The 57671-nt window shown below is 48.3% G+C and carries 52 protein-coding genes (1 of these 52 only partly in view); 26 read left to right on the plus strand and 26 right to left on the minus strand.

The features are described 5' to 3' along the window. The 4 genes in view from L9P36_RS07720 to cobU are tightly spaced (at most 35 nt apart) and all read right to left on the minus strand, a layout consistent with a single transcriptional unit that may run on beyond the window. A protein-coding gene (locus tag L9P36_RS07720; protein WP_237466125.1) for a hypothetical protein crosses the window boundary here: on the minus strand, nt 1–312 show its 5' portion. 42 nt of this gene lie to the left of the window's left edge; 312 of the gene's 354 nt are visible here — the first part of the coding sequence; the start codon lies at nt 310–312; the stop codon falls past the left edge of the window. Nucleotides 313–317: 5 nt separating this feature from the next. After that, on the minus strand, nt 318–950 hold the full coding sequence (gene catB, locus L9P36_RS07725) for a type B chloramphenicol O-acetyltransferase (RefSeq protein WP_237466126.1): 633 nt from the start codon (nt 948–950) through the stop codon (nt 318–320). Nucleotides 951–985: 35 nt separating this feature from the next. Beyond that, nucleotides 986–2488, minus strand: a complete 1503-nt coding sequence (locus L9P36_RS07730; RefSeq protein ID WP_237466127.1) for a cobyric acid synthase — start codon at nt 2486–2488, stop codon at nt 986–988. Between the two features lie 2 nt (nt 2489–2490). Continuing rightward, nucleotides 2491–3015, minus strand: a complete 525-nt coding sequence (cobU, locus tag L9P36_RS07735; protein ID WP_237466128.1) for a bifunctional adenosylcobinamide kinase/adenosylcobinamide-phosphate guanylyltransferase — start codon at nt 3013–3015, stop codon at nt 2491–2493. 108 nt (nt 3016–3123) lie between these two features. Here cobU and L9P36_RS07740 point away from each other — a divergent pair, with 108 nt between their 5' ends. Then, entirely contained in the window at nt 3124–3477 is a 354-nt protein-coding gene (locus L9P36_RS07740) for a hypothetical protein (RefSeq protein ID WP_237466129.1), read from the plus strand. A gap of 140 nt (nt 3478–3617) precedes the next feature. Here the strand turns inward: L9P36_RS07740 and ydiJ are convergent, their stop codons facing one another. The 3 genes from ydiJ to trpB form a co-directional block, all read right to left on the minus strand. Next, the gene (ydiJ, locus tag L9P36_RS07745; protein WP_237466130.1) at nt 3618–6683 is read right to left on the minus strand and encodes a D-2-hydroxyglutarate dehydrogenase YdiJ; all 3066 of its coding nucleotides are present in this window, start codon (nt 6681–6683) and stop codon (nt 3618–3620) included. A 155-nt stretch (nt 6684–6838) separates the two neighbouring features. Beyond that, nucleotides 6839–8560, minus strand: coding sequence for a L,D-transpeptidase family protein (locus L9P36_RS07750; RefSeq protein ID WP_237466131.1), 1722 nt, complete (start codon nt 8558–8560; stop codon nt 6839–6841). A 233-nt stretch (nt 8561–8793) separates the two neighbouring features. Beyond that, nucleotides 8794–9996 carry a tryptophan synthase subunit beta gene (gene trpB, locus L9P36_RS07755; protein WP_237466132.1) on the minus strand — a complete coding sequence of 401 codons (1203 nt, stop codon included), beginning with the start codon at nt 9994–9996 and terminating at the stop codon, nt 8794–8796. 218 nt (nt 9997–10214) lie between these two features. Between trpB and L9P36_RS07760 the strand changes: the two genes are divergently transcribed. The 5 genes from L9P36_RS07760 to L9P36_RS07780 all read left to right on the plus strand — a co-directional run bounded on the left by L9P36_RS07760 (nt 10215) and on the right by L9P36_RS07780 (nt 15275). Further along, the gene (locus tag L9P36_RS07760; protein ID WP_237467890.1) at nt 10215–10757 is read left to right on the plus strand and encodes a hypothetical protein; all 543 of its coding nucleotides are present in this window, start codon (nt 10215–10217) and stop codon (nt 10755–10757) included. 244 nt (nt 10758–11001) lie between these two features. Next, nucleotides 11002–11265: a GrxA family glutaredoxin gene (locus L9P36_RS07765; protein ID WP_237466133.1), complete on the plus strand. Its 264-nt coding sequence runs from the start codon at nt 11002–11004 to the stop codon at nt 11263–11265. A 165-nt stretch (nt 11266–11430) separates the two neighbouring features. Continuing rightward, nucleotides 11431–13113, plus strand: a complete 1683-nt coding sequence (locus L9P36_RS07770; protein ID WP_237466134.1) for an aspartate:alanine antiporter — start codon at nt 11431–11433, stop codon at nt 13111–13113. A gap of 144 nt (nt 13114–13257) precedes the next feature. Then, nucleotides 13258–13932 carry a response regulator gene (locus tag L9P36_RS07775; RefSeq protein ID WP_237466135.1) on the plus strand — a complete coding sequence of 225 codons (675 nt, stop codon included), beginning with the start codon at nt 13258–13260 and terminating at the stop codon, nt 13930–13932. After that, a complete protein-coding gene (locus tag L9P36_RS07780; RefSeq protein ID WP_237466136.1) occupies nt 13929–15275 on the plus strand; it encodes an ATP-binding protein in 1347 nt (448 codons plus the stop codon). Before L9P36_RS07775 ends, L9P36_RS07780 begins: the two co-directional genes overlap by 4 nt. A gap of 102 nt (nt 15276–15377) precedes the next feature. On the opposite strand, the gene L9P36_RS07785 is transcribed toward L9P36_RS07780, so the two are convergent. Together L9P36_RS07785 and L9P36_RS07790 are read right to left on the minus strand one after the other, a co-directional pair. Further along, entirely contained in the window at nt 15378–17651 is a 2274-nt protein-coding gene (locus tag L9P36_RS07785) for an acyl-CoA dehydrogenase (protein WP_237467891.1), read from the minus strand. Nucleotides 17652–17686: 35 nt separating this feature from the next. Beyond that, a complete protein-coding gene (locus L9P36_RS07790; RefSeq protein ID WP_237466137.1) occupies nt 17687–18334 on the minus strand; it encodes a TetR/AcrR family transcriptional regulator in 648 nt (215 codons plus the stop codon). Nucleotides 18335–18995: 661 nt separating this feature from the next. Here L9P36_RS07790 and L9P36_RS07795 point away from each other — a divergent pair. Then, a complete protein-coding gene (locus tag L9P36_RS07795; protein WP_237466138.1) occupies nt 18996–19847 on the plus strand; it encodes a MurR/RpiR family transcriptional regulator in 852 nt (283 codons plus the stop codon). A gap of 137 nt (nt 19848–19984) precedes the next feature. On the opposite strand, the gene L9P36_RS07800 is transcribed toward L9P36_RS07795, so the two are convergent. Together L9P36_RS07800 and helD are read right to left on the minus strand one after the other, a co-directional pair. Then, on the minus strand, nt 19985–20884 hold the full coding sequence (locus L9P36_RS07800; RefSeq protein ID WP_237466139.1) for a hypothetical protein: 900 nt from the start codon (nt 20882–20884) through the stop codon (nt 19985–19987). A gap of 107 nt (nt 20885–20991) precedes the next feature. Further along, entirely contained in the window at nt 20992–23076 is a 2085-nt protein-coding gene (helD, locus tag L9P36_RS07805) for a DNA helicase IV (protein ID WP_237466140.1), read from the minus strand. A 146-nt stretch (nt 23077–23222) separates the two neighbouring features. On the opposite strand from helD, the gene yccS reads away from it, so the two are divergent. Further along, on the plus strand, nt 23223–25427 hold the full coding sequence (gene yccS / locus L9P36_RS07810) for a YccS family putative transporter (RefSeq protein WP_435532773.1): 2205 nt from the start codon (nt 23223–23225) through the stop codon (nt 25425–25427). 87 nt (nt 25428–25514) lie between these two features. Then, entirely contained in the window at nt 25515–26675 is a 1161-nt protein-coding gene (locus L9P36_RS07815; protein ID WP_237466141.1) for a Card1-like endonuclease domain-containing protein, read from the plus strand. Nucleotides 26676–26835: 160 nt separating this feature from the next. On the opposite strand, the gene L9P36_RS07820 is transcribed toward L9P36_RS07815, so the two are convergent. Beyond that, entirely contained in the window at nt 26836–27207 is a 372-nt protein-coding gene (locus L9P36_RS07820) for a hypothetical protein (RefSeq protein WP_237466142.1), read from the minus strand. 247 nt (nt 27208–27454) lie between these two features. Continuing rightward, entirely contained in the window at nt 27455–28105 is a 651-nt protein-coding gene (gene folE, locus L9P36_RS07825; RefSeq protein ID WP_237466143.1) for a GTP cyclohydrolase I FolE, read from the minus strand. A 179-nt stretch (nt 28106–28284) separates the two neighbouring features. Here folE and moeA point away from each other — a divergent pair, with 179 nt between their 5' ends. Continuing rightward, nucleotides 28285–29553, plus strand: coding sequence for a molybdopterin molybdotransferase MoeA (gene moeA, locus L9P36_RS07830; RefSeq protein WP_237466144.1), 1269 nt, complete (start codon nt 28285–28287; stop codon nt 29551–29553). A 76-nt stretch (nt 29554–29629) separates the two neighbouring features. Here moeA and L9P36_RS07835 read toward each other — a convergent pair whose 3' ends face one another. Beyond that, entirely contained in the window at nt 29630–30145 is a 516-nt protein-coding gene (locus tag L9P36_RS07835; protein WP_237466145.1) for a hypothetical protein, read from the minus strand. A gap of 310 nt (nt 30146–30455) precedes the next feature. Further along, nucleotides 30456–31025 (minus strand): dihydrofolate reductase family protein, encoded by a 570-nt coding sequence (locus L9P36_RS07840; RefSeq protein ID WP_237466146.1) that lies wholly within the window; start codon nt 31023–31025, stop codon nt 30456–30458. Nucleotides 31026–31392: 367 nt separating this feature from the next. On the opposite strand from L9P36_RS07840, the gene L9P36_RS07845 reads away from it, so the two are divergent. From L9P36_RS07845 to L9P36_RS07865, 5 genes are all read left to right on the plus strand, one after another. After that, nucleotides 31393–32214, plus strand: coding sequence for a phosphate ABC transporter substrate-binding protein (locus tag L9P36_RS07845; protein WP_237466147.1), 822 nt, complete (start codon nt 31393–31395; stop codon nt 32212–32214). Between the two features lie 112 nt (nt 32215–32326). After that, nucleotides 32327–33208, plus strand: a complete 882-nt coding sequence (pstC, locus tag L9P36_RS07850; RefSeq protein ID WP_435532774.1) for a phosphate ABC transporter permease subunit PstC — start codon at nt 32327–32329, stop codon at nt 33206–33208. Between the two features lie 6 nt (nt 33209–33214). Then, nucleotides 33215–34057, plus strand: a complete 843-nt coding sequence (pstA, locus tag L9P36_RS07855; RefSeq protein WP_237466149.1) for a phosphate ABC transporter permease PstA — start codon at nt 33215–33217, stop codon at nt 34055–34057. Nucleotides 34058–34115: 58 nt separating this feature from the next. Beyond that, entirely contained in the window at nt 34116–34865 is a 750-nt protein-coding gene (gene pstB, locus L9P36_RS07860) for a phosphate ABC transporter ATP-binding protein PstB (protein WP_237466150.1), read from the plus strand. A 25-nt stretch (nt 34866–34890) separates the two neighbouring features. Then, nucleotides 34891–35124, plus strand: a complete 234-nt coding sequence (locus L9P36_RS07865; RefSeq protein ID WP_237466151.1) for a hypothetical protein — start codon at nt 34891–34893, stop codon at nt 35122–35124. 309 nt (nt 35125–35433) lie between these two features. Here L9P36_RS07865 and L9P36_RS07870 read toward each other — a convergent pair whose 3' ends face one another. Beyond that, on the minus strand, nt 35434–36060 hold the full coding sequence (locus L9P36_RS07870) for a histidine phosphatase family protein (protein ID WP_237466152.1): 627 nt from the start codon (nt 36058–36060) through the stop codon (nt 35434–35436). A gap of 274 nt (nt 36061–36334) precedes the next feature. Next, a complete protein-coding gene (locus L9P36_RS07875) occupies nt 36335–36940 on the minus strand; it encodes a GTP cyclohydrolase II (RefSeq protein ID WP_237466153.1) in 606 nt (201 codons plus the stop codon). Nucleotides 36941–37148: 208 nt separating this feature from the next. On the opposite strand from L9P36_RS07875, the gene L9P36_RS07880 reads away from it, so the two are divergent. The 5 genes from L9P36_RS07880 to L9P36_RS07900 all read left to right on the plus strand — a co-directional run bounded on the left by L9P36_RS07880 (nt 37149) and on the right by L9P36_RS07900 (nt 41621). Further along, entirely contained in the window at nt 37149–38108 is a 960-nt protein-coding gene (locus tag L9P36_RS07880; RefSeq protein ID WP_237466154.1) for a lipid A deacylase LpxR family protein, read from the plus strand. A gap of 140 nt (nt 38109–38248) precedes the next feature. Continuing rightward, nucleotides 38249–39154, plus strand: a complete 906-nt coding sequence (locus tag L9P36_RS07885) for a manganese-dependent inorganic pyrophosphatase (RefSeq protein ID WP_237466155.1) — start codon at nt 38249–38251, stop codon at nt 39152–39154. Between the two features lie 233 nt (nt 39155–39387). Beyond that, on the plus strand, nt 39388–40299 hold the full coding sequence (locus tag L9P36_RS07890; protein ID WP_237466156.1) for a LysR substrate-binding domain-containing protein: 912 nt from the start codon (nt 39388–39390) through the stop codon (nt 40297–40299). Nucleotides 40300–40540: 241 nt separating this feature from the next. Then, nucleotides 40541–41239, plus strand: a complete 699-nt coding sequence (locus L9P36_RS07895; protein ID WP_237466157.1) for a hypothetical protein — start codon at nt 40541–40543, stop codon at nt 41237–41239. Between the two features lie 61 nt (nt 41240–41300). Then, nucleotides 41301–41621 carry a pilin gene (locus tag L9P36_RS07900; RefSeq protein WP_237466158.1) on the plus strand — a complete coding sequence of 107 codons (321 nt, stop codon included), beginning with the start codon at nt 41301–41303 and terminating at the stop codon, nt 41619–41621. 135 nt (nt 41622–41756) lie between these two features. Here the strand turns inward: L9P36_RS07900 and L9P36_RS07905 are convergent, their stop codons facing one another. Both L9P36_RS07905 and L9P36_RS07910 read right to left on the minus strand, forming a co-directional pair. Beyond that, entirely contained in the window at nt 41757–41951 is a 195-nt protein-coding gene (locus L9P36_RS07905; RefSeq protein ID WP_237466159.1) for a DUF4250 domain-containing protein, read from the minus strand. Between the two features lie 91 nt (nt 41952–42042). Continuing rightward, nucleotides 42043–42726 (minus strand): HI_1241 family integral membrane domain, encoded by a 684-nt coding sequence (locus L9P36_RS07910; protein ID WP_237466160.1) that lies wholly within the window; start codon nt 42724–42726, stop codon nt 42043–42045. A 208-nt stretch (nt 42727–42934) separates the two neighbouring features. On the opposite strand from L9P36_RS07910, the gene L9P36_RS07915 reads away from it, so the two are divergent. Next, nucleotides 42935–43204: a hypothetical protein gene (locus L9P36_RS07915; RefSeq protein ID WP_237466161.1), complete on the plus strand. Its 270-nt coding sequence runs from the start codon at nt 42935–42937 to the stop codon at nt 43202–43204. Between the two features lie 176 nt (nt 43205–43380). Here L9P36_RS07915 and L9P36_RS07920 read toward each other — a convergent pair whose 3' ends face one another. Further along, entirely contained in the window at nt 43381–43836 is a 456-nt protein-coding gene (locus tag L9P36_RS07920; RefSeq protein ID WP_237466162.1) for a hypothetical protein, read from the minus strand. Between the two features lie 605 nt (nt 43837–44441). Between L9P36_RS07920 and L9P36_RS07925 the strand changes: the two genes are divergently transcribed. Continuing rightward, nucleotides 44442–46856 (plus strand): YgiQ family radical SAM protein, encoded by a 2415-nt coding sequence (locus tag L9P36_RS07925; protein WP_237466163.1) that lies wholly within the window; start codon nt 44442–44444, stop codon nt 46854–46856. 69 nt (nt 46857–46925) lie between these two features. Here L9P36_RS07925 and L9P36_RS07930 read toward each other — a convergent pair whose 3' ends face one another. From L9P36_RS07930 to L9P36_RS07940, 3 genes are all read right to left on the minus strand, one after another. Continuing rightward, entirely contained in the window at nt 46926–47393 is a 468-nt protein-coding gene (locus tag L9P36_RS07930; RefSeq protein ID WP_237466164.1) for a hypothetical protein, read from the minus strand. Nucleotides 47394–47656: 263 nt separating this feature from the next. Beyond that, complete coding sequence (locus L9P36_RS07935; protein WP_237466165.1) at nt 47657–48187, minus strand: hypothetical protein; 531 nt, start codon at nt 48185–48187, stop codon at nt 47657–47659. A gap of 68 nt (nt 48188–48255) precedes the next feature. Next, the gene (locus L9P36_RS07940; RefSeq protein WP_237466166.1) at nt 48256–48963 is read right to left on the minus strand and encodes a DNA alkylation repair protein; all 708 of its coding nucleotides are present in this window, start codon (nt 48961–48963) and stop codon (nt 48256–48258) included. 152 nt (nt 48964–49115) lie between these two features. Here L9P36_RS07940 and L9P36_RS07945 point away from each other — a divergent pair, with 152 nt between their 5' ends. Genes L9P36_RS07945 through L9P36_RS07955 form a run of 3 tightly spaced genes read left to right on the plus strand, consistent with a single transcriptional unit; the run spans nt 49116 to nt 52312 of the window. After that, complete coding sequence (locus L9P36_RS07945) at nt 49116–49718, plus strand: NAD(P)H-dependent oxidoreductase (protein WP_237466167.1); 603 nt, start codon at nt 49116–49118, stop codon at nt 49716–49718. Between the two features lie 9 nt (nt 49719–49727). Then, nucleotides 49728–51665: a monovalent cation:proton antiporter-2 (CPA2) family protein gene (locus tag L9P36_RS07950; protein ID WP_237466168.1), complete on the plus strand. Its 1938-nt coding sequence runs from the start codon at nt 49728–49730 to the stop codon at nt 51663–51665. After that, a complete protein-coding gene (locus L9P36_RS07955; protein ID WP_237466169.1) occupies nt 51662–52312 on the plus strand; it encodes a bifunctional 4-hydroxy-2-oxoglutarate aldolase/2-dehydro-3-deoxy-phosphogluconate aldolase in 651 nt (216 codons plus the stop codon). Before L9P36_RS07950 ends, L9P36_RS07955 begins: the two co-directional genes overlap by 4 nt. Before the next feature lie 87 nt (nt 52313–52399). On the opposite strand, the gene L9P36_RS07960 is transcribed toward L9P36_RS07955, so the two are convergent. After that, nucleotides 52400–52558, minus strand: coding sequence for a hypothetical protein (locus L9P36_RS07960; protein WP_237466170.1), 159 nt, complete (start codon nt 52556–52558; stop codon nt 52400–52402). A gap of 278 nt (nt 52559–52836) precedes the next feature. Between L9P36_RS07960 and L9P36_RS07965 the strand changes: the two genes are divergently transcribed. Further along, complete coding sequence (locus L9P36_RS07965) at nt 52837–53259, plus strand: hypothetical protein (RefSeq protein WP_237466171.1); 423 nt, start codon at nt 52837–52839, stop codon at nt 53257–53259. Between the two features lie 97 nt (nt 53260–53356). Here the strand turns inward: L9P36_RS07965 and L9P36_RS07970 are convergent, their stop codons facing one another. Continuing rightward, nucleotides 53357–56509: an efflux RND transporter permease subunit gene (locus tag L9P36_RS07970; RefSeq protein WP_237466172.1), complete on the minus strand. Its 3153-nt coding sequence runs from the start codon at nt 56507–56509 to the stop codon at nt 53357–53359. Then, nucleotides 56506–57624 (minus strand): efflux RND transporter periplasmic adaptor subunit, encoded by a 1119-nt coding sequence (locus L9P36_RS07975; protein ID WP_237466173.1) that lies wholly within the window; start codon nt 57622–57624, stop codon nt 56506–56508. Before L9P36_RS07975 ends, L9P36_RS07970 begins: the two co-directional genes overlap by 4 nt. Between the last annotated feature and the right edge of the window lie 47 nt (nt 57625–57671).

The raw sequence follows: 57671 nt of genomic DNA on the forward strand, positions 1-57671 counted from the left end.
GCCATCTTCTTCAATAAAGAAATCCTGCTCTTGCCACTCATCAAAAAGCACCACCACCTGCGCTTGCTCGCTCAAGATTACCGGACTAAATCGGCTGACATAATCCATCACCTGATCGGCCTCTTTCAGACTCATTAAGGGACGCAACGCTTCCCATTCAGGCAAAGCTTGTGAATCAAATCCAAGCTCAAGTGTGGCTTCTAAAAATTCATTCCAATCATCAAACTGCTGATCGGTGGCAATCGCCAAAAGCAAGGTTTCCTCACTGCTTGGCGAGTCAAATTCATACTCATCCACTGAAATGAACTGCATGATTTTTAACCCTCTTGATGCGTGCGCCAATATTGATAAAGCGCGTCGATTTGCTCACTACATAAAAGTGGCATGGCTGAGCGCAGCATCGCTTCAGGCCAAAACCACCACTGCATTTGCAATAGCTTCTCTATCTGCTCAGGTGCAAATCGTGGGCGAATCACTTTCGCCGGATTACCACCAACCATATGATAAGGCGGCACATCCTTAGTCACCACAGCGCGACTGGCAATCACGGCGCCATCACCGATTTGCACGCCTGGCATAATCATCGCTTCGCTACCGATCCAAACATCATGCCCAAGTACCGTATCCCCAGCGCGTTCAAAGGCATCATTGGCACCCTCAAAGGTATCATTTTGCTGGTAGAAAAAAGGATAAGTCGCCGCCCAGTCATGTCGATGACCTTGGTTGCCCGCCATCATAAACACCGCGCCAGAACCAATGGAGCAAAAGCTACCAATAATTAAACGGTCCACATCATCGCGATCAGCGGCTAAATAACGTGCGCAATCATCAAATGAATGTTGATGATAATAACCGGAATAATAGCTATGCGGCCCTACAATAATATTGGGATTGGTGATCTGCTCACAAATCAATTTACCCGCGAAAGGCGAGTCAAAATAGTTTTTCATAACAGTTCAAATTCGTATGAAGCCTAGAATTAAGATCAATCCTTGGCACGATGTACATCACGGCCAAACAGCGCTGGCCAAAGTTCATCTAACTGCATATGCGCTTCGATGGCATCAGCAATTTGGTTGATCCCCTTTTCACGCACGGCGGCAAAATCTGGCGCACCGCCCCCTTTGTGCCCTGCCCAAGCCAAAATTTCTTGATACGCTTGCGGCGATTCAAAAATACCATGCAGATAGGTACCAAACACCTGCTGATCCTCACTGACCATGCCATCAAGGGTGCCGTTTGCCAAATGAATGGGCCACGGTTGCGGCGCTTGTTCTCCATTGACGCGCGTAGTCACACCCGCATGAATTTCATAGCCGGAGACGGGCACTGTGTTGCCATTGAGTTGCAGAGTACCTTGCACTTGTTTGAGCTGTTTTTCCTCAGCCAAGGTGGTTTCAGTGGCAAGATATCCCAAGCCTTGGCACGAGCCGGTATCGCCTTCGATGGCTTGCGGGTCATGCAGCCACTCGCCCAGCATTTGATAGCCACCGCAAATACCCATCACTTTGCCACCATAGCGAAGATGCTTCGCAATTTGCTGATCCCAACCCTGCTCGCGCAAATAAGCCAGATCCGCTTGTACGTTTTTACTGCCTGGTAAAATGATCAGATCGCAGGGTGGTAGCGGTGTGTCTTTGCCAATAAAAATCAGCTCCACACTGTCATCCACACGCAGTGGGTCAAAATCGGTATGGTTACTAATGCGCGTAAACACCGGCACCACGACGCGTAGTGCGCCCTCTTGATGCTGCTGCTCAGGGTTAATTGCATCCTCAGCTTCTAGCATCAAGCCATGAATATAGGGCAGCACCCCGAGCACAGGTTTACCCGTGCGCGCTTCGAGCCAATCGAGTCCCGACTCAAGCAATTTGATATCACCGCGAAAACGGTTGATCACAAAGCCCACCACCCGCGCTTGTTCCGTCGGTGAAAGTAGATCAAGGGTTCCCACCAAATGGGCAAACACGCCGCCGCGATCAATATCCGCGACAATGATCACCGGCACATCTGCGTTTTCCGCAAAGCCCATATTGGCGATATCCCCTTCACGCAGATTAATCTCTGCCGGGCTACCCGCGCCTTCAATCATCACGCTTTGAAATTGCTGACGCAGTTTGCCAAACGAGTCCATCACCGCATCCATGGCAACTTTTTTATAGTCATGGTAAGCCTGCGCCTGCATATTGGTCAGCGCTTTGCCCTGCACAATCACCTGCGCGCCCATATCCGTCGAAGGTTTAAGCAAAATCGGATTCATATGCACGCTCGGCGCAACGCCGCAGGCATAGGCTTGCACCGCTTGCGCGCGGCCAATTTCGCCGCCATCTTCTGTAACGGCACTATTGAGCGCCATATTTTGCGGTTTAAAGGGCGCAACCTGCACGCCACGACGGGCCAATACGCGGCACAAACCTGCAACCAATACGCTTTTACCCGCGTCCGATGTGGTGCCTTGAACCATCAAGGCTTGAAGGGTTGATAACATCACTATCCTTTTAATTTCTGTGCTAAACCAGCAATCACAAAACTCACTTCAGTCGCTTTTTCAGCAATGGCTTGGTGCAGCCAGCCGGCCTCATCGACAAATTGTCGCGTCAGCTCACCCAGTGGCACAATACCCTGTCCCACTTCGTTGGATACCATCAATACAGGCCCTTTGGCATGGTCCAACGCGGCTAAGAAATTTTCTCGCTCGCTTGGCCAGCAGCCTTGATGTAGGGCATTACTCAGCCAAAGGGTCAGGCAATCAATCAGCAACACGCGATCAGGGTGACTCCAAGTGGCAATTACATCCGCTAAATCAAGCGGCGCCTCAATGAGCTGCCAATCATTTGGGCGATCATTTTGATGCTTGGCAATACGCGCAGCCATCTCGGCATCACCTGCCGTTGCCGTCGCCACATAACAAACGGCCAAGCCTGTTTGCGCAGCTAACTTTTCAGCTAAGCGGCTCTTTCCTGAGCGCGCACCGCCTAAAATGAGGTGAAGCGATGGAGAATCACTTTGCGCCACGTTTTAAACCCCACAATATTGGTTGATTTTCAACCACCCTCTCACTTTTTTATCGCACCATTGTCTATGATGAATGAAAACCTAATAACAGGGCGTTACGAGGTGGTTATGATTGATGTGATTGAGTTTGAAGGCAAGTACTATAGCAAAAAAGGGCTCTATGATCGTATTGACCAAGGGGTGGATGGCGATACCCTCATGGAGATTCAACGACTACTGAACCTGCATAAAGTGCATTTAAAAACCTGCAAAGAAACACGAAAACTGCTCTTTGATGCGCCATTTATTACCACCAGCGCGGGTTTATCTTATCTGCAAACCTCGCTGCTCGAACATCAAATAGAGCTTACCATTCACGATAAAGATGATATTACCCTGCGTGTCGATGATATCTGCTGGCGCCATGAGCATGACTCGCAAGCCGAGCAGGATCTCAGCCGTGTGCTGGGGAATTATCATTAATTAAACCAACTACAATCGACATCAAAATACTCAGCCTTCATCGCTGGCTAATTTTATTAACCTATTTTTTGCTAATAGACTAAAAAGCCCACGCAATCACGTGGGCTTTTTAATCACAGCTTTTGCTGAAAAGATACCAATTAATCCTTTCGCAGTAACTTCGCCAGCACTTGCACAGGGTGCTGCACTTTCACTTTTTCAAAGCGCTTCACTTGGCTGCGACATGAGTAGCCGGTGACCATGACGCGATCTTTTGGCAGCTCTTCAAGGCGCGGTTGCCAGCTGAGCTGATACACCTGCTTGGATGCCTCAAATTTATCGGCTTCATGACCAAAGGTACCCGCCATACCGCAGCAGCCTACAGGCACGCTTTGCAAGCAAGCGCCAAAGTGGGTAAAGATTTGCCCCCACTCTTTTTCGGCATTGGGCAGCTTGGTTTTTTCAGTGCAGTGCGCCAATAGATACCATGGATTTTGATCGCTTCGCGGCGCGTAGGCATTGCTGTCATTGAGCACATCCAAGAGCCATTCATGGGCCGTTTGCACCACAAAATCGCCCCGCTTATCGCCAAGCACCTCGTTGTACTCATCGCGATAACAAAGCACCAAGGCGGGATCCACGCCCACCATCGGGATATTCAAGGTGGCAAGGCGGTTTAAAAAATCACTGGCTGATTGCGCTGTTTTGGCAAATCGGCGCAAAAAGCCCTTAATGTGCTGCGCTTTCCCATTGGGTTTAAAGGGCACCACCAGCGGCTTTTTATTGAGTGATTTCGCCAGTTGCACAAAGTCCGCTACCACATCCGCATCGTAATAGGTGGTAAAAGGATCTTGCACAATTAGCATGTAATCTTGGCGCTCATTTTCAGACAGCGCTTCTAACCATTGCAAATCAAAACGGCTGGCATGCTCATCTTTGAGCTGCTGCTTGAGCGTTGGTACCGAAAGCTTCGGTGTATCCACATACCCCACCAGCGCTTTGGTTGCGATTTGCGCAATCTTTGGCTGCGTAGCCAAGTTCACCAAACGCGGCATCGCGCCCATGATCGGTAACAAGGTCTCAATATTGGCCACCAAATGATCTTTGGCTGGGCGCAAATAACGGGTGTGATAAAGCTGAATAAAACGAGCACGAAAACTCGGCACATCCACCTTAATCGGACACTGGCTAGCGCATGCTTTACAGGCCAAACAGCCCTGCATGGCATCCATTACTTCGTGTGAAAAATCGTATTGCTTGGATTTGAGCAAACTGTTTTTCACTTTGGATACCAATGTCAGCATGGATGGCGTTTTATCCATCAGCTTTTGCTCAATCGCAAGAATATCCACGCCTTGCTCGCTCAGTTGACGCAACCATTCGCGCACTAAACCGGCACGACCTTTTGGTGATTGGCGGCGATCCCAGCTAATTTTCAGCGATGGACACATCGGCGATGCGCTGTCGTAGTTAAAGCACAAGCCATTGCCATTACACTCCATGGCTGCGCGAAAACTATCACGGGTTTGTACTGGAATTTGACGGTCAAAGGCGCCGCGTTTTTTATCGCTGACCTTAACCAAAGCAGCCTCTGAGCCAAGCGGCGTACAAATTTTGCCTGGATTTAAACGGTTATGCGGATCAAAGCTGGCTTTAATGCGACGAAGCTCAGTAAAGAGCTCGTCACCAAAAAATTCTGGACCATATTCAGAGCGAAAACCCTTACCATGCTCACCCCACATCAAGCCGCCATATTTCGCCACTAGCGCGACCACTTGGTCTGAAATCGTTTGCATCAAGCGCTCTTGCTCAGGATCGCACAAATCCAGTGCAGGTCGCACATGGAGCACACCCGCATCAACGTGACCAAACATACCGTAAGCCAACTGATGACTATCGAGCAGGGTGCGAAACTCACCAATAAAATCGGCCAAATTCTCCGGTGGCACGCAGGTATCTTCAGTAAAGGCGACAGGTTTGGCTGCGCCTTTTGCTGCGCCAAGTAAGCCAACCGCTTTTTTACGCATGCCGTAGATTTTGCCAATACTGGCCAGATCATCGGTAAGCTGATAACCAATCACACCAGCGCTTTCATCGGCAATCAGTGCGTCCAATGTTTGGCATAGCGAGGCAACTTTGGCATCAATTTCAGCTTTATCTTGGCCGGCAAACTCGACGATGTTGATCCCTAGCATCTCTTTGCCAGGGACATCGGTGAGCAGATCTTTGACCGTGTGCCACACCATATCTTGCTGCGCCAAATTCAGCACTTTGGAATCGATGGTTTCCACAGACAATGCGCTGGCAGCAACCATCACAGGTGCATTGCGAAGCGCCGAATCAAAGCTGTCATATTTGACATTAATTAGGGTGCGCACTTTGGGAATCGGCGTGATATTGAGCTTGGCTTCCGTTAAAAACGCCAAAGAGCCTTCTGAGCCACACAAAATGCGGGTTAAATCGAACTCTGATAGATCGTCATTAAAGACATGTTTGAGATCGTACCCAGTTAAAAAGCGATTGAGCGGTGGGAATTTATCAAGAATCTGTTGGCGCTTATCACGGCATACCTGCGCCGTAGTGGCCACTGCGCCGCCCGCTAACCCCTCTTTATTTGAGAGTGCATCAATTTGGCTCGCTGCTACTTTTTCAGTTTCCAGCACAGAGCCATCCACCAATACGGCGGTGAGTCCAAGCACGTGATCGGAGGTTTTACCGTAAGCCAAAGAGCCCTGACCCGAGGCATCGGTATTAATCATCCCGCCAATGGTGGCGCGATTACTGGTAGAAAGCTCTGGGGAGAAGAAATAACCGTAGGGACGCAAGGCATCATTGAGCTGATCTTTAATCACGCCGGTTTGTACCCGCGCCCAGCCTTGCTCAATGTTAATTTCCAGCACGCGATTCATATGCCGAGACAGATCAACCACAACACCCGAAGTCAAAGCTTGGCCATTGGTCCCTGTGCCGCCACCGCGCGGAGAAAATTGAATCGCTGTGTAGGCTTGTTTTTGCCCCAAGCGGCCAATCAGCACTAGATCTGCGGTATTTTTTGGATGCAACACAGCTTGCGGCAATACTTGATAAACACTGTTGTCCGTTGCAACAGCAAGACGCGCACCATAGCTCGTCTCAATATCGCCAGCAAATCCTTGGTTTTTTAATTCGTCGAGATAGGCAAGCACAGTGGCATTCACACTATGCTGCTTGGTAAGTGCAGGTAACATTGCTCTCCTTGTCCAGTTTCAACGCCGCAATCAATCGCGGTCTCTGGCTTTTCAGTGCCCACACTTTAACCCACAATCGAATGAAGACAAAGCAGCAAGGCCATCATCCCCCTGAAAATGGCTATATTTTTTGCCGAACTTCAATGCCTTGGTTGTTAACCCTGTGGTGTGGGTTTGGGGGAGTCGAAATGATAAATATCATCTCGAAATTGCACTTCACCCTGCTCATCCACCCAAGCCGTTTGATAAATCGCATAGGTCGGAATTTGCTGATGCACGGGCAAATATTTGGTTTCAGTCTGCTCAAAATAGCGCGCCATGCTGGTATCGCGATAACCTGAGTGGGTTAATAGCGCCACAGCCAAAGCATCGGCCTGCTCTACACGAATACAACCTGAGCTTAATGCCCGCTGGGATTTTTCAAATAGTCCTTTGGCATTGGTGTCATGCAGATAAATGGCGCTGGTATTAGGCATGGAGAATTTATATTTTCCGAGCGCATTCCAGCTGCCGGGGCGCTGGCGCAACCTGTAACGAAATGACTTGGGTGTCACTGTGGTCCAATCGATGGTATGCACTGCAATTTCAGGCGAGTCATGACGCCAACCATCAATAATCTGATAGTGATTCATCAAAAGGTAACTGGGGTCAAGCTGCGCTTTTGGCAAAATATCTTTTTGCTGAATCGAGCGCGGCACATTCCACGCAGGATTGACTACGAGCGTATTAATTCGAGAATCAAAAATGGGCGTTTGGCGACTAGGACGGCCAACAATCACTTTGCTGGCCAATACATGCTCTTGGTTGAGCCATAAATCCAACTGATATGCCGGAATATTCACCAGCAATAAATTGTCTTGCCCTGCTGGCCATAGTCTTGCCCTTTCGGCATTGAGCGCCAGTAATTGATAGCGTTTACGATTGGAGATAAACAGCCACTGCCAAGTGTTAGGTCCTATCACCCCATCCACTTTTAAGCCATGTCGCGCTTGAAATGCCTCAACGGCGCTAACCAATACCGCGTTGTAGCGCTCTGGGGCGGACTCTTGCAGGCCTAGCGCCCCCACTAACGCCTCACTTATCTCGGGCGTGAGTTGTCGGCCATAACGAATGACGCCAGGATATTCGGGGACTTGAAATTGAGAAGGACTGAGATCCAATTGATTCATCGCATGTACGAGCTTGTGATATTGCACAGAGCCTGGCTGCTGGCGCTTTAACCAAAGGGCGATATCTTGCTGCAGCGCAATTTGCAACTCTCGAATCATGCCCTGTGAAGGTGGCGCAATACGAATGATCGGCTCTTGATGAAATAACCAAGTGCGCCCTTTTTCAGAAAGCTGCTCAAGGTAGCTGGCATAGAGTAGCAAGCTGTCAGTAGCAATATATTCAAATTGCGCCCAATGCTGACTTTGATACAGCTCATGCAACATCTGATACCGATGGGCAAAATCATCATAAATACCGCTATGCGCCATAGTATGAAAGGCTTGCAACAGTTGTAATTTGGCTTCATCACTTTGCCAAATCGACGCATCGCGTCGGTTCGCATTTAAAATCGCATGCGCTTGGCTATATTCGCTTTGCAAACCAGAAAATGAGTGCACACCATGCACCATGGGCACAGCCCCAGCATATCCAGTCGCACGTTGATAATAGGGATGCCAAGAGCTCTTACCCAGCCGCTCTTGAGGAGGCAAACGATAGGGACCGACGGCCACAATCTCATTGGTATCGAGTACAGATAAACGTTGCAATATCGGATCCGGCGGTACCGGAATCGTTGCGCTCACAGTCGACGATTGCGAGCTTAGCAACGACACCAGAATCAGAATGCGCAGATCAGAAAGCGCTGATGTCCAGTTGCGTAGACTCATTTTTCCACTCTTATGTTGTGTTTACGTCAAGTATGGCAATCACGCGCCACTTTGCCGCTGAAATCACGATTTGACTGAAAAAATGATCGACTAATTTACAATCCGCCTCATCCATAAGACGGCAACACTCACCTAAGACAGCAACACAAACCTCGGCACATAAAAAAGCGCCGCAAGTGCGACGCCTTTTCTCATCGGTTTTGACAAACCAGCTGATGCTAAATATTGTGAATTTATAGACCCAACTTATTGATTACAAAGTCAGTATCTTTATCGCCGCGGCCAGACAAGCACACCAGAATAGACGCCTCAGGTGACATGGTCGCCGCACGCTTCATGGCGTAAGCTACGGCATGGGCGCTCTCTAGCGCAGGGATAATCCCTTCAACGCGTGAAAGGGTCATAAAGGCATCTAGACACTCTTTGTCCGTAATACTTTCATAATTCACACGACCAATTTGTTTGAGGTACGAATGCTGCGGCCCAACGCCCGGATAATCCAAACCAGAGGCGATGGAGTAAACCGGTAGCGGTTCACCCTGCTCGTCTTGCAGCAAATAGCATTTAAAACCATGGATCTCACCCGGTGTACCTTGGGCAATCGTCGCGGCATGCTGACCTGAATCAAGACCAAGACCTGCTGGCTCAACACCGACAAGCTCGACATCAGACTCATTCAAAAAGCCAGTAAAGATCCCCATGGCATTACTACCACCGCCGACACAAGCTGTGACTACATCTGGCATTTGACCACGCATCGCCAAAATTTGCTGATGCGCTTCAGTGCCAATGATGGCTTGAAAATCGCGAACCATCATTGGAAATGGATGCGGGCCAACCACAGAGCCAATGGCATAGAAGAAGTTTTTCGGATCGCGCATAAATTCAATAAAGGCGCTATCGACAGCATCTTTGAGTGTTTGAGTGCCAAAATCCACAGACACCAATTTACAACCCAAAATCTTCATCTTGGAGACGTTTGGATGCTCTTTGGCAATATCAATAGCACCCATATGGATTTCACATTCAATCCCCACCAAAGCACATGCGGTGGCCAATGCCACGCCGTGTTGACCTGCGCCCGTTTCAGCGATTACTTTGGTTTTGCCCATATGCTTAGCAAGCAACGCTTCACCCAAGCAATGGTTAATTTTGTGTGCACCCGTGTGGTTTAAATCTTCACGTTTTAGATAGATCTGCGCACCGCCCTGCTGCGCCGAAAGACGCTTTGCATGATAAATGGGGCTTGGTCGTCCCACAAAGTGGGTAAAAAGCTCAGCAAGTTCTTGCTGAAATTCTGGGGTTTGACGAATCTCATGGTAGGCTTTGGCCGTCTCATCCATGACTGCTTTCAACTCAGCGGGCACATATTGGCCACCAAATTCACCAAAATATCCAAGTTCGTCTGGCATCGCGCCAAGTGTGACTGCTTTCATTTGTTATCCCTACGACAAAATACTTACTAACTAGTACATGAATACATCATCCTCGCTTTTTCAAAAAGCGCAAGTCTTTGAACATCAAAAAATGTCAGTTTTCACAAAAAATATCGAGAAGAATGAACAAAAAACTGTTTTTTTTCGTTTGTTAGGTTGAGGTTACGAGAGAAGTTCGTAAACTATGGCTATCAAACTATTTCAAGGTTCTCTCCATGCTGAAAAAAGCACTCATTGCGAGCGCTCTTGTACTGAGCTCACAGGCTGCCGTTGCTGCAACCCCAATGAACACCATGAGTAACTTTAGTTACGACTATATGGATGTTCGTATTGGCCTTAGCCCACTCACTTATGGTGCTGGCTTTACTAAATCAATTCACCCCAATGCACATATAACTGGTCGCATTGACACTGAATTCGATCATGACTGGGATGCGGCTCTGGGTGTTGGTTTCCATGCACCAATTAATAACTGGGCAGATCTGACCGGTGAAATTTTAGCGCGCTCAAGCAAATCACCACTTACCAATGATGATGATAAGTTTGGTGTTGAAGTCAATATTGGCGTTCGCCAATGGCTAGGGCCTCAATTGGAAGTGGGCGGCAACCTCGGTCACCTATCCATTGACAACAAAAACAAAGTCATTGGCTCTGTTTATGCGCGTTTCCACTCAACTGAGCTTTTCTCCGTTGGTGTTGAAGGCCGCTTTAACGACGCTTATGACGACCAAGCGATTTTCACCACTCGCTTTAAGTTCTAAGCTGTTTTCAGCAAAACACGACACATCAAAAAGCAGCACTCAGTGCTGCTTTTTTTGTATCTGCAATTTTTCACGAAACTTGAAAATCACCGTTCCGGTGCTATCCACAGCGAACCGCCCTGTACCATCGGTTTTATCTATTGAATCAACTGCTCAATTCTTCTTTATTCTTCAAGGAAAGAGAGGCATATTGAGGCCATAATTTAAAACAGTCGCTAAGACAATCCCCGATAGGAGAGAAGGTATGTTTGTTGTTATTTTTGGTCGCCCAGGTTGCCCATTCTGCGTTCGTGCAAAAGAGATTGCTGAAACCCTGCAAGAATCACGTGATGACTTCAAATTTCGCTATGTCGATATTCATGCGGAAGGCATCAGCAAAGCAGACCTAGAAAAAACCGTCGGTAAACCAGTTGAGACCGTGCCACAGATCTTTATCGACCAAGAGCACATCGGTGGTTGCACTGATTTTGAAGCTTATGCAAAAGCCAATCTCGGCCTCTATCAATAAGTTTTTTTGATGAATAGAAAGGCTCGCAGGTGCGAGCCTTTCTTTTTGATAAGTTTTTCTTATGCGAGTGATGGATAAATGTCATCTTTCGCGCACTTAACAGCAGCATCAAATCAGGCATAATCGCCCCGTCTCCTTAATTTTGACTGCTCTGGACTCAAATCAGTGAATATTGACGTCGTCACCCTGCTTCATCAGCACGACATCCTTCTGTTGTTCGTTGTACTTGCTCTTGGCCTTTCCATTTCAAAAATTCGCCTGGGCAACCTCAAACTTGGTAATGCCATCGGCGTCTTATTAGCGTCTCTGGTGCTTGGCCATGCCGGATTTACCTTTACCGACGATGCTTTGACCATCGGCTTTATGCTGTTTATTTACTGTGTCGGCATTGAGGCCGGACCAAACTTTTTCGCAGTCTTTTTTAGGGATGGTAAGCACTACCTGTTGCTCGCCCTCATCGTGCTCGTCACCGCGATTGCCCTCACCTTAGTCCTTGAAAAAGTACTGGGCCTTGAATATGGCTTAGCCACTGGCATGATGGCCGGCTCATTGACCGCAACGCCAGCGCTGGTCGGTGCTAAAGACGCGGTAAACTCAGGCCTTGGCGCCATTCCTGATGGTTTAGATATTCCTTCAGTCATTAACAATATGAGTGTGGGCTACGCACTGGCTTATTTAGTGGGTTTACTCAGCCTTATTTTTTTGGCGCAGCTGCTACCCCGCTTTCAAAAAGAAAAACTCTGCGATAGCGCTCAGCGCATTGCCATTGAGCGCGGCTTAGATGGCTCTAGCCAACGCAAAGTCTATCTACCTATTGTGCGTGCATATCGTGTCGGGCCTGAGCTTGTGAGCTGGGCTGAGGATAAAAGCTTGCGTGAGCTTGGTATTCACCGCCAGACCGGTTGTTATATTGAGCGCATTCGTCGAAATGGCATCTTGGCAAAACCTGATGGTGACTACATTTTGCAAGAGGGCGATGAAATTGCCTTAGCAGGCTATCCGGACAGTCATGCGCGTCTTAACCCAAGTTTTCGTGAAGGCAAAGAGGTCTTTGATCGCGACCTGCTAGATCTACGCGTGGTTGAAGAGCAAATCGTGGTGAAAAATGATGGCATCGCAGGCAAACGCCTGAGCGATCTCAATCTGTCTGAGTTTGGCTGCTTTTTGAGTCGCGTGATCCGCGCGCAAATCGAGATGCCGATTGACCACAATATCGTCTTACAAAAAGGTGATATTTTAGAGGTCAGTGGTGAGCGAAGCCGTGTACTAGATTTAGCTGATCGCATCGGCTTTATCTCCATTCACAGCCAAATTGCTGACCTTTTAGCATTCTGCAGCTTCTTTATTTTGGGATTGCTACTTGGCCTTGTCACCATGAACTTTGGCCAAGTGAAATTTGGACTGGGTAACTCTGCAGGCCTGCTGGTTGCAGGGATCACCCTGGGCTTCTTGCGAGCCAATCACCCAACCTTTGGCTATGTGCCACAAGGGGCACTCACCATGGCCAAAGATTTAGGATTAATGGTCTTTATGGTGGGCATTGGCTTAAGTGCGGGCGGCAATATCATTGAGCATCTCAATGAAAATGGTAGCAAAATCATGCTCGCCAGCTTTCTAGTCAGCGTCGTGCCTGTGCTGGTCGCCTTTTTGTTTGGTGCCTATGTGCTAAAAATGAACCGCGCCCTACTCTTTGGCGCAATCATTGGCGCTCGAACCTGCGCACCGGCGATGGACATGATTAACGAGCAAGCGCGCAGTTCAATCCCTGCGCTGGGTTATGCCGGCACCTATGCTATCGCCAACGTGCTGCTGACCTTAGCCGGTACCTTAATGATTATCATGACTTAATCGCGTTCATCGTCTCGACCAAGCACGCATTTCGCGCTGATTTAGCTGACCCAAGGCTGAATCAGCGCCCCTCCCCAACTACCCTTCAATCTAATAAAATGCTATGTTGTGAGCAACTTATATCGATATGACTGGAGCTCAACAATGCGCATTTTAGTGGTAGAAGACGACCCAATCCTAAGTCATCACATCAAATCTCAACTTTCAGAGCTCGGCCATCAAGTGCTGTGCGCTGGCACCGCCAAAGAGGGGCTCTTTTTTGCCAAAGATTACCCCAATGATGTGGCCATTGTTGATTTAGGTTTGCCAGACAAAGATGGCATTAGCCTGATTAAAGAGATGCGCGCTGCTGATTTACGCTTTCCTATTTTGGTGCTGACTGCTCGCTCCAACTGGCAAGACAAAGTGGCAGGTCTCGATGCTGGCGCCGATGACTACATCGTGAAGCCGTTCCAAAAAGAAGAGATTGTCGCACGCCTCAATGCGCTGGTTCGCCGTAGCTCAGGCTTTGTTAAACCTGAAATGACCGCAGATAGCATTCATGTCGATCTGCTGGCGAAATCAGTACGTGTCAACGATAACCTACTTGAGCTCACCGCCTTTGAATATGACTTACTTGAGTATTTAATGCGCCATTCACGCCAAGTGGTCTCTAAACAGCGCTTGCTTGATGTACTTTATGAGGACCAAGAAGGCGATCCAAATACCATTGAAGTAATGATTAGCCGTATTCGTAAAAAAATTGCGAATGCCGGCCAAGAAAACCCAATTTCGACCATTCGTGGCCAAGGCTATATCTTTGAGATCCAAGCACAATGATCGCCTTCAAACCAAGAATACGTCGCCGTATTCTTTGGGCATCATTTAGCATCATTTTGGTCATCACCCTTGCTTTGGCATTTGTGATCAATCGTGCTTACCAGCAGCAGCTCAAAACCAGCTATACCGGCGAGCTATTTAACCAAATGCCCTTGGTGGTTGCAGAGCTCAGCCAACAAGGAGTGATGCCCAATGTGGAAGTCTGGCTTGCAGAACTCGATACCTCACGCACCGAGTACTATTGGGTGATTTGCGAGCTTCGCAGCAAGAAAACCCTCTGGGCATCGGAGCGCGCGCAGCAAGCTCATTTCGGTAATTTGTGTAATGAGCTACCACCGCCAAGCCCAGCCCCAGCGCTGTTAACGCGCGCCAATGGCGATAGCTACATCATTTACCAGCCGATTAACAAAGATGAATATGACCCGCAGCATCAGCTGGTCCTGCTTCGCGATGGCAGTGCCTTTGTCGCCAGTATGGCGCGGCTCAATAGCAACCTTATTTTATATATCGGTATTTTTCTCATCACCGCAGCCTTGCTCATTGCCATCGTCTTTCATTGGAGTTTTCAACCGATACGCCGATTAGCCGTTGAGCTAAAAGAGATCTCCAAGGGACAACGCAATCGCTTAGGGCCAGCCTATCCAAGCGAGCTTGAAGAGGTCACCGGAGCCTTAAATAACCTGCTCTATCTCATCGAAAAACATCACTATCGCTACCGTAATGCCATGGATGATTTGGCGCACAGTCTGAAAACACGCCTTGCGGCCACATCTGCTATCTTGGATGACCAAAGCCTGAATCGTGATGAGATGAAACGCCATATTCTTGAGCAAATTGGCCAAATGGATAATTTGGTTCAATACCAACTCAAGCGTGCAATGATGGGTAAACGTGGCTTACAAAAAGATCGCAGCCTCCTATTACCTGTGATTGAGCCACTCACCATGATGATGGGTAAGGTCTATGCCGATAAGCACATTGTGCCAATTTTAGATTTTGACCCAGAGCAAACGTTGCCGATCAATAAAGATGACTTGATGGAGCTGCTTGGTAATCTGCTTGAAAATGCCTATCGATTTGCCATTAGCCATGTGCGCATCTCTGTTCGGCAAAATGGCAACCATTTCCGTCTGGTGGTGGAAGATGATGGCCCGGGTGTTTTACCAGAACATCGCGAAAAGATTTTCCAACGCGGCGTTCGCGCTGATCAGCGCAATCCAGGCACGGGGATTGGTCTTGCGGTCTGCCACGAACTGGTCGATAGCTACCATGGTACTATCACAGTAACGGACTCAAGCCTACAAGGCGCGGCCTTTGAAATTAATTTCACCATCGAGTCTTAAATCAAGAATCCCTGAGTGAATATGCTCAATGGATAGTCAAACAAAACGCCACATCATGTGGCGTTTTTTATATTGGACACAAATGCCGTGCTGCAAACTCAGTTAAGAGGTTTTTCTCAGTGGCATATTGGGCGTTCTTGCTGAGTCTGCACCAAAGCCATCGACAAAGTGATCCACTTGAATGGCACGCATGCGAAGCTGATAAGCTTGGTGCAATTGCTGCGCTTCTCGCTCATTGATTACCCCTTTCTCCTGCGCCTGCTCTAATTGCGCAAATGCATCATTCAACCGTGTGAGCTGGCCTGATTTCACGGCTAAGCGTATTTTCCGCTCAATTGGTGCTGCGTCGTAAAGCGCGATAAAGCAGGTATCAATCAAGCCTACAGCATCGAGCTTCTCCATATTGTGATAGCACAAATGAGTCAAGCGATCGCGCTGCTCACCCGGTTTCATCAATAACTGACTGATCTCCAGCAACAGCTCATCTTTCGGCGGCGCATAATGAAATCCCACTGGGAAAAGCAGTACGCGTAACATCAAAGCAGTGCCCTTGGCTGGGAAATTTCGCAGCATTTCATGCATCGCCTCAGCACATTGGTGCAAACAATACTGCATGGCGTAATGCACCAAGGGTAAGTCCTCTTTACGGCTGCCTTGGTCTTCATAGTGTTTTAACACCGCCGAGCCCAAATAGAGATGACTAAGCACATCACCCAAACGTGCCGAGATCAGCTCTTTTCGTTTCAGTGCGCCACCTAAAGCCAGCATCACCCAATCACTAGTGACCGCGAGCGCACGGCTAAAACGACTGAGCTGCCTATAGTAATCAGCAGTGGGTCCGGTGACTGGTGCATGATTAAAGCGACTTCGCGTCAGGCCATTAACCAATCCCATCAGCAAATTTTTGCTACTAAATTGAATGTGCTTTACAAAAATCTTATCAAAGTGCTTAAGCCCTTTTTTCTCACCCAAGGCCGCCGCTTTAATTTCAGGCAGCACATGTGGATGACAGCGTGTGGCACCTTGACCAAAGATCATCAAGTTTCGCGTGAGAATATTGGCCCCTTCCACAGTGATCGCCACTGGCATCCCAAAATAGGCCTGACCAATATAATTCAATGGTCCCAGCTGAATGGCGCGACCCGCGTGCACATCCATGGAATCATTGAGCACCTTACGCGCCAGTTCGGTCATATGATATTTAGCAATCGCCGTCACCACAGCGGGCTTTTCACCTAAATCAATGGCTGTGGTAGTCAATGTGCGTGCCGCTTCTAGCAAATAACAGGTGCCACCAATATGACCTATTTTCTCAGCCACCCCTTCAAAGACACCAATAGAGTGACCAAACTGTTGGCGAATATAACTATAGGCACCCGTGGTTCGTGCGCACAGATGACCCAACGCAGCACCCAAAGCAGGCAAAGAGATACCGCGGCCAGCGGATAAGCACTCCACCAGCATGCGCCAGCCTTTGCCAGCATATTCTTGGCCGCCAATCAGCCAATCCATGGGAATAAACACATCTTCACCACGAGTTGGACCATTCATAAAGGCCATCCCCAATGGGTTGTGGCGATCGCCCATTTCAACGCCGGGATGACTTCGCGGAATCAGCGCGCAGGTGATCCCTAGATGCGTCTCTTCGCCAATTAATTGGTCTGGGTCTTCCATCTTAAAGGCCAGTCCTAGCACAGTCGCTACAGGCGCTAAGGTGATATATCGCTTATTCCATGTCAGGCGCACACCCAGTACTTGCTCACCTTGATATTCGCCATAACACACCACACCGCGATCTGGAATGCTGCCAGCATCAGAGCCTGCTGTTGGCCCTGTGAGCGCAAAGCATGGAATATCTTCCCCTTTTGCAAGACGCGGTAACCAATATTCACGTTGCTGCTGAGTCCCATAATGAGAGAGCAGCTCGCCCGGCCCCAATGAGTTTGGTACCATCACGGTCACAGCAACACTTAAACTCTTGGTGGCGATACGACTGACAATGGTGGAATTGGCGAGCGCAGAAAATCCCTTACCGCCAAAATCAGGGTCAATAATCAGTGCAAAGAAACCATGGGTTTTCAGAAAGTCCCAAATTTCTGGCGGCAAATCTCTATCTTGCGTGATTTGATAGTCATCGACCATCGACAGTAAAGTTTCTACTTCATGATCAAGAAAATGCTGCTCGGCAGCACTTAATACTGGCGCAGGATAATGATGCAGTTGATGCCAGTCCGGCTGGCCAGCAAAAAGCTCACCTTCCCACCAAACACTGCCCGCTTCCATCGCTTCAGTTTCCGTGGCCGATAATGGCGGAAGATTTTTTTCGAAAAATCGAAACACAGGTTGCGTTAACCATCGCTGGCGATATTGGCTGATACGGCTCATCTATACTTCCTCCATTTAAAACGACCCTATGGGTACGTCACGAAAGATGGTTGGCTAGGTGCCATCATTCCCTGACTCAAAAAAGGGATCAGGGCATATAGCAACTGACGAATGGTCAGTTGCTGCTGAAATTGGTTTTCACTAATCGCTTGAAGGGCAGGACTGGATAACAACGTAAAGGCCGCGGCGCCGAGAGTAAAATGCAGACGAAGAAACAAAGTATTCGCACTCACGGTGGGACACGCATTGGCAACAAGCGCGTGGAATTGGTGAAGCACAGCGCCAAATTGCAAAGTAAAGTAACGACGAAGATGGCCCTGACTCTCGGCGTAACCTCGGCCAATTAACTGAATGAAATGCGCCAGTGCTTGCGGTCTTTGCGCCGCAACCGCCTCAAATGCTGGAATAAAACAGCCAAATATCGCGTCCAATGACGCGCTTTGTTGCTGCTCCAAGCGCGCAAGCTGCGATTGAAGCTCGGGAATAAAAATCACAAAATGGCGATTCAGCACGGCCTGAATTAAACCTTTTTTACCGCCGAAATGATAATTCACAGCCGCTAAATTGGTTTGTGCTTGAGCCGTTAATTGTCGCAAAGAGGTTGCGCTATACCCTTGAGATGCAAACAATTGTTCAGCCACTTGCAGCAGATGTATTTTGGTTTGTTGGGTCATGCCCGCTCCAAATTCAAACACCTGTTTAAAACTTAGGATGCAATCACAGATTTCGCAATTGATCAGAATAAAAAATGCGCTGGTGCAAAATTCCGCATTATTCAATTTTGGTTTCAACAGCAAATCCCGTAAAAAAGAGGTCGCGAAGGCTTCGGCCAACGCACCACTGCTTTTTTATTTCGAAGAATCTCTTCTAGACTCATCGGGTTACGAACCCGATGAGTTTTTTTTTTGAAGTTTTTCCCATGCCTGCTGAACTTTCTGAAATCGCACCAGTCTTACTCTGTGAAAGCGCCGTAAGGAAAGTTTTTCCCCCTTTCCTTATCGCGCTACCACTGCTTTAAACGTAACTCCTAAATTGTGTAATGGATTCTCATGTTGCCCACGCTTGCGTGGGCTTTTTTTTGACTGAATTACCAACGTGATGTAACCCAAATTCATTCATTTGTAATTTTTTGACAGCGCGCCGTACAAAAAAAGCGCAACACAGTGCAAAACGTAGCGAAAACGGGTAAATTAGCGGAAATAATTATTAGACATCCGTCAAAAACTAAACAATTTTGAAAGATATTGTCAGGGTTTCGCTGGAGCAAGGCGAAGCTTGGATAGTATATTGGCTGGTACAAGTCCCCATGTGGGTTAACAGCATTGTGGAAGCTTCATGAATACCCTAGAGAAAATTCAAAAACATTTGGATCATTTCAGCAAGTCTGAGCGCAAAGTTGCTGAGGTGATTCTAGCCTCTCCGCAAACTGCTATTCATTCCAGTATCGCAACACTCGCTAAGATGGCGGATGTCAGTGAGCCAACGGTGAACCGTTTTTGTCGCCGCCTTGATACCAAAGGCTTTCCAGATTTTAAACTTCATCTTGCGCAGAGCCTTGCCAATGGCACCCCTTACGTCAACCGCAACGTTGAAGAGAGTGATGGGCCGGATGCTTATACTGCGAAAATTTTCGAATCCACCATGGCGTGTTTGGATGTAGCCAAAAACAGCCTAGACACCAGCCAAATCAACCGCGCCGTTGACCTGCTGACACAAGCCAAGAAAATCTCATTTTTTGGTCTCGGTGCTTCAGCATCTGTTGCCCATGATGCGCAAAACAAGTTCTTCCGTTTTAATATTCCCATCGTCTTTTTTGATGATGTGGTGATGCAACGCATGAGTTGTATCAATGGCGGCGATGGCGATGTCATCGTGGTGATTTCCCATACAGGGCGCACCAAAAGCTTGGTTGAAGTCGCGCGTCTAGCTCGTGAAAACGGCGCCACTGTTATTGGTATCACGGCGAAAAACTCACCGCTTGATCACGAGTGCTCCTTGACTATCACCCTTGATGTACCGGAAGACACTGATGTCTATATGCCTATGGCCAGCCGCGTGGTGCAAATGACGGTCATCGATGTGTTAGCCACTGGCTTTACACTGCGCCGTGGTCCAGGATTTCGTGAAAACCTTAAGCGTGTGAAAGATGCGCTCAAAGACTCTCGCTTTCACAAAGTGGAAAACTAATTCTGATGTGTCTCTAAGTCGCGTGCATCTGAGATAACAGCCATAGCAGACGCCATGACACGTTCCATGAAGCAAAAAGCCTGCGCAATGCAGGCTTTTTATGATTGATACAGAGGGTTTATCGCATCGATTCCTGATTAGCTTTCGCCCAAAAACTCCCAAGCATCATTGAGCACCACCTCTTGCCATTTTCCCTTTTCTTCATCAGTCATCATGCTGGCGGCAATCGCATTGCAAGCTAACTGCTTAATTTGGTAAGCCGACAAACGGTACTTCTCTGTCGCATCACGCAATTGCTGCGTCACACTGCCTTGCTTATCGGGTGAGCGACTATATAGGTAAGCTTGCCCTCGGCCCATGAATAAGAAGTCATCAAAGCTATCCGCCTGCACAATTTGCGCACTCGACATACCTACCCACTGACTTTCAATTTGTAGCGGTGCCAAAGCATCACTCAAACCCTGATCACTACGAATCAATTGCCAGCAGCGATCGCGCTCATTCACCTGCCAAATACTCGGCTGGCTATCAATCGCACAACGCAATGGAATAGGCGCGGCGCTCAATGCCGTGATCACTTTGCAAAAATCTGAATACTGCGTGTGCTCAGTCAAGGCAAGGGTAATTGAGCCAAGCCAGGGGTGCATTTGAGCCATCGCCATAGCAGCGCGAATTTGTGTGTCAGTGACTTGTTCTGGATGCATGGCAACACTTAAGCGCCAAGTCATTCCCCAATTGGCTTCTGCAGATTCAAAAGCATCCGTTAGCGCTTCCATAATCGCGGCAAAAGAGAGTGTTGAATGGGCAAAGGGCATAATGCTCGGCTCGACATGAACCACCCCTTCAGCATGGCAGCGCAGCAACCAGTTATGCGCCAACTGATAATAATCCGCATCGCGCATCAATTGGCGATTCAATACCTGCGGATCGCTCATGCTCTCGATGCCATCTAACAGCACATCTCGACCACCAAGCCGCGTATCCTCAAGCTTCACGTCCAACTCTAACTTTGGCAGTGCTGCAAGCCAATTTTCCATTTGAACCCTCTCCTACTCACATCCCGTAGCGCAACCATAGCTGACACACGCCTCCGAGGACATGCTCAGCGACTCATTAATATGATACTGGTCGCAAAGCAAAAGAACTAAGGCAGTGCCCGCAATTTGTTCTCAACACCCGCCTCATGGCGCAATTCAAGAACAAAACGTGATGGCGTTGCGCCAGATAACAACCAAACATGGCGACGAGCTCGTGTTAAAGCCACATAAAACAAGCGCCGCTCTTCACTATCCATAAAGTCATCTTCAATGGGCATCAGGCACTGTTGAAGCTGAACCGACCAATCGGTACGCAATTCGACAGGGAAAAGGCCTTGGTCCATGCCAAGTACAATCACAAAGTCTGCTTCTTGTCCTTTGCTTGCATGAACCGTCATGGTGCTCAGCTGCACACCTGGCAACGCCTTAGGTTCAAAATTTAATCCCGCCAATTGATGATGTTGCCGAGCCAAAATGAGCACAGAAACTGGCGCTTGATGATGCGTCTGGCTGAGTTTCATCAATAGCGGGCCAAGCTGCGCCTGCGGTGCTAGGGTCACGGCCGCCCCATCACCCTGCGTGAGGCTATTCAGTGGCTTGTATTGCTGATATGGATTTTGCAAAACAAAGTCATTGGCCACTTGCCCTAAATTTTGTGAAAAGCGATAAGTCGTATCGAGATAGCGTAACACCGCACCAGCATGCAGGGATTTAAACTCAGTAGTCAGTTTAATTTGCGCACCCGTAAATCCATAAATTGCCTGCCAATCATCCCCCACCGCGATCAAGGCCGTAGCCATTTTTTGTGGGCATGCTTGGCGTAAGTGCTGCAAAAATTGCTGGCGCAGCGCTGAAATATCTTGGTATTCATCAACCAGCAAATAATGCCAAGGGCACTGAATTTTGCCTTTATCCATCAGCTCACTTGCCACGCGAATCAGCTGCGCATAATCCAAGCTATTGGTTTCAGTTAAGGCTTGTAAATAGCGGCTATAAAGCGGCCAAATCAGCGCCAAAATCTCCGCAGCAGCAAGACCTGTGCTTGGCTGTTGCGCTTGCAGCTGCATAGTCAGCGATTTTTTGTTGAGTCCCATTTGACTCAGCAAATCGATCTGTTGCCAGCACCACTGCTGCAATTTTTTTTGATTAACCTGCTCTGCCAGTGGCTTATCACCTTTTAAGCCTGGCACTTCTTGCACCAGCTTTTGCCAGCGGCGCAAGTGCGCGCTTTGCTGCCACAAATCAGCCAACTGCGTTGCCAGCCATGCTTTTCGAGCGCTAGCTTTATCGGCCAACGGTGAAATGGTGATCGTCTGATTTTGACTGACCAACTCAAAGGCCAAACTATGAAAAGTTTTCACCTTAATCGCGCCGAGCCCCATGCTTGATAATTTATCAGCCATCTGCGTTTTCGCATCGCGACCAAAGGCCAGCAAACAGATTTGCTCAGCTTTTGCTAATTTAGCCGCCACCAGCCAAGCCGCTTTTAACGTTAAGACATGGGTTTTCCCTGAGCCAGCACCTGCCAAAATCAGGGTTGCATCATTGTGCTCAAGGATCGCGCGTTGCTGACTGTCATTCAGCGGATGCGCACTACTTTGCGCAAACCAAGGCTGCCAGCGCGCTATTAATTGTGGTTGCAATGCATCATTGAGTTTGCGCTGTGTCGCTTTACCTTGCTCAAGCCAAGGCAATAGATGTGACACTTGGGTTGCGTATTGCGCATGTAAAAGCGGCAAAGTGAGCTGATGTTCAGCCATTAATTGCTCGAGACGCTGTTGCAACTGATGCAGTTCACTATCACGCATTAAAGATTGGCGCTGCGCCACGCTTTGTGACAGCGCTTCATTGGCTTGAAAGATAAAGGCCTTCAGCTGCACATCCATATGTTGCCGCCAAGACTCAAACTGCTGCGCTAAACGCTGAACAAATTGCTGCGCTTCAAGCCAAGGCAACCCAAATAGCGCCACAGGCGCGACCGCTTCCCCCTGCGCATTGACCACGCCATCGAGTGTTAAACGCGACCAACACAGCTCGCGCTTTAGACGAAATGCACCCGACCACTGGCGAAATGGCAATGGAATTTGATTTTGATCGCGCCCAGTAAGCACTAACCCATCTTGGCTTAGCGCGACTTGATGAAAATCCCAGCGATTTAAAAATGCGGCAAATGCGCTCGCTTGCAGCTGCATAAACTCTCTCATTGATGAAAAAGTGGTCGTCCGTGACCCCAATTGGGGAAATGAGCCAAGGTTACGAAAAAAAAGCCGGAAGATCATTAAGAAAAATGCGCCCTTTTGCTAAAGTAGCGTCATTCTTTTCTGACTCAAATCCTCTTATGATGCCTTGGTCTGTACCTACCTCAATTCGCCGCTGGATGGCGCAAGAAACCACTGCGGTCAGCTTACGTGTGATGCTCGCACTTCTCTCGGTCGCAATCCCAGCTTGGTACTTACAAACCACCCATCATATTATCCCTTTCGTCTTAGGGATCATTGCGGCTGCTTTGGCAGAAACTGATGATAGTTTGCGCGGTAAGAGTAAGTCTTTATTGATGACTTTGCTCTGTTTTGCCATCGCCTCTTTTTCTGTAGAACTTCTCTTTCCCTACCCTTGGCTATTTTGCTTAGGCCTGTTTAGCTCCTGTTTTGGCTTTATTATGCTGGGTGCCATTGGTCCTCGCTACGCCAGCATCGCCTTTGCTTCAATCTTACTTGCCATTTACACCATGATTGGAGCCCACGTTGATGGCGCAATTTGGGAACAACCCGCAGCCCTTTTGATGGGCGCGGCAAGTTATGGTGCGCTCTCATTGTTTTGGCAGTGGCGCTGGCCGCTACAATCCTCACAGCGCAAAGTCGCTGATGTATTTGAAGTGCTCGCGAATACCTTTGCCATTAAAGCAGAGCTCATTGCGCCAGTGCGCGATCTCAATCCTCAGCCCTATCGCCTGCGCGCCGCACAAAACAACGCCACCGTGGTACAGCACTTAGATTTAGCCAAAAACGCACTGCTTCAACGCGCCCGTCGCAAACGCTTTGCCGCGCCCAATGAGCGGTTATTATCACTCTATTTCCTCGCGCAAGATATTCACGAGCGAATCAACTCAACCCACTATCGCTATCAAGAATTATCGCAAGATTTTCATCACAGCGATGTGCTCTTTCGTTGTCAGCGCTTACTGCAACTACAACAGCAAGCATGCCTCGATTTGGCGCACAGTCTGCGCACAGGCCAGCGCTATGAGCACGCAGCGCTCAATCAACAGGCGCTCTATGAATTGCATCACTCAGTGTCTTATTTAAAAGGCCATCGCAAACTGCAATGGCAAGCGTCGCTACGCCAATTGGATTATCTCAGCCAAAATCTCAGTGCCGTTGAGCAACAACTGCAAAGTCTGACCCAATCTGATGGCGCATCCTTGGTGATTGAGAGCAACACCGATGAGCGCACGCTCGCAGACAACAACCCGCATACCTTGGTCACCATGTGGCAACAGGTGCGCAGCCAACTGAGCTTACAAAGCCCCCTGTGCCGCCATGCCATTCGCCTTTCAAGCATGCTGACCTTGGGATATATCCTGATTCAAGCCTTTAACATATCCATGGGCTACTGGATCATGCTGACCACCTTGTTTGTCTGCCAACCCACCTATAGTGAAACCAAGAAAAAATTGGGCCAGCGTGTTGCCGGGACATTGGTTGGCTTAATGGTCGGGATCCCCCTACTTTATTTGGTTCCCTCTGCCGAAGGGCAACTGGCGATCATGGTATTTACCGGCGTGCTCTTTTTTATCTATCGCACCAAGCAATATGCCTTTGCGACCTGCTTTATCACCCTATTGGTTCTTTCTTGTTTCAATCAATTTGGTGAAGGTTATGCCGTCATGCTACCGCGGCTTGGCGATACCCTGCTGGGCTGTATTTTAGCGGTACTCGCGGTGATCTATGTTTTACCCGACTGGCAAGCCAAGCGACTACCCAAGGCGATGGCAGAAACTTTAGCAGCCAACAGTGACTATCTTGACCAAGTCTTGATTCAATATCGTACCGGTAAACGAGACGATTTAGCCTATCGCGTGGCACGTCGCCAAGCGCATAACGCGGATGCCAGACTGACCAATATTGTCACCGCCATGCTTGGCGAGCCTGAACGCCGCCGCTACGCCACCGATGCCAGCTTTCGCTTTTTGTGCCTCAGTCACGCACTGCTTAATTATATTTCGGCGCTCGGTGCCCATCGCGCACGAATTGAAGACAGTGAAGTCCACCTTTTCGTCAATCAAGCCCATGGTTCAATTCACCAAGCGCTTGATACTTTAGTAAAAAAAGTAGAAAAAAATGATCAAACCCTGTGCAGCCACTGCCTTCTTGATGCGAAACCTGATAATCTAGGGCACTTGAGTGAACAAGGTCAGCTGATCACCCAACAGCTTGAATTAATTCATCGTTTGCTACCTGAATTTGATCAATTAGTGAATCGTCTGATTCAAGTGACGCAAGGGCAATCACTCAACCAAACAACAGAGCAGAATCAAAAATAACTGCTCGATATTGATATACGCTATTTCAGTCGCGTGTTTGCTTTTGCCAGTCCAACAGCGACATATTGATCCATCAAAGAGGATGTTATGACCACCCATATAGGTATTTTGGACGCCGATCCCGTTCGCCTAATCACCCCAATTTTAGATAATGGGATCCCAGCGTCACGGTTGATCCTGATTGGTGAGTCAAAGCAACTGGCTGACTTTGAACGCATGCAAGCCATCTTGGTACAGCGCCAAGTTGAGTGCGAATTTTTTGAAATCAGTGACACCATTCGAACCTCAGAGTTGCAAGCGCAAATCAGCGTACTGGCGCAGCGTCTAATGCAAAGCCAAGATCCCGTATGGTTTAACGCCAGCTGTGGTTTACGTCACCGCTTGCTATCCGCCTACGAAGTATTTCGTAGCATTCAATGCCCAATTTATGTGGTTGAGCCTTTTACCGATGCCATCTGCTGGCTGTACCCACAAGAGATGCAGCAAAAGCAGGTTCAAGATCATATTCAGCTTGCTGATTACCTTTCTATTTTTGGCGCGCGCTGTGAAATTGAAGAGCCAAACATCTCTGCGCATGATGCCCAGCAACTGATGCTGCTTTGCCATGCATGGGCCAACAACGCACTTGAACTTGGCCCTGGCCTTGCCACTCTCAACTACTTGGCGACCACCTGTCGTAAAGAGCAGGTTTTAAGCGTTGAGCTAAGCGAAAAGCAGCAAGGCTATCGCGAGCTTGCGATGCTGATTAATGATTTGATGGCCGCTAAATTAGCCACCTACAAGCAAGGCATGCTAACTTTTCGCGATGAATTTGCGCGCCGTTTTGCCAACGGTGAATGGCTTGAAACCTTTGTGCATGGCACCGTGAAAAAAATTCAGCAAGTCCTACCGACAATCCAAGATAACTCCATCGGGGTGCAGGTCTATCGCCAAATTGGCGAAAAAGAGGTACGTAACGAGCTGGATGTGGCAGCAATCGTCAATAACAAGCTGCACATCATTGAGTGTAAGACCAAGGGCATGAACCAAGATGGCGATGATACGCTGTACAAGCTTGAATCTATTCGTGATTTGCTCGGCGGCTTACAAGCACGCGCCATGCTGGTGAGCTTCCGCCCACTACGTGGCCACGATATGATTCGCGCCGAGGATTTGGGACTCGAGATCATTGGCCCAGAGCAGCTCGGTGATTTAGAACATCTGCTGCATCGCTGGTTTGTCGACGCTCGCGGACAAGATTTCCTATAGCGACGATCTGCAAAAACATCTTTGATACGCACGTGCTAATAGCACACCAATCAATGCGCGAAAATCACGATAGAAAAGAGGCCTGATGGCCTCTTTTTTATTCCATGCATTCTCATTGAATGCATGCTCTCGCAATCGAATGTATCGCAATTTTTCAGCGTCATACCTTACGAAAATCAACGGTCAGGATCTCCTGCGCATCATCCGCGTAATCCAGCGCCGCAATCTGACTTCGCTTTAACTCAAACAACTCATGCGCATCCAGCGGGTATGGCATGCGAATCAACATATGGGTGATCCCCTCTTGCTGCGCAAGCTGTAAAAGACGCTGTAAATTCTCGCCATCACTAAAGCGACTAGACAGCTGACGTTTGGCACGCATATAAAGGCGTTGGCGAGCAGGCAGATGCGCATCATCCGCTTGGGCACTTTGATCCCCCTGCAGAACTTCAATAAAACTCTGTTGGCTCATCAAAGGCGCGACTAAAAAATCGCTGTAATTACAGACCACTGAGTTTTCAATTAGATCCATCACGCCTCCCTATGATTGCAACCGCCATTTACAGATCAAGTGAATACGTTAATCAATGCCAGTGACAGAAAAAAGACGCCGACGCCAATTAATTGGCAAAGCATTCAGTGAAAGAGAGAAAGGTCACAACTTGGATTGAAATCACAAATCATCGATTCGAAATTTACATTATTGATATCAAATAAAACGCCGCATTAAAGCGGCGTTTATCACAGCTAAGATATAGCGATGTCTGAAAAAGCACCGACTAGCGATGACCTTGCAAAAATTCAGTGCGCGTTGCCAAGTTGCTCTTGAAAATACCACCAAGCGCTGTGGTTTTAGTTTGGCTGGTTGCATCCATCACCCCGCGTGATTTCACGCAGTAATGCACCGCATCAATACTCACAGCCACATCATCGGTTTCAAGCAGGGTTTGTAGCGCCACGAGAATTTGCTGCGTCAAACGCTCTTGCACCTGAGGACGCTGCGCAAAGAAGCGCACAATACGATTGATTTTAGATAAGCCAATGATTTTTTTTCGCGGTAAATAGGCCACGCAAGCTTTGCCATCAATGGTCACAAGGTGATGCTCACAGGTACTGGTCATGGTGATATCGCTCACCCGTACCATCTCATCAACCCCCATTTTATTATCAATCACAGTGATTTTTGGGAAGTTGTGATAATCAAGACCAGAGAAAATCTCATCGACGTACATCTTGGCAACACGCTTTGGCGTATCCATCAAACTGTCATCGGTCAAATCGAGAGACATCAATTGCAAAATCTCTCGCATATGCACTTCAATTTTCTCTTTTCGCTCTTCCCTAGCGAGAGGATTTGGCTGCATGGGTGTTTCTAGCCCTTTGGCTAGCAGTGCTTGTTGAACTTTCTGCGCGGCTTCACTCAATGCCATTGACAACTCTCCTTTGCAATCCCCGAATCGATCTTGATCACAGATAAAGGCCGAAGCATACTCTTATACAATGACAAATCAACCTCCAAGTACCTTGGATGCTCGCTTCAGCTCGCTGAAACTTTGAGCACAATGGGTGTTTTACGGTCTCCCACGAACAAAAATGATAGGAATAAACAATGGGATGTTGTGATCAACCTGGCTTGCTGCCGATTGAACAAGCGATTACACAGATGTTGGCATCTGTTTCTTCAGTCACTGAAATCGAAACCATTGCCCTAGACAAAGCGCTAGGACGAATCACCGCAAAAGCGATCTACTCGCCGATGCAGGTGCCACCTTTTGCTAACTCAGCAATGGATGGCTACGCTTTTCGCCTTCAAGATATTGATGCAATGTCAGCTCAACCGATGCCAGTGGCAGGGAAATCTTTTGCTGGCCAACCTTTCGTCGGTGAGTGGCCTGCGCAAAGTGCCATTCGCATTATGACCGGCGCGCCAATTCCAGCAGGTTGCGACTGCGTTATCATGCAGGAAGACTGCCAAGTCGATGACAGCGGCATGGTTCGCATCACCCTCGCGGCCGAAAAAATAAAAGCAGGTATGAACATTCGCCCTGCTGGCGATGATATCGACCAAGGTGATTTGGTGATCGAGGCTGGCGTTCAGCTCTCTGCACGCGAGCTCCCTATGTTGGCCTCTTTAGGCATTGCGCAGATTGATGTTTACCGCCAACCTGTGATCGCCTTTTTCTCCACAGGGGATGAGCTGAAAAGCGTCGGTAGCCCACTAGGCGCCGGTGAAATTTATGATAGCAACCGCTTTGGCATTGCCGCGCTGCTCACTCGCATGGGACTACAAGGCTTAGATTTGGGTATGATCCCAGATGATATCGATGCCCTTCGCCAAACCTTTATGGAGGCGATGCAAAAAGCCGATGCGATTATTACCTCAGGTGGTGTCAGTGTCGGTGAAGCTGATTATACCAAGGATATTTTACAAGAACTTGGTGAGGTCGGTTTTTGGAAAATTGCGATTAAACCAGGTAAGCCTTTTGCCTTTGGCAAGCTTCATGGCGAAACAAAGAGCACCCTCTTTTTTGGTCTACCGGGTAACCCTGTCTCGGCGATGGTCACCTTGCATCAAATCGCCCAGCCAGCACTGGCAAAATTGGCCGGTCACGACCATTGGCGTGCACCACTCACGCTCAAAGCCACCACCCGCAGCAACTTTAAAAAACGTCCGGGCCGTACCGATTATCAGCGTGCGATCCTGAGTCAAAACAGTGCTGGTGAATTGGAAGTTGAAAGCACAGGGAATCAAAGCTCTGGTGCGTTTCGCTCCATGCACCTTGCCAATGCTTTTGTGATTTTAGAGCAAGAGCGCGGCTTCGTAGCCCAAGGTGAAACTGTCACCGTAATGCCATTTGATAGCACGCTGCAAGCCTAAGCATGCACAAATAAAAAACGCCTCAGATGAGGCGTTTTTTATCACTTGTTTCAAACCGCTTTAGAATGATCAAGTCTTACCAAGTTCGAGCTTGATAGTCATGCCAACTGATAGCGCCATCTCCATCAACGTCACCATGGGTGCCATCGAGCCCAGCCAAATAATCCAACATATAGCGCGGCGCTTTTAGTGCAACCAGCGCATCACGCTGAACGGCAATCGCCGCCACTTCCGCTTGTGTGCCGCCCCAAGCGCTATAGGGTACGGATGCACCATATTGGCTTTGCGCCTGCTTATATAAGTAAGCGTGGTAAGCATCATGCACAATGGTGCCAGCGCACCAATACAGAGAGTGAAACGCTGTCACATCGCTCATATAAAAAGTCATTGGACGATGCATCACATCCATCCCACTTTTGTCATGCTCAACAATGGCGCCGATATTTTGCGTAATATAGCGATAGTGCTGTGGGCTTTGCTGCGCGATCATAAAGAGTGCATGTCGCACTTGCGCCACAAATTCAGGACTTCCCGTGACCACAGGGCTTTGCTTGAGCATGCGCTGCTCAATATTTTCCAGATCGCGACTCACCGGCTTCTGTCTGACTTGATTCGCCGTCAACAAATTCACAGCCCTAGTATCCGTGTCCTGTGCATGCCAAAAAGTAGATTGCACAGAATGTTGTAACACAGCGTCGGCGCTCTCCTGAGCATCCACAGACCGCGTAAAAAGCAAGGTCATTAACACCAACAATATAAACATGACCCACCAGCGCCCATAAAAAAACGACGCATTCTAATGCGTCGTTTTAAGCGGCGGTAGTTACAAATAAGCAACCACTGATTAACTGTTTTTTAAATAAGCAAATCGTTCAAAATGCAACCTATTGCGCGGAATTTATTCACTTGGAATCGGTTGGTCTTCGATAGGTACTTTTGACCAATTGATCCAATAACACTTCTGAATGCGCTAACTGCCAAGGAATTTGTGAGCCTTGATTAGAAAAAAGTGAAATACCTTGGCCTAGTAATACAGGCACCGTGGTGATCACCATTTCATCGAGCTGAGATTCTGCGAGCGCGCTTTGAATCAGTTGCCCACCATCAATGTAGATGCGTTGATGACCTTGACCTAACAAGGTTTCTAGCATCTCAGTAACACTGTTGCCTGAAATCAAAAATGCTTTGTCCTCAAAGCCTTCAGGCAGTGCATGCAAACTTTGACTGGCGACATAAACAGGTTTGTTATAGGGCCAAAAACCAAATGAAGCGACGGTTTCAAAGGTATGACGCCCCATCAAAAGTGCATCCACAGAGGCCATAAATTGAGCAAAACCAAAATCATCTTGCGTGGGATTATCAATTTGCTCAAGCCAACTTAAATCGTTATCGACACCAGCGATAAAACCATCAAGGCTTTGCGCCATATAGGCAATTGTGTAGATAGCTTGCGGCTGAGTTGGACGCATCATTGACTCTCTTGTTTGATTGGCTGAGCCCCATGATGCCCGCTTGAAGATGATGATTCAATGCGCGCTCACCGCTTTTCTTCTTTTGCCCTTGCCTGCACTTTACCGCTGATGAAGTGCGCTGACTCGCCGTTTTTTTGCCCTTCCATCATCTCTGATATGTCATATATCACATCATTTTGCGCCCTCACACCACAATGTCGCGCCAGAGTTTAATTAAAATTAATTAAAAAAATCATATAGATAAACAAAACCCCTTGGCCGTCATAGAGGTTTCAAGATAGTGCAACATAAGCGTCACATTTCTCTCCTAATCTGTCCCTCGTCCGATAGCAAAGCAGGAACGACCTGCCAAATAAGGAATATTGTGATGAAAAAAACAGTTATTGGTGCGCTGACTTTAGCAAGCGCGATGTTCACTCCAGCAGTTCTTGCGGAGGAAACGGTATCAATCTCTGGCTCAACCTCGGTCACCGAGATCATGGAAGTTCTCGCTGAAAATTATCAAACCATGCACAAGGGCGTCTTTATTGAGGTTCAAGGCACGGGCTCATCTGCCGGTGTAAAAGCAGCAAAAAACGGCACCAGTGAGTTTGGCATGGCCTCTCGCGACCTCAAGAATTCTGAAAAAGAGGATACCCTCAAAGCAGTGGCGATTGCCCGAGACGGCATCGCCGTCGTAGTCAACAACGGCAACCCTATTCAAGATTTGACCATTGAACAAATCGCCGCAATTTACAAAGGTGATATCAACAACTGGTCACAAGTCGGCGGTGAAGACAAGCCCATCGTGGTCGTCACCCGTGATACCGCATCAGGTACGCGCGGCGCTTTTGAAGACATCATGGGTCTGAAAAAGAAAGTGAAAGGCGTAAAAGTCTCAGCCATTACCCAGCGCGCGCAAGTGGGCAATGGTAACGGCGTGGTGAAAACCATTGTCGCCAATAACCCATTCGCCATTGGCTATATCTCTCTTGGTTCAATCGACAAGTCGCTCAAAGCACTGTCTGTAGATGGTCACATGCCATCAAGCCAAGCGGTTCAAGCTGGCGACTATCAAATTGCACGTCCATTCCTCGTGCTGTATCGCGATGGCAAACCAAGCGAGCAAGCACAGCAATTCCTAGCTTGGGTACTGTCAAAAGAAGGCCAAGCGATTATCTCGCAAAAAGGCTATATCGCCGTGCAATAAGTTTTACCCCACCACAGGCCTTGCCTGTGGTGGGTTTTCTTTAAACAACGGGGATTTCCTGTTGGAGTTTTTTATGACCATCGCATCAAAACAGATTTCAGCCGCTACATCCATGCATGTAACGGGTCTACGTCAACGCCGAGGCCGCGATTGGAAAGAGCTTATTTTTAAAACGCTCTTTTTAACCAGCGCCATTATTGGCGTTTTATCCTTAGCCACCATTGGCTACTTTATTTTCCGTGAAGGCTTGCCAGCCATTCAAGAAGCGGGAGCTGTCAATATCGTCACTGGTGTTGATTGGCTACCGCCCGCACTGTACGGCATTGCGCCGATGATTGTGGCCTCCATTGCCTCGACCGCTGGCGCGGTGATCATTGGTGTGCCAGTGGCTGTTCTCACCGCTATTTTCATCTCAGAGATCGCCCCCAAATGGCTAGCAAATTTAATTCGCCCTGCCGTTGAGCTGCTAGCTGGGATCCCCTCTGTCGTCTATGGCTTTTTTGGCCTCGTGATTATCGTACCGCTGATTCAAAATATCTTTAATGTGCCAGCAGGTAACACCATTTTGGCAGGGGTCATTGTGCTTGCGGTGATGATTTTACCGACGGTTATCACAGTCTCTGAAACCTCGCTGCGCGCCGTCCCGCGGACCTATAAAGAAGGCTCTTTTGCGCTGGGCGCATCGCATATCTACACCATTTTCAAACTGCTCGTGCCCGCAGCGCGCTCAGGCATTATGACTGGCGTGATCCTAGGGATTGCTCGCGCACTGGGTGAAACCATGGCGATCATCATGGTGATGGGTAACGCCCCAGCCATGCCGGGAAGCTTTCTTGATTCAGCGCGAACGCTCACAGCCAATATTGCACTTGAGATGTCCTATGCCAGCGGCATTCATGCATCGGCGCTTTACGCAACAGGGATCGTCCTGCTGATTTTTATCATGATGCTCAACGGCATTTTGCTTTATCTAAACCGTGAACGCGCGAGGTAATCCCTGATGTCACGTAAAATGACAGACGCCATTGCATTGGCATTGATTTGGCTTGCCGCCAGCCTCACCGTCGGCTTTCTTTTGTGGATCATTTGGTACATTTTGAGTAATGGCCTCAACCATGTGAGCTGGGCATTTATTAGCGAAAACTACTCGCGCATCGGTGAGGCTTCCGGTATTTGGCCGATGATTGTCTCCACCATCTATATGGTGATTTTGTCCATCGCCATTGCTGCGCCCATCGGCATTATGACGGCTATCTACCTCACGGAATACGCCAAGCTCGGCAGTAAGCTGGTCAAGGTGATTCGCTTTTGTACCGAGTCGCTGGCAGGCATCCCATCGATTATCTTTGGTCTCTTTGGTTTAACCTTCTTTGTCACGGTGCTGGGGCTTGGCTTCTCTATTCTATCCGGCACCCTGACCTTAAGTATTTTGATACTACCAGTGATCATTCGAACCACAGAAGAAGCACTAATGGCAGTACCACAAACCTTTCGCGAAGGCTCCTATGGCTTAGGCGCATCTAAAATCTACACCATTTGGCGTTTGATTTTACCCAGCGCCATTCCAGGCATTTTAACCTCAATTATTTTGAGTATCGGCCGCGTGATTGGCGAGTCCGCACCTGTATTTCTCACCGCTGGTATGGTAGCGCGCATTCCAGAAAGCCTGACGGACTCAGGCCGCACCTTAACCGTGCATCTTTATAAGCTGACTCAAGAGCTTTATACCCAGCATGAATGGGATCAGGCCTACGCCACCGCCACCGTACTTATCGTCGTGGTCCTTGGCTTAAACCTATGTACCAAGCTGATTGGTAAGCAATTTAGTAAAGCCACCTATTAATCGACCTTGCCCAGAGGCACTCAGGTGCTGGCAAGCTCAACGCATTCGAGACGAAAACATGAACAAGTTTAATATTGAAAATCTCAACCTCTACTACGGTGACAACCGCGCATTGAAATCCATTAACTTGCCGATTCCATCACAGCAAGTCACAGCGCTCATCGGCCCTTCAGGCTGTGGTAAATCCACCCTATTGCGCTGCTTAAATCGCATGAACGATCTCATTGAAGGGGTCAAAATCGATGGCAAAGTCACCATGGATGAGCAAGATATCTATGGTCAAATTGATGTGGCAGATTTGCGCATTAAAGTGGGCATGGTTTTTCAAAAAGCCAACCCGTTTCCCATGAGCATCTATGAAAACGTGGCCTATGGTCTTCGCGCGCAAGGCGTTAAAGATAAAAAGACCTTGGATCGTATTGTGGAAAAATCACTGCGCGGCGCAGCGCTTTGGGACGAAGTCAAAGATCGCCTGAAATCCCACGCCTTTGGCCTCTCTGGCGGTCAGCAGCAGCGCCTTTGTATCGCGCGCACCATTGCCATGAAACCCGATGTAATTTTGATGGATGAACCGACCTCGGCGCTCGATCCCATCGCCACCAGCAAAATTGAAGATCTCATGGAAAGCTTGAAAAAAGAGTTCACCATCGTGATTGTCACCCACTCTATGCAACAGGCGCGACGCATCTCTGATCGCACCGCATTTTTTCTGATGGGAGAGCTGGTTGAGCACGACGACACCCAAATCCTATTTTCAAATCCACAAGATGATCGCACCCGCGGTTATGTGAATGGTGATTTTGGATAAATGATAATAATGAAATAGTACTGCGATGGAACTTGCCCCGACATTGTCGGGGCTTTTTTATGCGGCTTTTGGCGCGATTACCGGATTCGGCAATAAGATAGGGATGTTGCGTGCGTCAATTATTCGACTGCGAGAGATTTTGAGCCACTGCGCTTATTATGACGAAATAGCGCCACCTGGTTTTTCTCAAAATACTCAGAGCAGCGGCGCGATGCAGCTTCCTTCTTCTCGCGGCGCAGGGCTTGATGTTGCTTCATAAAGCTGTTGAGGCTCATACTATGCTCCTTGTTTTATATCCTAACGTTATTGCCATAGCATAAAGAGGACAACTAGATAATTCTGCTAGTAATTAGCTATGTGATTTATCAATTTACGCGGATTTGCCTAATTGTCTAGCCTCTAGCACAAAAATCGCACAGCCGATCGTCAAAAATGTGACGCCCTGAGTAGACTCCATGTCGAATGAAGCGTAGTTGTTGCATTTCTCTTTCAAAATGCCCAGAGCAACGTCTCAAAAAATGTAATAGCCTTATCAATAAAAGTTGAGCAGTGATTATATTTTGACAGCCTATTTCAAATTTGCTGCTAAATCAGGCCATTGCACCTGAATCCAATCCTGTCCTTGCTCATCATGCGTGATCGCCACTGACATAAGTGCCGCATAGGGCAGATAAATCCGCTGCCAAAATGCGCCCTCTTTTGGAATTTGCAGCAGTAAGCTCATCAGTTGCTTCATCACCCCGGCATGCGTCACGACCATCACCGACTGCCCACGATATTGTGCAAGAAGTCTTTGCCACGCCCCCTCAATACGCTGATCAAAGGTTGCCATACTTTCTGCGCCTTTTGGCGTCACCTGCCAAGGGTTGCTGAAAAATGCTCGCAGTGTCTCACCATCTTGCTGCTCAATAGTTTGCCAAGATAAGCCATCCCACTCACCGAAATCATACTCTTGCCAACTGGCATCTTGCAGACAATCAACTTGCCACTCAGCCGCTTTGGCTTTGGCAAATCGCGCGCAGCGAACCAAGGGGGAGGTAATGATTTGCTGAGCGACTGGTGCATGTGTCGCGGCTTGCAGCATCTGCTCAAATCCCTTTTCGGTGAGCGCAAAATCAGTTTTACCACGCGCGCATCCTTCCCCTTCTGGCTGCCCATGGCGCAAAAATGTAATTCGGGTTTGTTCGATTGCCATCTTGACTCCCTAGGTTGTCGTCATCACTAAATCGAATGACTGAAAAGCGAATGACTGAAGAACGAATCACTCACAGACGAAATGCATCACTTAATAAATAGCGTCAAACGAGGTGGTCAACCAACATCGCTAAGCACATCACCATGGCGCATTTTACTAAGCGCCGCAAGATCAAGGCATTATCTAAAAAGAACATCCATATAAAAGAGCAACAAAAAAGCCACTAAACAGTGGCTTTTGGCGCTTTCGCGTAGCATCAGGCATCAAAACGAAGTTAGTCGTGATCATCCAATTTAATATGATGATGACCCACAGTCGCTTTGGCTTTGAGATAGGCTTCATTGCCCGCTTTTAGGTGCACATGGGTACCGATCACTTCTTGAATCTCAATACCGTGCTCACCAAGCTCGCGCACTTTTTTCGGGTTATTGGTAATCAAACGTACCGCTGGAATATTCAGCGCTTTGAGCATTTGCGCTGCTTCTTTAAAGTCGCGCAAATCATCAGGGAAACCGAGGTGCTGGTTAGCTTCGTAGGTATTCATGCCTTCGCTTTGCAAGCGATAAGCATCAATTTTGTTATATAAGCCAATACCGCGACCTTCTTGGCGAAGATATAAAAGAACCCCACCTTCAATAGCCATTTTTTCAATGGTCTCATCCAATTGCTCACCACAATCACAGCGTGATGAATGGAATACATCGCCCGTTAAACATTCAGAGTGCATGCGAACCAAAGGTAAGGTTTGCTCATCGGCCTTGTTAAAAATTAAGGCAACATGTTCTTTTTCAGTCGCTAAACCGTGAAAAGAAACAAGTTCTGCATCAATATGACTTTGTTTTCCCACACGAAGCGAGACGCGGGCACGTACACTGGCCATCAATAATCCTACAGCTGTGAATAAGGCTAAAAGCGATAGCTTACGCCAATCGCGAGCGAGTGCAACCCTTGTTGCAACAGGGTTTTGTTCGACATTACTGTGATGCCATCGGCATTTTTTTACTAATGCCATAAATTGATAACACTTTTGACAATCAACTTGGCATAATCCACGGTGCGATACTGTGTCGCGATTAGGATTGTCCTTTATGTTGTTTTCCGCCCAAGTATCGAAAGTCTTCCCACTTCTGCTCTGTGCAAGTATCGCCACCTTCACCAGCGTGACCACCCAAGCTGCAAGCATGCAGTTTTTTGTCACCGAAGATAACGATGGCGCCGTCGGTCAAGATCGCGACTATACCAATGGCACGATTTTAGGCATTAACTTGCCGCTCCCTGCACTACGTGGTAGCCGAGGTGACACCTTCACCCTGCGCGGCGGCCAGTTGATGTGGGTTCCCTCTGATATCGAACTCGCCAAGCCACAAGCCAATGAGCGCCCCTACGCAGGTTTGCTCTTTGCTGAAGCGGGCGTTCAACTATACAGCCCATTTAATGTCGCCAAGTTTGATCTTATGGTCGGCACCGTGGGGCCAAAAGCAGGCGCGGAAGACACGCAAAAATTTATTCATGATTTGATTGGCTCGCCTGAGCCCATGGGTTGGGATTATCAAATTGATAACCGCTCCGTATATCAAATCAGCGGTCAATATGAACAGCTCGTGATGCGCCAGCGCGGCATGCTGAATATGGATACCGACTTAAGCGTGCAAGTGCGCGGCTCCTTAGGCACCTTCCGTGAAGAGGCCGCTATTGGCACTTACTGGCGTTGGGGCCAAGATTTAGGCAGCAACTTTGGCGCCATTAGTATGAAACAGGGCCGCTTTTTCGATCACGCAGCCATGCTCAACAGCCCACGCGGATTTTTCCTCTTTGCTGGCCTTGAAGGCTTATACCGCACCCGCGATATCACCATTGAAGGCGCAAAACCTGATGAAAACGCCGATATCAGCATTGAGCCTTGGCAAGCAGGCGGTATTTTAGGCGGCGCCTGGTATGGCCCAAACTGGGGTCTGACCATGTCTTTTGCTATTCAAACTGCAGAGTTTGAGCAAGATAAAAATGGCCATCACCCTCTCGGCACCTTTAGCGGTTTTTATCGTTTTTAATCTTTGCACTCAATTTCAGTGACCTGACAGCGATCATTGTGCTGTTTTCGCCATTGTTATTTTTTACAAAGGCCGTACAATCGCCCAGTTTAGAAGTGACTGCCGCAGCTATGCGGCGCAGTTGTAGAAAGGAAAACAGAATGATTCAAGTTGTTGGTCATAAAAACCCTGACAGTGATAGCATTTGCTCTGCACTTGTTGCGACCGAGCTTTTGAAAGCCCGTGGTCTAGAAGCCAAAGCCGTCAGCCAAGGCGAAATTAACCGTGAAACTCAGTTCATTCTTGAGCGCGCTGGCGTTCAAGCACCTGAGCGTTGCCAAGGTGTAGCTGGCCAGCAAATTTGGCTAGTGGACTACTCTGATCTTGCGCAAGGTCCTGATGATATTGCTGATGCAGAGATTCTAGGTATTGTCGATCACCACCGCCTAGGTGACGTGACCACGACCAACCCGCTTGAAGCATGGATTTGGCCAGTCGGCTGTACTTGTACCGTTCTGTTCAACCTATTCAAGATGGAAAATGCCACCATCACCAAACCACTTGCAACCCTTATGATGTCTGCAATTTTAAGCGACACCGTGGGCTTTGCTTCTCCAACTTGCACTCAAAAAGATAAAGATGCTGTTGCTGAGCTAGTGAAAATTGCTGAAGTGGCTGATCTCGATGCATTTATCAAAGATCTATTGATTGCGAAAACTGACATCGCAGGTTTGACGCCAGCACAGCTAGTGGAAAAAGACCTAAAAGCTTACCCATTCAATGACCGCCAAGTTGTTGTTGGCCAAATTGAGCTTGCCACACTTGAACAAGTGGCAGAGCACATGGAAGCACTTGAAGCCGATCTTGAGCGCCGCTGCGCAGAAGAAGATTTGGCTTTTGCAGCATTGATGTTGACCGATATCACCACCAGCACCACTCGCCTACTTTATAAAGGTGAATGGGCAAGCAAAATTGACGCACACGCGGACAATGGCTTGATGATGATGGAAAACACCCTCAGCCGTAAAAAACAAGGCTGGCCTTGGCTACAGCAAGTGCTTGCGTAAGTCATACCATCTGATAAAAAACGCCAGCATACGCTGGCGTTTTTTTATGGATAAATCATCCATAGGTAATGGCTCGACCATGGATGTCACTGAGAATATATCCGCACTATTGCATCCGTATAGGGCACATAGCATGGCATATAATTAATAGACGTCTAGATGTTTACACAGCCACAATAAATCTGATACCTTGAATCCACATCATTGACTCAAAAGGATATTGAGCAAGATTCATGTTGGAACTTAAACACCTACGGACACTCGCTACACTGCGCGATACCGGCTCATTGACCGCTACAGCGACGCAATTGCACCTCACCCAATCAGCGCTGTCGCACCAGCTAAAAGATCTCGAATCACGGATTGGCTCACCGCTTTTTTTGCGAAAAACGCGTCCCGTGCGTTTTACCCCAGAAGGCCGCATTTTACTCAATTTGGCGGATGATATTTTGCCGCGCATCCATCGTGCCGAGCACCATTTAGCGCACACCAAAGAAGACAGCCACGGCCGCTTGCATATGGCCATTGACTGTCATTCCTGCTTTCAATGGTTGATGCCCGCAATTAAAGCCTATCAACAACACTGGCCCCATGTGGGACTCGATTTTAGCGCGGGCTTTGGCTTTGATCCCCTGCCCGCGCTAATTGCTGGCGAACTCGATTTGGTGGTCACCTCAGATGTCAGCCCCCGTGGCGAGGTCTTTTATGAGCCGCTGTTTGATTTTGAAATGGTATTGGTGCTCTCCCCCACCCATCCGCTGTGTGAGAAAACAAAAATTGCGCCAGAGGATCTGCTAACCGAGTGCCTACTCAGCTACCCAGTCCCGCGTCAGCGCCTCGATCTATACAAACATTTCCTGAGCCCTGCCAATGTCGAACCAGAGCAATGGAAGCAAGCGGATAATACCTTAATGATGGTTCAGATGGTTGCTGCAGGCTTGGGCGTCACTGCGCTGCCCAGCTGGGCGGTCACCCCCTTTGTTGAGCAAGGCCTTGTGTGCATGCGCCCGCTAGGCGATGGCCTCTGGCGCCGCCTTTTTGCCGCCGTGCGCGACAACGAGCGCCAACGAAAATTCGTCCAAGCCTTTTTCAGCACCGCCAAACAGCAATGCCAGCACCATTTAACGGGGATTAAGTCCGTTTAAATACCAAAGTAATCCAATACAACAGCGCAGTTTAGGCTGCGCGCTTTTTTCGGCTGCTATTCCCTCATATCAGACAATCTCACAAACACTCAGCAATAACGGCAAATATTTCAATTAAAAATGCGTGAATAATGATTATATGTATAAAGATCTAACCATGGTTTCGCGCTAAATTGAGGAAATATAGACAGCATAAATTGAACTCGCTGTCTAATACACTGTTAGTTTTTCGGAGGAACAAGTGTACAAATATTTATATGGCAAGTGGGAGCATCTACAAGGATTAGTCGAGGGAAGTGATCACATAAGGCTATGCGATATAAGGCATTATGCTCGCCTAGAAAACGAAAATATGCAAGATGACGAGGAGGTTAAACACTTTGAGTTTACACCCGAGTCAATAAAAATTTCTTTTGCTGGAATAGAAGTAAACCCCGATGACCTTGTTGGTAACGTAAAGTTTTCAATGCCAGTGCGGAACTGCTTATGTATTTGCTTCAGCAATAAGAAAAATGACCCCGAGTTATTCGAGAAGTTTGATGCTGACGTATGTATAGAGTTCAATGTTGCATATCTAATCGACTTCTTGAAATTTGTGTTTGAAACGAGGTTTGGTGGCAAAGTTGTGGCTAAAGATGTCGAGTATTATGACAAAAATGCAGGCTTAGATTATCTGCCTTCAGAAGCTGCTGTTTTTACCAAGCAAATTAAATTTAAACATGAAAGTGAATATCGTATAGCAGCATTTTTGCCGTATGACGCGGAAACTATTATTAACATACCAGATAAAGACGCATTTAGAGCATTTAAACGTTGCAGTTGTCCTGAGCAAGTAATCAAAGCTGGTGGTTGTAGTTGTTACTTTGCGTTTTTACATAATGGCCTAACTGATGGTTTTAAAAGCTATGTCGGCGAAATTAAAAAACTAACAAACAATTGAGTGTGATTCGAAACGCTCGGCACTTTTAATTTCAATCTGTTTAGTGATTACGGTTTAGTGTTTGAGTAAAGTGGCAGCGATCGCAGTACCACAATACTCAGATTATATGGACCGCGGTGAAACAGGCGTTGCTTTGAATCAACTTGAGCCGCTCAAACAATTAGTTGAAACGCAGCTTTTGAAAGGCGCCGCGCTCCCCCAAAGCCTCGATAAATATTCGCAACTATTTTCAAGGTTTGTGTTACTGCCTGATGGCGCCATCGTGGTGAAAATAGGCCGCTCAGGGCAAGTGTTGGTTCTAATACCAAAGGTCGAAAAAGATGGGGTGATTTGGCAATGCATAGGCGGCAGCAACAAAGCCGTGCCACCACCATGTCGATAAATGGCTCATAGCTCTGTGAAGTCAATGATTCAATAGTAAAAAACAGACAAACAAAAAGCACCCGAGGGTGCTTTTTTCATCTTTATCTTGTTTGCGATTTATCTGGTCTACTTCGCTTGCACGGGTTGACTTACACTAGTCCGATTTGAATTGATTATTGAGCGGATCGTAGCGGTAACCACACTCATCTAATTTCTGATGTAACTGCTCAAGATCCAAATCGTATCGCAAGGCCAGCTTATCTAGACTTTCACACTCCAGCCTAAGCTTTTCATTGACGATACCCAGCATAATGTGACCATCGAGACTCATCAGTCGGTTGATATCCATTGGCGCCCCTTTGTTACATTGCTTCCTGTGTCCCTATAAAAATAGTTCACCCTAGGCAGCATGCAATGCCATCAACACGATCAATACATGCTTAAGCGGTCACAGGCCCCCAGAAAACGCAGGCGTTGAGCAATACCATGGCTAGCAAAAGCACCACATGGCTGCTCAGAAGTAACCATTTTGGCATCTCTTTGAGTCGCCAAAAGCTCACAGACCAAGCCACAAGGCCAATCACCAGCATCACAAAACCGGTAATAAAGGTGGCCATGATCATTTGCTGTTGCGCTTGCGTCATGCTAAGCATGGCGTAAGCCACGGTTAAGCAAAGCGGCATGGCGCTGATGATCCCTGCTACAGGTAAAATACGGTAAAAGGCTTGTAGGCGACTTTTTGCTTGTAGCAGCATCACATGCATCAAACTTGAACCCATCACTGCGCAGGCAAGCACTGAGAAAACCAGCGCCGCTGGGCTAAATTGCCAAGCAAATTGCATCAGCCAAGCTGCGGCAGCGGCTGCGGTCAGAGCCAGTAGCCATAGGGGATCATGATTTTTCTTCCAGCCTTTATGACGCCACAACAGGTAAATGCCCATGGGGATCAACGCCAACAGTAGCCAAGGGTCAAGCAGCGCGGTCAAGGCATAGCCACCGAGCAAAATCACCATCTCTTTTAATAAACGACGACGCTGACCCGGACAAATTTGCCCACGGCTTAGCACCACACCTGACAACACTGTTGCACCAATAAGTGCAAACAGAACAACAACCAGCAGCATGACCACACACTCAGTTTCAAATAAGGGACGCGATCTTAACCTGCTGACTCATTTGGCTCAACCAAAGGCCGCCATACATTCGCCTAAAATGCGCGAAGATAGCCTCATGAAGTGCACAAATTGACGATGATAAAAATGAAAGATATTGCACCGCGTGCAAAACAGCGTTAGCCTTGCCAGCCTTTTTCATTGGCAGTAAAGATCATCTATGGATGCACAAAACGAGATCATGACGGGCGATAGCCTGATTGAAATCATCGAAAACCAAATTGAAGATGGCGAACCCCTCAAAGTTAAAGAGACGCTCATGCGCCTCATGATGACGGGTCACAGCCGTGCAGAAGCCGTTGAGCTCATGGCTTGCGCACTTTCTGTCGAGGTTTACGATGTGGCAAAAAATGATGCGCCTTTCGACCACGACCGCTATAAGCGCAATTTAGACCTACTCCCTGATATGCCATGGGCTGAAGACGAGTAAGGAATTGTGATTGGCACCGATGCTGCCAACAAAAAACGCCGCAATGCGGCGTTTTTTTATATCTGTCATTCTATTTGTCGCGATATCTAGCGAGATAAAGCATCAAATCAACACCCATCAAAATGACAGATGCTTTACGTCTTTAGCTTGACGTTTTTAGCTTTGGTTTTTAAGACTTAGGCCTCGCGCGTCACTTCTCCAACGCGATTTAGATATTGCGCCGCGCCTTGAGACCAATAGTGGCTATAGGCTTTTTGCGGATAACAAACCACAGTTAACAGGCAACCTTCTGCAAAATGCTGCGCTTGGCGCAGCCTATAAAGTAGCTGCACACATTGGTGAAAGGTGCTGGCCTGTTGCTGTTGAAAGGCTTGCTGCGCCTCGTCTGTTTCACCTTGAGCTTCAGGCCAGACAATCGCATCACTTATCAGCCATTCGCTTTGCAAGGGCCAACTTTGGGGATCATCGATATCAGCATTTTGCGCGTCAAGCTCCCATTGTAAGGTGCGAGCGGAAAAAGCGATGCGCTGGGATGCCCAATCAATTTGCAGCGCAAACCCCGTGAGCATGGGAGATTGTTGTGACCATGCTTGATAATGCGCAAGCACGGCCGTTGAATGAATAGATAACAAAAGACAGCCTTGAATGAATATTCAAATAATATGCAACTGTTAGATTTAACAGTTAGCTTTTCAAACAGCGCTCAACATGGCGATACCCGCTTGGATTAGGCAATCAAAAAAGCCACACCACAGATACAAAGGGCATATAGGCCATTGGCTGAGATAAGAAACTCGTCATCTTGATGACAAGCTGGGCAACAAAAAGTGAGTGAATTAATTTTCAGTGGTTTCATTATGATTATCCTGATTTTTTATTCGTTTAAAGTTTAAGTAAGCGTTCTGTCAAAAACAAAAAATTTCGCGTCATGAAATAGATTCGTTGGATCCGCCTCGCTTTTTTTTAATCAGGTTTTGTGCCAATTCAACATCCATCCCACTAGTTGACCGCGAAAATCAGCGCGCAATCACAGTAAATGCGCTTCATTTTAAGCCACCGAATACCATGTTGCGTGACAAAAAATAGCTTTCGCGTGTTTTGTCAAAAATATGTCAAGGGTGGTTGCCTTTCCCACCGCTTATCGTCTCATTTTTTGAACGCCGGAATTTGGAGCACCATTTCAAAGCGTGTATGATGCGCCGCTGATCACAGAAGAATAAGCAATTTGAGCATCCCTATGTCGCTTTCACATCCATTTAATCCAGACCAAAACGCCATTCCACTGGCGGAATACCCCAAATATTGGGCGGAATGCTTTGGTACGGCGCCCTTTCTACCCACCACTCGCAAAGAGATGGAAGCGCTAGGTTGGGACAGCTGTGATGTGATTATCGTGACCGGCGATGCCTATGTCGATCACCCAAGTTTTGGTATGGCGATTATTGGCCGTCTATTAGAGAGCCAAGGCTATCGTGTGGGGATCATTGCGCAGCCTGAATGGCAAAATAAAGACGCCTTTATGGCGCTTGGCAAACCCAATCTCTTTTGGGGCGTGACCGCCGGCAACATGGACTCGATGATCAACCGCTATACCGCGGATCGTAAACTGCGCCATGATGATGCCTACACCCCAAATAATGAGGGCGGCAAACGTCCCGATCGCGCCGTGCTTGTTTATTCTCAGCGCTGCCGCGAAGCCTATAAAGATGTACCCATTGTGCTTGGCGGCATCGAAGCGAGTCTGCGCCGACTTGCTCACTATGATTACTGGTCAGACAAAGTCCGTCGCTCAGTGCTGATGGATGCTAAAGCGGATATTTTGCTCTATGGCAACGCCGAGCGTGCCTTGATTGAAGTGGCGCATCGCCTTGCCAATCATGAACCAATCGAAACCATTACCAATGTGCGCGGCACTGCGGTGATGCAAAAAAACATTCCCGAAGGCTTTACGGAAGTGGACTCATCGCGCATTGAAAAACCAGGCCGCGCCATGACCATGCCCAACCCTTATGCCGTCGAAGAAAACTGTCAAAAGCAGGATACCGAAGCCAAGCCAATTATTGTGCGCCCAAGCAAGCGTGATGCAGCAACCTCTGTGGTGCGTTTACCAAGCTATGAAAAGCTGGCTGGCGATCGCATTTTGTATGCCCATGCCAGCCGCGTCATGCACCTTGAAACCAACCCCTATTCTGCCCGCGCGCTGGTGCAGCGCCATGGTGATCGCGAGCTTTGGATCAATCCACCGCCAATTCCACTAAGCACGGAAGAGATGGACCAAGTTTTTGCGTTGCCTTTTGCGCGTCGTCCGCATCCAAGTTATGGCAAAGCAAAAATTCCAGCCTACGACATGATTAAAACCTCGGTGAATATCATGCGCGGCTGTTTTGGTGGTTGCTCATTTTGCTCGATTACCGAGCATGAAGGTCGCATCATTCAAAACCGCTCCAAAGAGTCCATTCTCAATGAGCTCAAAGAGATTCGCGACAAAGTCCCCGGCTTTACCGGCACCATCTCCGACTTAGGTGGGCCAACCGCCAACATGTATCGTTTGGGCTGCTCTGATGCCAAAGCGGAAGCTAACTGCCGCCGTCCATCCTGCGTGTTCCCTGAGATCTGTAAAAAGCTCAATACCGATCATAAACACACCATTGACCTATATCGTGAAGCGCGCGCTGTTGAAGGGATCAAAAAGGTGATGATCGCCTCTGGTGTGCGCTACGACTTGGCGACTGAGTCCCCTGAATATGTCAAAGAGTTGGTGACACATCACGTCGGCGGCTACCTTAAAATCGCCCCTGAGCACACTGAAAAAGGCCCACTGGATTTGATGATGAAACCCGGTATGGGCACCTATGACAAATTCAAAGCGATGTTTGAGAAATACAGCGCTGAAGCAGGTAAAAAGCAGTATTTGATCCCCTACTTTATCTCGGCGCACCCAGGCACCACCAATGAGGATATGCTCAACTTGGCGCTGTGGCTCAAAGCTAATGATTTTGAGTGCGATCAGGTGCAAAACTTCTATCCATCGCCCATGTGTAATGCCACCGCGATGTACCACTCAGAAACATCACCTCTGAAACGTGTGAGCTATAAACAGCGCGATGCACTGCCAGTCGCCAAAGGCGAGCGCCAACGCCGCTTGCACAAAGCGCTGCTGCGTTATCACGATCCTGCCAACTGGCCGCTCATTCGCCAAGCGTTGGTTGAGATGGGTAAAAAACACCTGATTGGTGAGCGCCCTGAGTGCTTGGTGCCCTCTGAGCGCGGTGAGCAGCGCAAAGCCACCTTTGCTGAAAAACGTCGCTCTGGTCGCCATGGCAGCAACCGTTTTGCCACCAAACACACAGGTCCAATTCCTGTGGGGAATACTAAAGGTCCGCGTAAAGAAAGCGCGCAAAATTCACAGCGCGGCTCGCAATCCGCCTCAGGCCAACCGGGCAAAGGGAAAAACCAAGGTAGCGCCTTTAAAGCCAAAGGACCGCAGGTGCAAGGCAAAGGACAAGCTGCAAATAGCGCAGGACAGCGTCCAAACACGGCGAAGTCCAGCGGTAAGGTAGGCGGAAAGCCAACCACCAATAACAAGGGTGCGAATAAGGGCGGCAATCGAAACGGTCAAGCTAACCCAAATGGCAAGCCTAAGCATCGCTAAGCGCCATTCATATCGCATACATAAAAAAACACCGCAGCTGCGGTGTTTTTTGTTATGGCATCAATCGCCTTAAGATTTTGTACCACAAGCCACTGTCTCTGGTGAAACGACCGTGGGTAGATACTGTACTAAGACCATCCCCACGATTGCGCATATCAGTGGTAGCATCGGCACCATCCAATAAAATACAGCGAACCATTGGGCTGCGCGGCCATAGCGATAACGCATAGGGCGATAGGTTTTCATCCCCTTGGGTGGAAACTGCCCTTCTTTCAGGCTTCGCCAACCTACGCCGCCCATCAGCAAAAATAAAATCAGCGCAATCGCTAAAGGCAGCCAAACCAGCATGGTCCACCACAGCTGCACTAATCGCTCAGGGTGCTCGCCGAGCTCACAGGGTAATCGCTCAATATAAGGCAACAGATAATAACTTTTAAAATAAAATCCAATCGCCAAAAGTGCCACGGCAATCAATAAGTGACGCACTTTTTCACGCCAGTGATATTGCGGGGAAAACTCAGCAGACGTTTTCATCATGGGTCACTTTCTCTTTCAGCTTTTGCACGACTTCATCGCCTATTTGCTCTTTAGGCAAAATATAGCCGCCATCCACATAAAGCGGTAAAGCCAATCCCAAGCATCACGCTCAATGAAAATTGCATCCTCACCGCATGTACTTCCACCGCGAGTACTTTGACGGATCATTATGCGTGGCGCAGTGATAGGCTTGATGATAAAAAGAGCACAACATCTCAGCCTGTGAGATGTTCTAATCTTCCTTGTAACAATTTGAAATTTTATTAAAAATTCAAACCCACATTGACCACCAGCTCATCATTATGGGTACGGTAGAGCGTGCTTAGAGTCAAACGTTGAATCGACAGGGCATAGCTGACGGTCGCGCCCATCTCAACATCATCGTCATCTTCCAGCCAGAAATAGCCGTTATCGCCTAGAATTCGGTTGCTGTCATACCAATTGCGATAGGTTTGCGAAAAGATGAAATCCGCGCCAGCACCAAAGGTAGAGCGAACTTGCGGGCTATGGGCGACGGTGTAGTTTGCGCCTAAATATAAATTGCCCAGCTCTTCAGTGATTTGCTCTCCGACTTGGCTGACATCGGGTAAAAATACATAAATATCTTCCCCTTCATCTCCCATTTTTTGATCATCCAACTGCACACCAAAACCGAGAAACCAGCCAAGGCCGACCTGATTGCTGCCCATTTCAAAGTTCAAACTATCGTCCGAGCCATAACCCAAAGAGATATAGGTATTGGCCTGCGCCCATGGAGAAAGACATAGCAGGAGCATCAACAATCTTAATTTCATCACAACATTCCTTTGTTAGATTAGGGCTTTATCGATTGGTAAATAAACAGTGAATCAAGAATTTATCATCATAATGCTAGATAATATTGGCGCTGAGCCGGGGTCAGCCGCTCAATCGCATAGCGAAGCGAGGTGCGAGGCATCTGTTTTGTATGCGCATCAAGAAACTGCGTCAATACCGCTTCATCGCGCTTACCCACTTCTCGAAGCATCCAACCACAGGCTTTGTGCATCAGATCTTCTTGATCTTGAAAAAGCAGCTGACAAAGCGATAGCGTGAGCTCAAAGCGATTTTGACGAATCCAATGCCAACTGGCCACCATAGCAATTCGTCGTTGCCACAACTGCGGCGATTGCGCCCATGCGACTAAAAGCGAGGTGTCACCGGCATGGTAGCTGTCAAGATAAGCGCCCAAAATATAATGGGCGGAGCAGTCCACTAAATCCCAATTATTGACGCGATGCCAATGGTCGATATAAGCCTTGGCGAGCGCTTGCTGGCCTTGCGCATCTAACCGCGGGTAATGATGCACCCAATAGAGTAGCGCGAAGTGACGAAACTCATGGTAAGGCGATTGCAACCATTGCAATGAGGCGGATAAATCAAAGGAAACCTGCTTTGCCAAGCGGCGCAATTCAGGCACGCGAATGCCTAAAAATTGATCCCCTTCGCCATATTCGCCCGGCCCCGTTTTAAAAAAGCGCGTTGCCTTTTGCGCCAACGCTGGGTCAGCCAATGCCATTAAATGATCAGCAACGGCATGTACTTGCATCATCGATTCCCCTCTTGCATCTATCACAGTTCAAAGCGCGAATTCAAAAAGCACTACAATCAATGAAGTTAAGATAAATTGCATGGTAATACATGCATTTTCATTCAAAAAAAATTAACTTAGGCTTAACCGCTTCTATTTTCAAGGATGGCACCATGCAAGCACCTCGCCTTCTGCTTTATTTTGCACACCCATCGCAACGTCAGTCCGAAATCAATCGTCCCATGTTTGCGCTAGCAAAACAGCGTGATGACCTCACCTGCGTTGATCTTTATGCGGAATATCCAACATTTGATATTGATATAGCGCGTGAGCAGCAACGACTTCGTGACCATGACATCATCATTTTTCAATTCCCGCTCTATTGGTACTCAGCACCTGCCATTTTGAAAGAGTGGCAAGATCTCGTTTTAGAGTATGGCTTTGCCTATGGCCATCAAGGCACTGCGTTACATGGCAAATCCATGTTATGTGCGATCACCGCAGGCGGCAAAGAAGCTGCCTATCAAACCGATGGCTACAATCACTATCCCATTCGCGAGCTGCTGCGCCCCTTTGAGCAAACCGCCAACTTAATTGGCATGAATTTCTTGCCGCCCTTTGTCCTCTTTGCATCGCGCAGCGCCGTGGAAAATGGCAGTAGTAAAACACACCTTGCGCAGTGGCAGGCACTATTGTCGCAGCTCAGTCGTGGCGATTTAGACTTACCACAAAACGCACAGGGATTAATTCAACTGCCCAATACTGAGCACATCTAAGGAGCTGGCATGACAAGCTATTTTATTCAGGCTTTTATCTATCTGCTGGCAGCAGTGATTGCCGTACCGCTAGCCAAACGCTTTGGTTTAGGCTCAGTATTGGGATATCTCATTGCGGGCGTGGTGATTGGCCCAGTGATCGGCCTTGTTGGCAGCGAAACCAATACCATTCAGCACTTTGCTGAATTTGGCGTGGTGATGATGCTATTTTTGGTGGGTCTTGAGCTCGATCCTAAAACCCTATGGCGAATGCGCCATCGCTTGCTTGGTTTAGGTGGTTTACAGGTTTTTCTCACCACCTTGCTCGTCACTTTGATTGCACTGCAATTTGGCCAAAACTGGCGTGTGGCTTTGACCATAGGGTTTATTTTCGCCCTCTCCTCCACCGCAATTGTGCTGCAAACGCTCAATGAAAAGCATCTTAACCGCACAGAGGGCGGGCGCAGCGCTTTTTCCGTCTTGCTGTTTCAAGATATTGCGGTCATTCCGATGCTCGCCATTATTCCATTTTTGGCGCTGCCAGAATTGGTTGAGCAAAGTCAGCAACTGGCGCAACAAGCCAGCGATGCCCATAGCAGTTTAAGTTTGGTGGCTAACCTGCCCGGTTGGGCGCATGGTTTGGTAGTTATGCTGGCGATCAGTGCAGTGGTCGTCGGTGGTCATTTTCTCAGTCGCCCGCTACTCACCTTTGTTGCTAACTCGGGTCTACGTGAAATATTTACCGCCACCGCTTTAATGCTAGTGATCGGCATTGCGGCGCTGATGAGTGTGGTGGGCTTATCACCCGCACTGGGTACTTTCTTAGCAGGCGTGGTACTGGCGAACAGTGAGTTTCGCCATGAGCTTGAGTCCAACATTGATCCGTTCAAGGGTATATTGCTCGGCCTTTTCTTTATCACCGTTGGTGCGGGCATTCATTTTGGCCTGCTATTTTCACAATTTTTCACCATCATTGGCCTCACTCTTGGCTTAATGCTGCTCAAAATCATTATTTTGCTGCCCATTGGCCTACTCTTTCGCCTGCGCGGTGTTGCGCTTTGGCTTTTTGCACTCAGCCTTGGGCAAGCGGGTGAATTTGGCTTTGTATTACTCAGCTTTAGTGCGCAAAGCCAAGTGCTCAGCAGCGATATGAGCCAAACCCTTTCCATGGTGGTTGCGCTATCCATGTTCCTCACGCCGGGTCTGTTTATTGCCTTTGATAAGCTGATCGCACCGCGCTTTCAAGCTAAAGAGAACGAACGCGAGGCTGATGATATCGATGAACAGGGCACGGTGATCATCGCCGGTGTGGGGCGTGTTGGGCAAATCATTAACCGCCTTTTAGTGGCGAATGGCGTGCAAACTGTGGTCCTTGACCATGAAGCCACACAAGTCGATAACCTTCGTAAAATCAACACTAAAAGCTATTTTGGTGATGCTACCCGTCCAGATTTATTGCACACCGCAGGCATTGACCAAGCAAAATTGCTCATTGTTGCCATGGATGATCAAGAGCGCAGCGTTGAGCTGGTACGCTACGTCAAACACAGCCATCCCAACCTCGCGGTTTGGGCGCGCGCCTTTGACCGGGGTCATGCTTATATGCTGCGCAGCGTTGGTGCCGATCATATCGAAAGTGAAACCTTTCACTCTGCGCTTGAACTTGGTACCACAGCACTTTGTCAGCTCGGATTTCATCCTTTTCAAGTGGAAAAACAGAAACAGCGCTTTAAAACCGTCGAAAAACAAAGTTCAGATGCGCTTTATGAGGCGTGGCTCGACGACAGCGAAGGCGAACGATTTGATAATAACTATCGCAAGCTCTTTATCGAGTTAGAAGAAACCATTCGAGCTGCTATTTCACAACAGGCGGACAATCACAGCCGAAGTGTCCATGGCTGGACGCCGCCACCGAAACATTATGAAGAAGAATTAGCCGATTCGGCACCAATCGAGGAGTCCCGATGAAATCCTTAGTCGATGCATTGGCCAACGTTAAAATTATTCCCGTGATCGCCATAGAGCAGGCAAAAGATATTATTCCCATTGGCCGTGCGCTTGCTCACAATGGCCTGCCTGCTGCGGAAATCACCTTTCGCTCAGCCGCGGCGGCCGAAGCGATCGCCCGCCTTCGCGACGATCAACCCGATATGTTAATTGGCGCTGGCACGGTATTAAATATTGAGCAAGCCAAACAAGCACAAGCTGCGGGCGCACAATTTGTGGTGGCCCCGGGACTCAATCCCAATACAGTGAAAGCTTGTCAGGATGCACAGATTGCCATGATTCCAGGCGTCAATAACCCATCGACCATTGAGCAGGCCCTAGAGCTTGGTTTAACTACCCTCAAATTTTTCCCGGCAGAAGCATCGGGTGGCATTGCGATGATCAAAGCGCTACTTGCGCCCTATCAGCAAATTCAACTGATGCCCACGGGCGGTATTAATGCTCAAAACGTGCAAGATTATTTGGCCATTGATCGCATCTATGCTTGCGGCGGCACGTGGATGGTTACCCCCCAGCTCATTGCGCAAAAACAGTGGCATGAGATGGGACAATTGGCGCGTCAGGCAAGCCAAATCGCAAACAACGCATTTAGCCTAAATCTGGTTTAGTGAAGCTTATTTCAATTCAGCTTTATCTAGCCCAATAAAGCTAAATCAAATCTGCAAACCCACAATTTAGAGTCGGTGATACCGGCTCTAAAATTGCACCTCATAGCCAACCACAATGGCTAAATACAGTAAAAAACTACCACCGAGAATCAACCAGAGCCGGCGACGACCTCGCTGGCTTTTCACATTTTTCGCCAAGAAAAATGCAATGGTAAATAGAATCAGAATTGCTGCAATTCGCGTCATAATCGACCGCCTACGCTGAAATAGATGTCATTCCAAACAGTATCACTCATCTAAGCATACCTGCTCTGCGCAACAAGACACAGCGGAAGGCACAAATGAGTCGCCATTCATTTATCCAAACATGTCATGGCAAAAAATGCACAAAACCCTTTTCTGTTTCCTATACTTTTTCTCACAGTTATATCAACCCATCATCTCTTTGTGATTTGACACAGGACTGACATTCACCCACCCCAATTGCATATGCTTTAATCAGCTTGCTCAAGGAAAGACGAATTATGCACCCAGTCTTAGACTACAAACCGCAACAATCTAAAGTCCCCGTACTCTCCTGCGGTCACTCATCCTTTGCGTGGCGCCCGCTGCTCGACTCACTTGCAGCCTACTATGGCAGCCAGCAAGCCATTACCGTACTTACTGAACAGCTAGATATCGCAGCGCCCCTTCAGCGATTACTCGCCGAACATGGCTATGATGTGCTGCCTATTCATAAAGCAGCTGATACCAGCATGATGTGCCAGCTGATCACCATGGCAGAGTCTCACATTATTATGGTTAGCCGCGCCAGTTATGACCGCCTCAACTTACTGTTGCGTCAATATCATCAACCTCTATGCATTGTGTTGATGGATGAAAGCTGGACGCCTGATTGGTGCTGGCGCTTTGGCAGTCATCAGTTTTACTGTCTGCAAGATATTTAATCCTTTCGAAAACATAAAAGCGCCGCAATTGCGGCGCTTTTTATTGCTCTTATCCACGATAAGATAACCTGACCGTAATCAGATCACTCGTCGGCACTCAGTCATCCTCCAAGGGTTTAAGCTTGGTGGAGCCACCATGGAAACGCTCGCGGCGACGCTGAATGACAGCAAAGAAGCCAGGAATCAAGCAGGTACCGGCAATCAATACGCAAAGCAAGCCCCCAAGTAAGGCGATCCCCAAGGAGTTTTGACTCGCCGCACCTGCGCCGCTAGCCAAAATCAACGGCACCATCCCCAAAATAAAAGACCATGATGTCATGTTCACCGCGCGAAAACGCAAGGTTCCCCCCATCACAGCTGATTTATCAATGGGATGCTCTGCTTGCTCGCGCTCATTTTTCGCAAATTCAACGATCAAAATGGCATTTTTTGATGCCAGCGCAATCAGCAAGACCAAACCTATTTGACCATATAGGTTGAGTGGCGAGGAAGTGACCCACAGAGCTAAATAAGCCCCCAGCGTTGCCACTGGCACCACCAAAATAATCGCCAGCGGAATCGACCAGCTTTCATATTGCGCCACCATAAACAGATAAATGAAAATGATCGCCAACATAAAGGCATAGATCGCCATGCTACCGGCTTGAATCTCTTGGTAAGCCATCCCTGTCCATTCATATTGGTAACCCTGCGGCATCACCTCTTGCGCCACGCGCTGCATCGCGGCGATGGCATCACCGCTGGCATAGCCCGGCGCAGCCACCCCTTGAATCACAGCGGCGCGATACATGTTGTAACGCCATGCGACATCAGGTTCAAAGACAGGTTTCACTTCAATGAGCGTACTTAGTGGTACCATAGCCCCCGTTGATGAGCGGACATAAAATCGACCTAAATCACCCACCTCACCGCGAAATGGCGCATCAGCTTGCATGGTCACACGATAGCTTTTGCCATAGAGGCTAAAGTCATTGACATACATGCCCCCCAAATTCGCTTGCAACGTTTGGAATACTTCTGACAGTGGAATCCCCAGCTGTTTCACTTTTTGCCGATTAATATCGATATAGTAGTGCGGCACATTGGCGCGAAAGGTACTAAAAGCGTAGGCAATTTCAGGCTGGCGGCTCGCCTCAGCAATCAGGCTATTCATCACCTGCGCAAGCTCAGAGCGAGAGCGCCCCATGGTGTCTTCGAGCACAAATTCAAAACCAGCCGCTGTCCCCATACCCGGTACCGATGGTGGCCCAAGCGCAAATACACTGGCCTCTGGCAACGCCTGTGCGGCGCGTCCATTAATCCGTGCAATAATCGCATCAGCCGATTGGTCGCCATCCATGGCATTGCGCTCTTGCCATGTTTTGAGCTTGATAAATAAAGTCGCACCATTGGCAGCCGCAGAGCCTGAAATCACCGCATAGCCATTGGCTAAGGTGATACCTTCAATGGCGGGCTCTTGCTCCACAATGGTCAGTAACTTCTCGGTCACCGCTTCAGTGCGTGACAAGGAAGCCGAATCTGGCAACTGGACATTGACCAGTAAGATCCCTTTATCTTCCTGCGGCACAAATTCACTGGGGGTATTTTTTGCAAGCTGACCCAGCGTGGCAATGGCGATGACGAAAACCAAAGCCAGCACAATGCTTTTACGCACCAAGAAACCCGCAATCTTGCCATAGCGCTCAGTCAAACGATTTAAGCCACGGTTAAAGGCAGCAAACCAACCCGATTGGTTATCATCACCTGATTTCAGCACTAAAGAGCACAGCGCTGGAGATAACGTCAGTGCATTGATGGAGGAGAGCACCACAGAGATACAAATCGTCAGCGCAAACTGCCGATACATGATACCCGTGATCCCCGGCAGTAAGCTCACCGGAATAAATACCGCCAGCAGCACCAAAGTTGAAGTCACGATGGGACCGGTCACCGCTTCCATCGCCTTGAGCGTAGCTTGCCTTGGCGTTAAGGTGGGATCGTTTTGCAAATTGGTATCGACATTTTCAATCACCAAAATGGCATCATCCACCACAATACCAATTGCCAAAATCAAACCAAACAAGGTCACCGTATTAATGGTAAACCCGGTGCTGAGCATAATGGCAAAAGTCCCCACCAAAGACACAGGGATAGCAACCACAGGAATAAGCGTTGCGCGCACACTTCCTAAAAAGAGGTAGGTTACGGCGATCACCAACAAAATCGATTGAATCAGCGTAGAGACCACGCCTTTAATCGATTCTGAGACAAACAAGGTGGTGTCATAGCTGGTTTCATACAACAGCCCTTCAGGCATATTCGGCTGAAGGCGCTCCAACAGAGCCATCACAGCCGCGCCACTTTCCAGTGCATTGGCATCTGATTGCAAGGTGAGCGCCACAATGGCCGCATCTTTTCCACGAAAATAACCGCCGCCATCGTAGGAGCGCTTGCCAAGCTCAACATTGGCAACATCTTTTAAGTAAACACTGGAGCCATCATCACGCGCGCGTAGCACAATATTTTCAAACTCTTCCGCTGTGCTTAAACGCCCCTTAGTCACCAAGCTCACTTCCACTTCCGTGGCATCAAAAAAAGGCGCGGCGCCAATTTTACCAGCGGCCACCTGCACGTTTTGCTCGGCCAGCGCGTTTTTTATATCCCCCGTAGTAACGCCAAGATTGGCCATTTTTTCAGGGTTCATCCAAACCCGCATGGCGTACTCACCGGAGCCAATGACATTGACATTGGCGATCCCCTTGGTTCGCGCGAGCTGATCTTTGATGTTGAGATTGAGGTAATTGACGAGAAATTGGTCATCGTAGCGACCATCATCAGAATAGAAGTTCAGTACCATCAAAATATCAGGTGACTGTTTACTGACGGTGATCCCGGTCTGCCGAACCTCTTGCGGCAATTTGGACTCCACTTGAGACACTCGGTTTTGCACATTAACCTGCGCCATATCGGCATCAGTACCGATATCAAAGGTCACCGTGAGACTATACATCCCGTTATTGGCACTTTTTGAGGACATGTAAATCATGTTCTCCACGCCATTTACTGACTGCTCAATGGGCTCTGCAACAGCCTCTTCCACCGTTTCAGCACTCGCACCATTGTAATAGGCGGTCACATTCACCGATGGCGGGCTAATTTGCGGATATTCGGTGATCGGTAATACAAAGAGAGCGATGGTTCCTGAGAGCAACATAATCAGCGCAATCACCAAGGCAAATTTGGGGCGCTGAATAAAAAAACGACTCATCATGCGCTTGGCTCCTTATTCGATTCCACACGCACGGGTTTGGCATTGCGCACCTTTTGCAAACCAGTGACAATCACCACATCATTGGCTTGAAGGCCATCGGTGATAATCACATCACCACCAACTTGAGCGCCCAAATTCACATTGCGCCGCTCAGCGATATTATTGGCGCCAAGCACCATCACAAAATCTGACTCTAAATCGCTTTGTACGGCGCGGCGCGGCACCACTAGCTCTGCTTTTGGCTGCGCCTCTTTAAGCTCAATCTGCACAAATTGGCCTGGCAACAGTAGCTCTTGAGGATTGGGGAAAGAGGCACGAATCACGATGGTACCGGTTTGCTGATCAATGCGGTTACCCACGTAATCAAGTGCGCCTGCATGGTCATATTGGCTTTTATTCGACAGCACCAAATGCACTTCCACCTTACCTTGGCTTCCCTGTGCACTGCCATCCAGCTGATCAAGGCCAAGATTTAAGCGCTCTTTTTCACTGAGGTTAAAACTGGCATACATGGGATCAAGGGCAACCAGCGATGCCAATGCACCACTATTTGGTGAGACAAGATCGCCCAGTGCAACTTTACTGTCACTAATGCGCCCTGCAAAAGGCGCGCGAATTTCGGTATATCCCAATTCGGCTTCAGCTGCAGAAAGCTGCGCCTGCGCGGCTGAGAGTTGGGCTTTGGCGGTCAGACGAGCGGCCTTTAAGCCATCGAAAGTATTTTGACTAATGCTGCCTCGAGGCAAGAGTTTTTTACCGCGCTGGTATTCGCGCTCAGCATTTTCTAGCTGCGCTTTGGCTTTTTCGATATCCGCTTTGGCAGTCGCAACTTTAGCAAGATAGGGAGCGGGGTCGATCTGAAAGAGTAAATCGCCTGGTGCGACTTTTTCACCTTCAACAAAATCGATTTTCGTAATATAGCCCGATACCAATGCCATCAGCGCAATATCATCCTTGGCTTCCGTACGCCCGACATACACTTTTCGGTGTTGATAATCGATAGTTTTCACGGGGGTGACCGTGACCAAAGGTGCCGGTATTTCCGGCGCCATCTGTGACTCACCGCATCCAGATAGTAATAAACCCATCACAAGAATGATTAGTTTGCTTTGCATTAACCAGTTCCTTCATCTAATACAACACTGGCTTAACAATAGCGTGA

Source organism: Vibrio stylophorae, from assembly GCF_921293875.1.
In the GTDB taxonomy this organism is placed as follows: Bacteria; Pseudomonadota; Gammaproteobacteria; order Enterobacterales; family Vibrionaceae; genus Vibrio_A; species Vibrio_A stylophorae.

Bases quoted from the DNA above. Each gene is read 5' to 3' on its own strand.
- catB (WP_237466126.1), bottom strand. From the start codon at position 950: ATGAAAAACTATTTTGACTCGCCTTTCGCGGGTAAATTGATTTGTGAG.
- L9P36_RS07730 (WP_237466127.1), bottom strand. From the start codon at position 2,488: ATGTTATCAACCCTTCAAGCCTTGATGGTTCAAGGCACCACATCGGAC.
- L9P36_RS07740 (WP_237466129.1), top strand. From the start codon at position 3,124: ATGATTGATGTGATTGAGTTTGAAGGCAAGTACTATAGCAAAAAAGGG.
- ydiJ (WP_237466130.1), bottom strand. From the start codon at position 6,683: ATGTTACCTGCACTTACCAAGCAGCATAGTGTGAATGCCACTGTGCTT.
- L9P36_RS07750 (WP_237466131.1), bottom strand. From the start codon at position 8,560: ATGAGTCTACGCAACTGGACATCAGCGCTTTCTGATCTGCGCATTCTG.
- trpB (WP_237466132.1), bottom strand. From the start codon at position 9,996: ATGAAAGCAGTCACACTTGGCGCGATGCCAGACGAACTTGGATATTTT.
- L9P36_RS07765 (WP_237466133.1), top strand. From the start codon at position 11,002: ATGTTTGTTGTTATTTTTGGTCGCCCAGGTTGCCCATTCTGCGTTCGT.
- L9P36_RS07775 (WP_237466135.1), top strand. From the start codon at position 13,258: ATGCGCATTTTAGTGGTAGAAGACGACCCAATCCTAAGTCATCACATC.
- L9P36_RS07780 (WP_237466136.1), top strand. From the start codon at position 13,929: ATGATCGCCTTCAAACCAAGAATACGTCGCCGTATTCTTTGGGCATCA.
- L9P36_RS07790 (WP_237466137.1), bottom strand. From the start codon at position 18,334: ATGACCCAACAAACCAAAATACATCTGCTGCAAGTGGCTGAACAATTG.
- L9P36_RS07795 (WP_237466138.1), top strand. From the start codon at position 18,996: ATGAATACCCTAGAGAAAATTCAAAAACATTTGGATCATTTCAGCAAG.
- L9P36_RS07800 (WP_237466139.1), bottom strand. From the start codon at position 20,884: ATGGAAAATTGGCTTGCAGCACTGCCAAAGTTAGAGTTGGACGTGAAG.
- helD (WP_237466140.1), bottom strand. From the start codon at position 23,076: ATGCAGCTGCAAGCGAGCGCATTTGCCGCATTTTTAAATCGCTGGGAT.
- yccS (WP_435532773.1), top strand. From the start codon at position 23,223: ATGATGCCTTGGTCTGTACCTACCTCAATTCGCCGCTGGATGGCGCAA.
- L9P36_RS07815 (WP_237466141.1), top strand. From the start codon at position 25,515: ATGACCACCCATATAGGTATTTTGGACGCCGATCCCGTTCGCCTAATC.
- L9P36_RS07820 (WP_237466142.1), bottom strand. From the start codon at position 27,207: ATGGATCTAATTGAAAACTCAGTGGTCTGTAATTACAGCGATTTTTTA.
- folE (WP_237466143.1), bottom strand. From the start codon at position 28,105: ATGGCATTGAGTGAAGCCGCGCAGAAAGTTCAACAAGCACTGCTAGCC.
- moeA (WP_237466144.1), top strand. From the start codon at position 28,285: ATGGGATGTTGTGATCAACCTGGCTTGCTGCCGATTGAACAAGCGATT.
- L9P36_RS07840 (WP_237466146.1), bottom strand. From the start codon at position 31,025: ATGATGCGTCCAACTCAGCCGCAAGCTATCTACACAATTGCCTATATG.
- L9P36_RS07845 (WP_237466147.1), top strand. From the start codon at position 31,393: ATGAAAAAAACAGTTATTGGTGCGCTGACTTTAGCAAGCGCGATGTTC.
- pstC (WP_435532774.1), top strand. From the start codon at position 32,327: ATGCATGTAACGGGTCTACGTCAACGCCGAGGCCGCGATTGGAAAGAG.
- pstA (WP_237466149.1), top strand. From the start codon at position 33,215: ATGTCACGTAAAATGACAGACGCCATTGCATTGGCATTGATTTGGCTT.
- pstB (WP_237466150.1), top strand. From the start codon at position 34,116: ATGAACAAGTTTAATATTGAAAATCTCAACCTCTACTACGGTGACAAC.
- L9P36_RS07865 (WP_237466151.1), top strand. From the start codon at position 34,891: ATGGAACTTGCCCCGACATTGTCGGGGCTTTTTTATGCGGCTTTTGGC.
- L9P36_RS07870 (WP_237466152.1), bottom strand. From the start codon at position 36,060: ATGGCAATCGAACAAACCCGAATTACATTTTTGCGCCATGGGCAGCCA.
- L9P36_RS07875 (WP_237466153.1), bottom strand. From the start codon at position 36,940: ATGGCCAGTGTACGTGCCCGCGTCTCGCTTCGTGTGGGAAAACAAAGT.
- L9P36_RS07880 (WP_237466154.1), top strand. From the start codon at position 37,149: ATGTTGTTTTCCGCCCAAGTATCGAAAGTCTTCCCACTTCTGCTCTGT.
- L9P36_RS07885 (WP_237466155.1), top strand. From the start codon at position 38,249: ATGATTCAAGTTGTTGGTCATAAAAACCCTGACAGTGATAGCATTTGC.
- L9P36_RS07890 (WP_237466156.1), top strand. From the start codon at position 39,388: ATGTTGGAACTTAAACACCTACGGACACTCGCTACACTGCGCGATACC.
- L9P36_RS07905 (WP_237466159.1), bottom strand. From the start codon at position 41,951: ATGGATATCAACCGACTGATGAGTCTCGATGGTCACATTATGCTGGGT.
- L9P36_RS07910 (WP_237466160.1), bottom strand. From the start codon at position 42,726: ATGCTGCTGGTTGTTGTTCTGTTTGCACTTATTGGTGCAACAGTGTTG.
- L9P36_RS07915 (WP_237466161.1), top strand. From the start codon at position 42,935: ATGGATGCACAAAACGAGATCATGACGGGCGATAGCCTGATTGAAATC.
- L9P36_RS07925 (WP_237466163.1), top strand. From the start codon at position 44,442: ATGTCGCTTTCACATCCATTTAATCCAGACCAAAACGCCATTCCACTG.
- L9P36_RS07930 (WP_237466164.1), bottom strand. From the start codon at position 47,393: ATGATGAAAACGTCTGCTGAGTTTTCCCCGCAATATCACTGGCGTGAA.
- L9P36_RS07935 (WP_237466165.1), bottom strand. From the start codon at position 48,187: ATGAAATTAAGATTGTTGATGCTCCTGCTATGTCTTTCTCCATGGGCG.
- L9P36_RS07940 (WP_237466166.1), bottom strand. From the start codon at position 48,963: ATGATGCAAGTACATGCCGTTGCTGATCATTTAATGGCATTGGCTGAC.
- L9P36_RS07945 (WP_237466167.1), top strand. From the start codon at position 49,116: ATGCAAGCACCTCGCCTTCTGCTTTATTTTGCACACCCATCGCAACGT.
- L9P36_RS07950 (WP_237466168.1), top strand. From the start codon at position 49,728: ATGACAAGCTATTTTATTCAGGCTTTTATCTATCTGCTGGCAGCAGTG.
- L9P36_RS07955 (WP_237466169.1), top strand. From the start codon at position 51,662: ATGAAATCCTTAGTCGATGCATTGGCCAACGTTAAAATTATTCCCGTG.
- L9P36_RS07960 (WP_237466170.1), bottom strand. From the start codon at position 52,558: ATGACGCGAATTGCAGCAATTCTGATTCTATTTACCATTGCATTTTTC.
- L9P36_RS07965 (WP_237466171.1), top strand. From the start codon at position 52,837: ATGCACCCAGTCTTAGACTACAAACCGCAACAATCTAAAGTCCCCGTA.
- L9P36_RS07970 (WP_237466172.1), bottom strand. From the start codon at position 56,509: ATGATGAGTCGTTTTTTTATTCAGCGCCCCAAATTTGCCTTGGTGATT.
- L9P36_RS07975 (WP_237466173.1), bottom strand. From the start codon at position 57,624: ATGCAAAGCAAACTAATCATTCTTGTGATGGGTTTATTACTATCTGGA.